Consider the following 57,301-nt stretch of genomic DNA (forward strand, 5'->3'; position numbering starts at 1 on the left):
TATCTTCTATGGATTCGACCATTTTCAACCGCCGCACCCTGCTGGGCGGCGGCGCACTTGTGGGCCTTGGTGCCCTGCTTGCGGCCTGTGGCCAGCAGGCAAATAACGAGGCGGCAGCTTCTTCTACTGCCGTGTCGAGCGAGACTGCTTCGGCGTCTGCGGTGGCGTCTGATGCCGCTTCTGCATCGACTACTCCGAACCCGGTCATTACCCGCGGCTACTCGGGTGGCTCGAAGGCACCCGATGGGGAGTACCGTAAGGCAGACGGCTACGGTCCTGCACAGAACGTTCCCAAGCCCCGTAATGAACCTGCACAGTACCCTGAGACCGAAGAGGGTCTAATGAAGATGATGCAGGACTGGCTGGTTGCACACAATTATGGAATTCAGACTGGCGATTGTTCGTATGCTTTCAAATATGTCATGAAAGATACCGATGAATATAATTCATATAACTATACGGAATCGCTCTACGAACGTGGAGGATGGATTATCGGAGGTTTGGAGTCTTACCAGGCTGAAAGCTCTCTGATTTACGATGACCAGAAAAAGAATTATCGAATGAAGTTCAGCATTCTATGGTCGACTGTTACGTATGTAAATCCTGACGGCCATCTTGAAATGGAGTCCAATACAGATACCACCAATGATTCTTTCTACTTCTTGTATACGTACTCTGACGGATACTGGAAAATTTCCGGATCTGATTTTGGAGGATAGCATTATGACACCATCAAAATCTACTTCTAAAAAAATTTATATCCTCCTATCCGCATCTATCCTTGCTATAAATTCAATCTCTGGTTTTTCTACTTCTATGGCCAGTGAATGTACGCAGAAAAATTCTAATGGACATTGTGTAAAGGTTCAGCGGGATAATCAACCTAAAAAGGATACTCATTCAAAAAAATCACCTTCTCACGACCAATCTAACGGAACAGATATTCCAAGTGAGGGATCATCTTCTGGCGCCTCCATCGAAGCAGCACGCAAGAGTTGGGAGGATAACCACATCCCAATGCGTGATGGCACTAATCAAACAGTCTACGGAACTGTACCCGAAGCTCGAAAAGCCGGAGATGCAGAATGTTACACGAAAGTAGACCGACGTCCTGGCCATTACGTTATAGGGTCTCTACCTCAGGGAGATAACGCCAACAAAATCCCCAACCATGTTGGCGGCCGCTACTGCATACCCAACGACACCAAAACCCTGACCTCAAATAACCCCGAACAGCCCAAGGGCCCTTCTCCCGAAGAAATGCTCCAAGAGATTGAGGACCAATTCGCTAACACCAATATCCAGGCCCCTGTTTTGAAGCAGTCCTACAACCTTGGCACCGGTCTGAGCGAAGACAACCCCAACGTCTATAAGAACCAGGCCGTCAACTTCTACGTTGACGCACCCACCGCACGTTGGGAAGGCGACCTCATGATCGGTCATGTGGAGATGGAGTCCTACCCCACCCAGATGACCATTCAGTATGGCAACGGCGATGAGGGCAGCTTCTACACGATGGGTAAGCCGGTTAGCAGGGCACGCGGTGAAGAGTCACGCAAGACCGCAACCAGTTATGTGTATAAGCGTTCGGGTAACTTCCACGCCTACGCAACAGTGTCTTATTCTGGTCGTTTCCGTGTGGATGGTGGCGATTGGCAGGCCCTGGATGTCGTGTTGACGAAGGATACCGTTGACCCGCTGCTGGTGCGTGTGTGGTGGGTTGACGTGGGTCGTGTCGGCGGCACCTGCGCCGAAGATGATACTCGCTGGGGCTGCAAGAATGATCCCACCATGGGCAAGAAGGACAACCCGAACCCGCGCCTGCGCAAGGCCGACATCCGTACCGGTCAGCGCTGGCACCTGAACGATAACGGTGACGGGGATACTGAGTATTCGTTGCACCGCGACTGGCCCGACATGTAAACCAGTTCTAACCCAACACATAAATAACCGCAGCAGGCGGCCCCGAATGTTTATAAGCATTCGAGGCCGCCTGTTTCGTTTGGGTTGCTCGGCGGAGGTGGAAATTCGGTGATGACTTAGTGATTTCGGTAATGACTTAGCGTCTTTAGTGATGGTTAAAACCCCAGCCCAAAGTCACTAACCCATTACCGAAAAGGCTAAACCATAACCGGCTCCCGCCTATCTACCACCTGGTGCGGAGGGGATTCGGTCATGAGTTACGGATTTATGCCATAGGTTAGCGTCTTTGGTCGTAGTCAAAAACCATGGCAGAAGACGGTAACCTATGGTCGAAATTCTACACGATTTAAAAACACTCCCGCACCCCCCGATAAGGAAACTATCTTGATAATCTTATTTTCTCTTCGATACTAGAAACAGTTTTAAAACTTCTTATATAGCCTCCTGTTTCAAATCCTCTTTCTCGTCAATCCCAAATATCTCTGGCTTATATTTCCCGTAATAGCCCCATTCTCCATGAATAATTCTAGAAAATAAACACAACACCCAATACGGAGAAGCAGCTATCAAAGACTTTAACAACAATGAGACATATTTAATATTCCAATGAGCAGGGAGGCATACATACTCACTATAATCTCTGTCCCATATTGAAACTCTCACTCTTCCAGCATTTCTACCATAGGTATTTACCATCACTAGAAGGTTTTTAAGCTCCTTCTTGGACATATAACCCTGGAGAACCTTAAGATACGAATACTCAGCAAGATTCTCAGAGCAAACGTAATTTCGAAGAGAGCTAGGGATATAGACCAATAAACCAATTAAAAACAAAGCAAATATAACTTCAATAATAGTCGATAGATTAAAAATAGAATTCACATCACGATATACAGGCGCAAAAACACTAGACAAGAGCTGGAGGAAAAATATTCCCTGTAGAATGAACTCCACTACCACACTACGCGCTGATTGAAATTTAGGGAAATATCCGGGGAGACTCAGATACTTGCCAACAATAAACCGCTCAGGAAGATTAAGTATCTTTTTCTGGGCATTTGTATCCGAACAGACACTAAGAACTTTTCGCTCCCACACAGCTCGTTCAAGAGCAGCTTTTCGAGATGCTTCAATCTCCCTATATTCTTCAGAAGCTACAGAAAGCGCATCTACATTTCCAAACTTGACAAGCTCTTTATATTTCTCTGACACTTCGAGCCAGGTCTTATAACGAGTTAACTCAGGTGGCATCCCTTGTTTGGAGAGTTCCATCTGCTTAGTCTCCCTGCGAGCAGTCAGTATAAGACTCAAAGCGGCGATAACTGCCGTTGCAATTGGTGCGACGGCGGAAATCAGTACTTTGCCAAGATCATGGTCGTGGGTCCAATGCCAGAGATAATCCCAGCTGAATCCCTCAGCCAGCACCTGCGCTAACAGTAGTTGGTTTATCATCAGTGATTGTTCCTTTCTTCGTATTGTCGATTAATTACCTAGCGAAAATTTCACACTTCTCATAGCCTCCTTATTAAATTTACCGAAGCCCTACCCATAAAAAATATTTTCATTACTACATAAATTCCTGCCCATCTGTAAACCCAAAAATATTTAAGGCCACATGTGGCGGAGAGATTTTGAAGGCCTAGAATTAGATGCCCTCGAATACCGATAAAGTTTTTTCCTATTGCAAACGGAAGATAAGCTATCTTCCCCCAATTCAGATTTATATACTGCATAGTAATCACTAATTTTCCGCACTGACATATAAATATAAGCTATAGCTAAATAATCCAGAGGTTTACCAGCTTTAGAGTCTTCAATATAGCAGGGTATAAACTTATCAGAGTACAATTTAAGTTCTTTGTCAAAAATGCACTTTATATCATACTGCCATAATTTCATTACCAAGTAAGCACTAAATATTGAGATTATAAATATGACCATGAGAGCTACTAGGCTAGACTTCACTGATTTATCAGCAGATTCCAAATATAACTTGTACAAATAGGCCAATATCAGAAAAATAAATAGAATATACGTAGTTCTATATAGCAGCTTTCCAACTAAGTCAACCCAAAAGTACCTGACCCAAATAAAAATCCTATGCCGCCAACTCAAATCTGACGTTTCCGTAATATACAGTCCCTTATATAAATGCCCGCTTTCAAAAATCCTAATAAGCAACTCAACTAGAAAAATACCCAGAATAACACCAAAAACCGAGCTAGCAAATTCAAATGACCCAGTGACAAGAAAAACTGATAACGGGCTGAATAATAAGCAAATGATACACAAGAAACTCAGCCCAGGACTTCTAAGCAGTTCACCAAGACCCTTGAGGTATAGATTTGTTTTTACTTTGAAACTAAATCCAATATGGCTAATCTCAGATACAAAACGGTCGCCATATTTACAGCCTAAATCAATATGTCTATCTGTAGCATCAGAATCATTCGATTCAATCTTTGGCTCTGCAAGCAAAGAGTCCACCACGAAATACTCATCGACATGAGATTTGTTGATCTTTTTATATATATTATTAAATTTTTTCAGTCTAGATACATTTTCAATCAGAATATCCTTTTCACTGTAAGTTAACATCAATCCAGAAGATAGTGTAAACCAAGCAAAAAATACAATGAGCCACTGAGGAATATCTCCATACCTTGAAAGATCAATTTCAACAGGAACGAAATAAGTACCCCACCCAGGACCTACACGCCATGGTCCAAAAAACTCAGGAGCATACGATGTACCCTGAAGGTATCCCGCAAAAGCAGCATACCAAAAATTTATAATAAACACCATAGAAACAATGTAACTAACACATTTAGCAAATTTTCGATAGGCTGCACGGCGAGCGTCACCCAAAGGGCCCTCTACCCCATCTGCAAATTTACCTACACTAACATATAGACTCAAAAGAAGACTAGCCAAGGAAGCAAGAATTCCAATCCGTATATCAAAGATATAATACGGAACATTAAATACAACCTGAAATATCAAACTAATTGAACTACCTGTTTTTTCAGGATTGGAAATAAATGCCAAAATTGCTGGAAATATTACAAAGAAATAAGCTATAGTTACGATACCAAAAAGATTAAAAGGGGCATTAATAATATATTTTCTAAATATTTTTCTCCGTTTTTCTTCATGCTCTTCGCCCCAGGCTTCGTTGACCTCGTCAATAACTTCTTGGATTTTCATCGGTGATTGTTCCTTTCCTACATCGTTGTCGGCGGGTTATATACAAGAAAAGCGTTGACCCCGCAGACGGGTTCACATTACGCACCAACCTGCGGGGGTCATCATCATGTTCTACTCACCCAGGAGGGTCTTCGGGTTGACCGGAGTACCCGTACCCTCCGCCAGGTGCTCAATACGCTTCAAGATCAGGCCCTCACGCAGCGCCCACGGGCACACGCGCATCGTCTCAACCCCGAACGCCTCCATCGCCGCCTCCGCAGCGATAGCGCCCGCCAGCATCTGCTCCGCACGAGCCTTCGAAACACCCGGCAGGTCAGCACGCTCAGACACCGTCATCGCCTCCATGCGACGAGTCCACAGGAGCAAATCCTGCAAATGCATCTCACGCTTCACATGCGGGCCCGCCGAATACGGCGCCGCACCACAAATACGCGCCAACGAACGGAACGTCTTCGACGTACCAACCGTCATATCCGGCGCACCATACTTCAACAGGTTCTCCGCGACCGGGGCGATCTGCTCACGCACATACTTACGCAGACGCTTCACCTGCTTCGGGCTCGGCGGCTGCTCATCGAAAAACTCACGCGTCAAACGGCCCGCACCCAACGGCACGCTCATCGCCGCATCCGGCAACGCATTCGTGCCCGTCGAGAACTCAAACGAGCCGCCACCAATATCAAAATCAAGGATGCGGCCCGCACCCCAGCCCTGCCAGCGGCGCACCGCAAAGTACGTAATCGCCGCCTCCTGATCACCCGAAATACCGTTCAGGCTCACGCCGGTCTGCTCACGCACCTGATGCAGCACCGCCGAGCCGTTACCCGCCTCACGGATAGCGCTCGTGGAGAACGCCAGCAGGTCCTCCGCCTCATTCTCGATCGCGAAGTCGCGGGCGCTAGTCACGAAGCGGGTCAGCGCGTCCGCGCCCTCCTGCGAAATATTGCCCTCAGCGTCGAGGTACTGCACGAGCTGCAGCGGAATCTTGTGCGACGCGTACGGTTCGGGGCGCGCTCCAGGGCTGCCGTCAATCAGCAGCAGGTGGACCGTATTCGACCCGACATCCAGAACTCCCAGGCGCACGATGCGCTCCCCTCCCCCGCCCCGCGGCGGGATATCGTCTGTGTGCGGTACCGCAGGTGCGGCGCCTCTTCCAGTCTGTCAGAGGCGCGGCTCACTCCGCAAACAATCCGGGCGGATGCCCAGCATCAGCACAGCGAGGCCATAAAAACACGGCGCAAGCCTAAGAAACATAGCGCGGGTATAAAAACGCGCCGAACCTCCGAACGCGCCGGGCATGCAAAAGGCGCAGGAGGCACCCCACCCCCGCTAAGGGGTTCGGGACGCATCCTGCGCCTTCAGGTAGAAGAGCTACTCGGCGGTCTTCTTCGCCGCGGTCTTACGAGTGGTCGTCTTCTTCGCGGTAGTAGACTTTGCGGTCGTCTTCTTAGCCGTAGTGGTCTTCTTCGCGGCGGTCTTACGCTTGACCGGGCCCTTCGCACGCTTGTCAGCAAGCAGCTGCACCGCACGCTCGTGGGTCAGCGACTCGACCGACTCCGCACGCGGAACCGTAATGTTCGTAATGCCGTCGGTGATGTACGGGCCAAAGCGGCCGTCCTTCACCACGATCTTCTTCTCGCTGACCGGGTCCACGCCCAGCTCAGCCAGCGGAGGCTTAGCCGCCGCACGACCGCGCTGCTTCGGCTGGGAGTAAATCTCCAGCGCCTGCTCCAGCGTAATCGTGAAGATTTCGTCTTCGCTGCCAATCGAGCGGGAGTCCGTGCCCTTCTTCAGGTACGGGCCAAAGCGGCCGTTCTGCACGGTAATCTCCACGCCCTCAGCGTCGGTACCGAGCACGCGCGGCAGGCTCATCAGCTGTAGTGCCTGCTCGAGGGTCACGGTTGCCAGGTCCATGGACTTGAACAGGGACGCGGTGCGCGGCTTGGCGGGCTTCGGCTTCTTCTTCGGCTTGGGCTTGCCGTTCTTGTAGTATTCAGTCGGCTGCGCGTCCAGGTACGCCTGAATCTGTTCCTCGGTCATCTCTTCGATGACTTCGGTGACGTAGGGGCCGTAGCGGCCGTCGCGTGCCACGATCTGGTTGCCGGAGACCGGGTCCACGCCGAGTACGCGGCCGTCGGACTTGCCCTGTTCGAGCAGTTCGCGTGCCTTCGCTTCGGTCAGTTCGTCCGGTGCCAGGTCGGCAGGTACGTTCGCGCGGATCGGTTCGGTCAGTTCGCCGGTCTCGGTGTCGAGGGTTCCTTCGGCTTCCAGGTAGGGGCCGAACTTGCCCACGCGTAGCACAATGCCGTCCGCGATCGGGATGGAGTTGATGCTGCGGGCGTCAATCTCGCCGAGGTTGTCGACGATGGGCTTCAGGCCGCGCTTGGAGCCGCCGCCGAAGTAGAACTCGCCCAGCCATTCGACGCGGGATTCTTCGCCGCGTGCGATGCGGTCGAGGTCTTCTTCCATCTGCGCGGTGAACTCGTAGTTCACGTAGGGACCGAAGCTGGATTCGAGCAGGCGCACCACGGAGAACGCGATCCAGGACGGGATCAGTGAACCAGAACGAACGTTCACGTATCCGCGGTCCATAATGGTCGAAATAACCGCCGCGTAGGTGGACGGACGGCCAATGCCCAGCTCGTCCAGGGTCTTCACGAGGGACGCCTCGGTGTAGCGCGGGGGCGGCAGGGTCTCGTGACCGGCGGGCTCAATCGCCTCTGCGGTCAGAGCCTCGCCGGCGGTCAGGTTCGGCAGGCGCTTCTCGGCAGCCTTCGCCTCACGTTCAGCCACGCGGGATGCGTCAACGCCCTCCTCGTAGGCGGCGAGGAAGCCGCGGAAGGTGATGACGGTACCGGATGCAGCGAACTCGGCGTCCTGGCCGTTAGACGCCACGGCGCCCAGGCGCACGGAAGCGGTGGAACCGGTCGCGTCGGCCATCTGGGAGGCGACGGTACGCTTCCAGATCAGCTCGTAGAGGCGGAACTCGTCGTTGGACAGAGAGCCGCGCACGGCGTCCGGGGTGCGGAAGGTGTCACCCGCGGGACGGATTGCCTCGTGGGCTTCCTGCGCGTTCTTGCTCTTGGAGGTGTACACGCGCGGTGCGGAGGGCACAAACTCGGCGCCGTACAGCTCGGAGGCCTGGCGGCGTGCGGCCTTGACGGCCTGATCGCTCAGCGCAACCGAGTCGGTACGCATGTAGGTGATGTAACCGTTCTCGTACAGGCGCTGCGCAACCTGCATGGTCACGCGGGAGGAGAAGCGCAGCTTACGCGCGGCTTCCTGCTGCAGGGTGGAGGTCGTGAACGGCGCTGCCGGGCGGCGCTTATACGGCTTGGTCTCGACCGAACGCACCGAGAACGCCGCTGACTGCAGGGCGGCGGCGAGCGCGCGGGCCGTCTCCTCGTTCAGGTGGGTGACCTTGGAGGAGCTGAGGGTGCCGTCGTCAGCGAAGTCCTTGCCGGTGGCGATGCGGTTGCCGTCCACGGCGACGAGCTTGGCGTCGAAGCCCTCGGAGGTCGCGTTCAGGAAGCGGCCGGTCAGGTCCCAGTAGTTGGCGGCGACGAAGGCCATGCGTTCGCGTTCGCGCTCGACCACGAGGCGGGTCGCGACGGACTGCACGCGGCCTGCGGAGAGGCCACGGCCGACCTTGCGCCAGAGCACGGGGGAAATTTCGTAACCGTAGATACGGTCGAGGATGCGGCGGGTCTCCTGCGCATCGACCAGGTGCAGGTCGATGTCGCGCAGTTCGCCGAAGGCACGCTGAATGGCTTCCCGGGTGATTTCGGGGAAGGTCATGCGGTAGACGGGCACCTTGGGCTTGAGGACTTCCTTCAGGTGCCACGCGATGGCCTCACCCTCGCGGTCACCATCGGTTGCCAGGTAGAGCGCGTCTACTTCTTTGAGCTTGCGCTTGAGTTCGGCGACCTTTTTCTTCTTGTCGGGGTTGACCACGTAGTAGGGTTCGAAGTTCTCTTCAACGTTGACAGCGAACTTGCCGACGGGGCTCTTTTTGAGGTTTTCGGGCAGTTCGGAGGGCTGCGGAAGGTCGCGGATATGGCCCATGGACGAGTCGACGAGGTAGTCCTCGCCGAGGTAGCTGCTAATGGTTTTGACCTTGGAGGGAGACTCCACAATCAGCAGGGCTTTTCCGGTCTTTGCCTGAGCGGGCACGGCACTCCTCTATCTGTGTGTTGAAAAGCTACGTATTCAACCATAACCTACGCTGGCGCTTGTGGGCGCCGGCGGGGGGTGGTTGTACGCGGGTGAGGTGATCGGTGGGGGTGTAGTTTATGTTGGGTTGATGTGGTGCGCTCGGTGCGTTTCATGCGGCGAGCGCGCGGTGGCCCGGCACCGGGCGAGCTGGCCCGGTTCTGGTTGATGTGGACCGGGCGTGTTGAGCTTGCACGAGTGCGCAGGGTACTCGGTACATCATACGGTACCGGAGCGGTGGTGTGTGCACGAGGTACATGGGGACGGGTGCTGGGGCGCACCGCGCACCCGCTCACCTGCGTTTCTAGCTGGTGAGGGTGTCAGAGTCGGGGTGGGTGCCGTCCAGGTATGCGGGCAGCAGCGGGTATTCGCGGCCGTACACGGTCTGCGGCACAATGCGCACCCACTGCATTTCGTGGGTTTCGGAGTCGGGCAGGTCGAAAGTGCGCACAATCTGCGGGGTCATTTCCGGCGGCAGCCAGTGGGCGATACCGACCACGATGACGGAGCGGATGCCGTCTTCGAGGGTTTCGTCGATTTCGAAGGCGACGCGGCGGCTGACCACCACGGAGGAGAACTTGTTGCCGCGGGTGGTGCGGATGTAGATTTCCTGCTTGTCGTCTTGGCTGGCGACGGCGTAGAGCACGGGCAGCACATCGACGTGCTGTCCGTCAGTGAGGATGAGGCGGCCGAGAGTGTTTGCGTGCAGACGCTCCCAGCACTTGTCGACGCTGATACTTTCATCGGGGTACAGGTTACTCATGGTTTCAGTGTATGCGATGGGGTGGGCGCTCTTGCGTAGATGACAGTTTTGGTCAGTGGGTGGGTCGGGGCCGTGTCATTGCGCTGCCGCCTATACGCGGTGGGCGCGCCCGGGCAGATGCGGCGGGTGCGTAGAATGGTGTGCATGACTATTTCTGCCGCCGCTTTCGCTCCCGAGTATGCCGCTGTTGTGGATGCTCCCCGTAGCGATGATTACGCCCGCCTGACCCGCATCCGTGAACGCCTGCTGGCGTTGAACTACAGCTATGACGCTGTGCAGGAGCTGCTGGGTGTTGAGGCGGCTGAGGCGCTGGCTCGTGACCAGGTGGTTCCGGGCCTGTGGCGTGTGGAGCATATTCTGCGCGGCGGTTACAGCGCGGGTGAGAAGAACCTGGCGCGTCTGCTGGCGTTTTTCCTGCTGGCCCGCCCGCTCACCGAGGCTGAGGCAGCCGAGGTTTTCGGCGATACCCTGGTTGATTTTGAGAATGCCGCGCTGATTGAGCGCGACGCTGCGGATTCTGCCCACTGGTCCGCGAGCGTTGATTTGCGCCCTCACGCCGCCGATGACGGCACCGAAATCTTTGTTGCCGCCGACCTGGGTGCGCATCAGCGCCCCGGAGTGCTCCGTAAGGATCACGTGCTCGGCATTGGTCACGCCTCCCTGACTCTGGCGCAGATTACCGAGCGCACCCCCGTCAAGCGTGCCCTGGATGTAGGCACCGGCTGCGGTATTCAGACCTTCCACCTGCTCGCCCACGCTGAGCACGTGACCGCCACCGACATTTCGGAGCGTGCCCTGGCGTTCACCCGTTTTAACCTGCTGCTGAACGCGCAGGCGCTCAACATTAATCCGCAGAACCCACAGGCGCGCGTGAGCCTGCGTGAGGGTTCCCTGCTGGAGCCGGTCGCCGGTGAGCTTTTCGACCTGGTGGTGTCGAACCCGCCGTTCGTGATTACCCCGCGTGTTGCCGGTGAGAGCGCCGAGGAGCAGTTCACCTACCGCGACGGCGGCCTGCCCGGTGACGAAATTGTGAGCACGATGGTGCGTCAGCTGCCGTCGGTGCTGGTGCCCGGTGGCCGCGCGCAGATGCTGGGCAACTGGGAAATTATTCGCGATTCGGCGGACCCGGATGCACCGCGCCCGTGGGATGAGCGCCCGCGTGCCTGGGTTGCCGACGGCGGCGCGGAGGCGTGGTTTATTCAGCGTGAGGCGCTGACCCCCGCCTCCTACGCGGAGACCTGGTTGAAGGATGCGAGCGAGAACCGCGACCGCAGCCACTACGAGCAGACCTACGTGGCGTACCTGAACGACTTCGCTTCCCGGAACGTTCATTCTATTGGTTTCGGCATGATTTGGCTGCGCCGCCCGACCGAGGCTACCGCGGCAGGCGTGACCGAGCCCCTGCAGCGTTTCGAGGAGATCACCTACCCGATTCAGCAGCCCATCGCCCGCGCCCTCACCGAGTCCGTGCGCCGCTACGACCGCCTCGCCGCCATGGACGATGAGGCGCTCCTTACCGCACACCTGGAGGTCGCCGAGGACGTCACCGAGGAACGCCACGGCCGCCCTGGCGCCGAGCACCCCAGCGTCATTTTGTTGCGTGCCGGTTCGGGTCTGTGCCGCACCCAGCTACTCTCCACCGAGACGGCGGGTTTTGCGTCGGCGAGCGATGGTGAGCTTGCCGTGGGTCAGATCGTGGCGGCTCTTACCATGCTGCTGTCCTGGCCCGAATACGATGAGGCTGCCGCCGCGGTGCGCGGTACGCAGGAGCAGCATCCGCGCGACACCCTGCTGCACGCGGTGCGCGAGCTGGTACTCAAGAGCTTCCTGCACTTTAGCGACGAGCACGCGGGCGCAGCATCGGCTGGCGAGAGCACTGCCGAAGCGCAGGGCTAAGCGTGCGCATTTGGTCCCTGCACCCCTCCCTGCTTGACCGCCGCGCCCTGGTCGCCTGCTGGCGTGAAACCCTGCTGGCGCAGAAGGTTCTGCGGGGTCTGACTCGCGGGTACACGAACCATCCGCAGCTGATTCGTTTTCGCGCGCATCCGCAGCCGCTGGAGGCGGTTGCCGCCTACCTGTCCGGGCTGGCGGATGAGGCGGATGCCCGCGGCTACTCGTTCAACCGTGCACTGATTGGTGCGGGCAAAGATGATGCGGGCAAAGATAGCACAAACGAAAATAGCGTAGGCAAAAACGGTACCGATAAAAACTGCGCTGACAAGGCGGAAGACCCGTACGCTTCGGTCGCGCGTATTCCCGTGCCTTTGGGTCAGTTGGAGTACGAGCTCGCCTTTCTGCGGCACAAGGTGGCTGGGCGTGACCCCGAGTGGGAGCACCGGTTGAGCGAGCGCCTGGCGGCGCGCGGCGAGCTGGCGGCGTGTGCGCATCCGCTCTTTGAGGTGGTTCCGGGCGCTATTGAGCCTTGGGAAAAGACGAAAGATTTCTAGACAGAGGGACTTCTAGATAGAAGGATTTCTAAGAACGTGAGCATAGTAATGCCCCGGCGGAACCTTTGCGGGTGCCTGCCGGGGCATCGCTGTATGTGTGGCTCAAGCTGTATGGGGACAAACATCTCAGCGCATTACAGAGCGCTGGAAACAGCTTGGCACGGGGTCTTTACCCAAGGACCTTTACCCAAGGACCTTCACCTCAGGGCCTTTACTTGGTGGTCAGCGCGGGCTTAATCTCCTTCACGATTGTCTCAAGCATCTTCAGGTTGAAGTCCACGCCCAGCTACAGTCGACCCGCCGCAATGAGATCGGCCATGGCGGCAAGTTCAGCCATGTAGAGCGGGTTTCGTAGCGCATGTCTGGGTTGCAGCACTGGCTCTTCATCGTCGGGTGACGGGTCAGTCGTCTTCGAGGTCCTCTAGCACTTCGAACGGCGACTCGACGTCGCCGCGCCAGGCCTCCAGGCCTTCGCGCACCGCGAGCACCGCCACGACCAGCGCCGCGACCGAGTCAGCCCACCACCAACCGAACAGGCTGTCGAGGACGAGGCCGATGAACACTGCACCGGAGAGGTAGATGCACAGGATGAGCTGCTTGGCGTCGGCCATCACGCTCTTGGAGCCCAGCTCCCGCCCGGTGCGGACCTCAATCCACGCCAGCAGAGGCATGACGACCAGGCTCAGCGCGGTGATACCGAGACCCAGCGGGCTGCGGTCGGGGCCCTCCTGGCCGACCAGGGCCAGCACCGCGTCGATCGAGACGTAGGCCGCCAGCGCGAAGAACGCGATGCCGATGGCCTTGACGGTGACCGTTTCCCACCGCTCAGGGTCCTTGCGGGTGAACTGCCAGGTGACGGCCGCGGCCGAGAGTACCTCGACAACCGAGTCGAGCCCGAAGCCAATGAGCGCCGCGGACGAGGCGAGGACGCCTGCCCAGACTGCGACGATTGCCTCGATTACGTTGTACGTGATCGTGAAGCCGACGATGAAGCGGACGCGCCGGTGCAGCATCGCGCGGCGTGCGGTGGTCAGGGTCTCGCTCATGCTCCCGCCGCCATTCCACAGCAGCCCGACACCGAGCATGCCGGGTCGATGCACGGCGCGGTCTCGTCCACCGCGAGCGTGACGTCGATCAGGGACGTCAGTGCCGCGGCGAGGTGCGGGTCGGCGATCTCGTAGCGCGTCTGGCGGCCCTCGGGCTCGGCGACGACGATTCCGCAATCGCGCAGGCAGGTCAGGTGGTTGGACACGTTCGAGCGGGTCAGCTCCAGCTCGCGCGAGAGCACGGCTGGATAGCTCGGGCCGCCGAGGAGGGTCATCAGAATCCGGGAACGTGTCGGGTCGGCCATGGCGCGGCCGAGCCGGTTCATGACGTCGAGGCGTGAAGCAATAGTCAGCATACGATGACTATACAGTGATAACTGACTAATTGTCCACTTGTGCGGGCTGCCGCACGTGCTCCGCGCCCTTGCCCTCGGGAGGCGGCAGAGTTCGCACTCATCAGCGACCACCGCCCATCACGGAAGCGACGGCGGCACGCTGGCGCGAAACCCTGCTAGCGCAGAAGGTTCTGCGGAGTCTTCACCTCAGGGGCTTTACTTGGTGGTCAGCGCGGGCTTGATTTCCTTGACGATTGCGTCAAGCATCTTCAGGTTGAAGTCCACACCCAGCTGGTTCGGGACAGTCAGCAACACGGTGTCCGCCGCCTGAACCGCCTCGTCACGTGCGAGCTCTTCGGCGATATCTGCCGGATCACCAATGTAGCTGCGGCCAAAACGAGAGAAGCTGTTGTCAATAATGCCGGTGTAGTCCTGCGAGTCCTCCGCGGCGCGGTGACCGAAGTAGCGTGCCGAGGTTGCGTCGATAATGGGCAGCACCGAGCGGGAGACCGAAACACGCGGAACACCGGCGTGACCCGCCTTCACCCACTCGGAGCGGAAGAGGCGAATCTGCTGCGCCTGCTGCTGATCGAAGGGAATGCCCCTATCTTCCAGCATCAGGGTTGAAGACATGAGATTCAGACCCTTCTGCGCGGTCCACACGGCGGTGCTATCGGTGCCCGCGCCCCACCAGATGCGCTCGCGCAGACCCGGCGACTGCGGCTGGACGGGGGCGTACTTGCCGGGGACGCGAGCGCTGGGTGCCATACCCTCACCCTCGATTGCCTTGAGGAAAATGTCGAGGTGACGGCGCGCCATGTCGCTCTCGTTTTCGCCTTCTGCCGGGTAGTAGCCGAAGCTCTCAAAGCCGCGGATAACGGATTCGGGCGAGCCGCGGGAGACGCCCAGCTGCAGTCGGCCCGCCGCAATGAGATCTGCCATGGCGGCAAGTTCTGCCATGTAGAGCGGGTTTTCGTAGCGCATGTCAATCACGCCGGTGCCGAGCTCGATGCGTTCGGTCTTGGCGGCAATTGCGGAGAGTAGCGGGTAGGGGGTTGCCTGCTGCTGGTCGAAGTGGTGCACGCGGAAGAACGCGCCGTCCAGGCCGATGTCTTCGGCACCTACGGCAAGGTCGATTGCCTGGTGCAGTGATTCCGCTGCGGAGGGCACGCGGGATCCGGGAACCTCAGCCCAGTGGCCGAAGGAGAGGAAGCCGAGCTTCTTCTCGTCGCCGCGCATGGGTTCGAGGTGGCTGATGCGGATGGATTCGTCGAGCTGCGGGGTGCTCTGGCTGTTGGAGGCGGTGGGGGTGCTCATGGTTTTTCCTTTGTGGGTTGCGCTCGGGCTCCTGTAGTGCCGGGCTGGTGGTTTAAATCTAAACCCAAATACTTTACATGTCAAGTATTTGTTTTGGGGCATGCAGCAAAGGAGCACCGCTCCCCTTTCGCCGCACGCCTCACCCACCCGGCGCACACATACCGCCACAAAATGCTGGCGCAAAATACAGTCGAAAAGGGCACAAAAAAGCCCGGCGGCACGAACACATCGCACCACCGGGCCCTTCCATTCAACAGTTAAAACTGCAACTAAAACGACAGAAACAAACTGCCCTAGGAACGCTTCGCCAGCGGAACCCACAGTTCCATACGGTAATCAGCCGCCTGCATATCGCCGCGACCGTACACCTCAAGACCACCCACCGGGCGGTACTGCGGATTCTTCGCGAAGAACGCCTCCTCAAAGCTCGCAAAGCCAGCCGGAATAGACTCCGAAATCGGGCCGGTCACCTCAACCACCGCATAGGTGCTCGCAGGCAGCTCCAGCACGCCCAGGCCGAGCTTCACCGCGCTCGCCGGCTCCGACACCAGGAAGCCCGCCGTGTAGCGGACCTGACCCTTCGGGTTCGGCTGAGTGCACACGCCCAGGTACTGGGTCACGTTCAGAACATCCAGCATCGCCGGGGACGCCTTCTGATTCAGCTCATCCCACAGCGGGGAGAAGTCCTCATCCAGGGAAAACACCCGCGAAACGCCGGCAACGACCATCGCCGGGTGTTCCTCAACGCGGGGCTCTGAAATCTGAACCGCGTTCTCCTTGGCGGAGGCCATTAGGCCCTCACCTCGGCGGCTTCGCGGTCCACCGAGCACTCGGGCACACAGCGGCGCTTCGCATCATCAGCTGCGCACTCGGGGCAGAGCAGAACCAGCTCACGGCAGGAATCGTTGGAGCAGTTCTCGAACTTGTTCGAGGGGGCGCCGCACTGTTCGCACTTGCCGATGGTGACGGTGTCCGGGGTGAACTCCATGTGCATGCGCTTGTCGAAGACGTAGAGCGAGCCTTCCCACAGTTCCTTGTCGCCGTACTTCTCGCCGTAACGCACGATGCCGCCGTCGATCTGGTAGATTTCCTTGAAGCCGCGGTTCTTCATGAGCGCGGAGAGAATCTCGCAGCGGATCCCGCCGGTGCAGTAGGTGACGACCGGCTTGTCCTTGAGGTCGTCGTACTTGCCGGACTCAATCTCGCGGATGAAGTCGTGGGTGGTGCGCACGTCGGGGACAATGGCGTTCTTGAACTTGCCGATCTTCGCTTCGAAGGCATTACGGCCGTCGAAGAAGACCACCTCGTCGCCGCGCTCTTCAACGAGCTTGTTGACCTCTTCGGGCTTCAGGTGCACGCCGCCGCCAACGACGCCGTTCTCGTCCACCTGCAGCTCGTCGGGAGCGCCGAAAGCCACAATCTCGTCGCGAGCCTTCACGGACAGGCGGGGGAAATCCTCCGCACCACCCTCGGACCACTTGAACTCCATGTTCTTGAAGCCGGGGTACTTGCGGGTTTCCTTGGTGTACGCCTTGACCGCGTTAATCTCGCCGCCGAGGGTGCCGTTAATGCCGTGCTTGGAAATCAGGATGCGCCCGCGCAGGCCGAGCTTCTCGCAGAGGGCACGCTGCCAGAGCATGACCGCCTGCGGGTCGGCGATGGGGGCGAACTGGTAATACAGAATAATCTTATTTTGAGCCACGAAACTATTTTATCGTCATATACGTCTAAAGCATGCAAATTTTTTGATATGTGCGCGCTGACTACGGGGTTGGCGGCGCAGAAGCGGTGCCGAGGCGGGGTTCAGACAGGCACGGGGCACAGATTCAGGACGGCACATGACCGGCGGCAGGTCGGGTTTTCGCCCGCCGCTCTACAATGGAACCCATGCCGCACAGCACCCCTTCGCAGAACGCCAACCAGCACCCTAAACAGCACTCCGAGCAGCAACCCACACACCAGCCCGAGCAGGGGCTGCCTACGGCGCACCCAAAAACGCTCCGTTACCGCGAGCTGCCCACGAGCGCACAGCAGGTGCTGGCATCCCTGCTGCCGGAGGCGGAACGTACCGGAATCCTGCCCGAGCAGGTGACCCATATTCACACCATTGCCGCCAGGGAGGCGAGCTACGCGCCGTGGCCGCAGTGGTTGCATCCGCGTGTGGTGGAGGCTTTTGAATCGCTCGGTATTGCCGAGCCCTACGCCCACCAGGTGCAGGCGGCGAACGCCGCCCATGCGGGCCTTGATGCGGCGCTGGCGGCGAGCGCGGCGCGCTACGGCTGGCAGGCGGGGCGCATCGAAGCTGAGCGTATCGAAGCATCGGCAGCAACGCGCACCGAAGACGCGAAGAGTGCAGGCAGCGGCGGGCACGTGATTGTGGCGACGGGTACCGCCTCGGGCAAGACCCTGAGCTACCTGATGCCCACCCTGGACGCTATTTATCGCGCATCCTGCGGCGAGCCGGCGAGCTCAACTTCCGCGTATTCTGGGGCTGAAAACCTCAATAATAGAGCGAACGTTCTCTACATTTCACCGGCGAAGGCACTCTCCGCCAACCAGCTCACCGCCCTCACCTCCTACAACCTGCCAGGGCTCCACGCGGCAAGCTACGACGGCGACACCCCCACCGGCGAACGCCGCTGGATTCGCGAACACGCCAACTTCATCCTCACCACCCCGGACATGCTCAACTACTCGATTCTGAGCAACCACCGACAGTGGGCATCCTTCCTGCGCGGGCTACGCTACGTGGTGCTCGACGAGGCGCACAGCTACCGCGGCGTTTTCGGCGCGCACATCGCCAACCTGCTGCGCCGCCTGCGCCGCGTCTGCGCGCTCTACCGCACCGTGCCCGTGTTCTACGGCGCTTCCGCGACCAGTTCCAACCCGGTCGAGTCTTTCTCCAAGCTCATCGGCGTGCCGCAGCAGGCGGTCACCGCCATTACCGAGTCCACCTCCGCACGCGGTGAAACCACCGTCGCACTCTGGGAGCCCGAATTCATGCCGCCCAAGGCGCACGATCAGCTCGCCAAGGGCGCCCGTAGCACCCAGCAGCAGGCGGTCCAGTCGAAGGCTGAGCAGGAGGCGCCGCGCCGCGTCTCCCCCGTGGAGCAGGGCGCGCAAATGCTCACCGACCTGGTGCTTTCCCGCACCCGCTCCCTGGTTTTCGCCGGTTCGCGCCGCAGCGTAGAAATCCTCTCACAGAAGACCCAACGCTACCTCGACGAGGTGGAGGCGGGCCTCGCCCACCGCGTCGCCGCATACCGCGCCGGGTACACCCCCGAAGAGCGCCGCGAACTCGAACGCAAACTCCGCAATGGCGAACTGCTCGGCTTGGCGAGCACCTCCGCGCTGGAGCTGGGCATCGATATCTCCGGACTGGACGCCGTACTCGTGGCGGGCTGGCCGGGTACCCGCGCCTCCTTCATGCAGCGCGTGGGCCGCGCGGGTCGAAGCGGTCAGGACGCGCTCGCCGTGCTCATTGCCGATGACAACCCGCTCGATACCTACCTGGTGCACCACCCGGAGGCGATTTTCGGGCAGGAGGTTGAGGCGACCGTTTTCGACCCAACGAACCCGTATGTGCTCTCACCGCAGCTGTGTGCCGCCGCGCAGGAGGCACCCCTCCGTGCCGAAGAGCTGAGCCTGTTCGGGCCGCATACCGCCGCTCTGCTGGATCGGCTGGTGCAGCAGGGGTACCTGCGTCGCCGCCCGGACGGCTGGTACTGGACGCACGCCGAATCAGCCGCCGACCTGGTCGATATCCGCGGCACCGGTGGCGGCCCCTACCAGCTCATCGACGCCGAAGACGGCACCCTGGTTGGCACCATGGACGCCGCGCACGCCATGAGCCAGGGGCACCCGGGCGCGATCTACATTCACCAGAACGCGCAGTATGTGGTCGAGTCCCTCAGCGAGGGCGAGCGCGTGATCCTGCTCAGCCGCGTCTACCCGGACTACTACACGCGTGCCGTTGAGAGCACGGAGGTTCGTATTCTGGCAGAGCGTGCGCGGGTTAGTTACGGTGCGCATAACGCTGTTGGGGAAGCGGCTCCCGGCGAGGCTGCTCCCGGCGAGGCTGCTCCCGTCGAGAGTGCTTCTGGAGAACAGCAGCTCGCCCCGCTCACCATGCACCGCGGGCAGGTTCAGGTCACCGACCAGGTCACCGGGTACCGGCGCTTCTCCGTCTACGGCGGCGAATACCTGGGCGAAGAGGCGCAACCCATGCCGCCGGAAGTGCTCATGACCGAGGCGGTCTGGTTCACCTTCGAGCCCAGCTACCTGTTCGGTGCGGGCGTGACCGAAGAGGACGGCCCCGGCACCCTTCACGCCGCCGAGCACGCCGCCATCGGGCTGCTGCCGCTCATCGCCACCAGCGACCGCTGGGATTTGGGTGGACTCTCCACGCTGCTTCACGTGGACACCGGCAGGCCCACCATTTTCGTCTACGACGCCGCACCCGGCGGCGCGGGCATTAGCGAGCGCGGCTTCAACGCGGTTGCGCAGTGGCTGAGCGCCACCCTTGAAGCAATCGAAAGCTGCGGATGCGAAAACGGTTGCCCCTCCTGCGTGCACTCGCCCAAATGCGGCAACCGCAACGAGCCGCTCAGCAAACACGGCGCACGGGCGCTACTGCAGGCGATGCTGCAGAGCATGGCGGAGGCGTAGGTTACTGCAGAAGGCGTAGAGCGGGCTGGGAGCGCGGGGCAAGCTGGGATGACAACTCCCGATGAGCGTAAATAGCCTAGTCGGCTGGGCTTTCTGGCTCAGGCGGGTTTTCTGGCTCAACTGGATTCTCTGATTCTGCGGAGCTTTCTGGTGCGGGAGGCTCGGGCGCTGAGTCCTGCGCAGCTTCCAGCTCTTCCTCCAGCTCGGCTACCTCATCGGGGCTCAGCTCCTCCACGTTGCCCGCCGCGTGCTCTTCTTCGGGGCGCCCTTCTTCGAGATGCTCAGCCCCGGCGCGGGCACGCACCCTCGCCGGGCCCAGCGCACCCATGGGCCCCGCGACCGGGACGGCGACCGTCACCTCCACCGTTTCGGGGCGATCCGGAAAAGTGCAGGATTCCAGGTGCGCGCCGTGGCGTTCGGCAAGATCCGCCGCGACCGCGCACGGGTCCCCCTCGGTGAGCCCGCGGTAGGCGTCTGCCGCCGCGAGCGCACTCAAATCGGCGGCCGCGGAAGCCCTGCGGTTTGCGGACACCACCCCAATGAGCCCGGCAATCACCACGGTCACCACCAGTAGCGCGGCAATAATGGTGAGGGCAAGGACGGTGCCGCTACCCGCTTCGGGGTATTGATTCTCGGAGGCTGTTTTCGGGGTGGGACCCATAGCGACTCTACTCACCTTCATGACCCGCACCGTTTTCAGCATCGTTTTCAGCGCCGGCTTCAACGCGGGCGTGGGCGTCCGCCCGCAGCACCCAGCCGGTTGCCGAACCAATCACACCGGGGGCGGGGCGGCTCACCCGCACGTGCACTTCCCGGGCGCGCCCCGCCTCTGTCACGACTACATCATCAGGAGAAACAGAAATCTGCACGCTCTGCGCCGGGTCGATGCGGCTGACGGCGGAGCGAATCTGCGCCTCGGAATCTCCGCGGGCGGCGGCTCGTGCGGCCGTTCGCGCGGACTCCTCCACCTTGAGCTGCGCAACCCCCGTGGAGGCGGCGCCCAGGCAGAGGGCAAGCACCACCGTCACGGCGGGTAGGGCAACCGCAAATTCGGCGGTAATCACCCCCTCTTCTGCGGGGCTTTTGTGCGGGGTCGAGGGTGCCGGTTCCGCACCGGTTTTCCCCGCGGAGTAGGCGCGCCACAAAGCACCCAAATTCACATGAGCGTTCATTCTTTATTCCTCCCTTCTGGCTTGATTTTCCAAAGAACCTAGCATCTAGGGACAAAACCCTACGGCGGGTTTTCCAATACCTCTAGACTAAGGCCTCTAGAGCAGTCCCGTATTGCCCGCAATGGACAGGGCGTTACGCACAATATCCAGGAGCATGGAACGCACCTCATCCGACTTGAGAATCAGCACCAGCAGGCCCGCGAAACCGACCGCCGCGAGCATCACAATGCCGTACTCCGCGGTGGAGGCGCCCTCCTCCGGATCGCCCGCCGGGGCGTAATCTTCGAGCGCCTTTTCGTGCCCCTCAGCGGGTACATATTCGGTGCAGCCGGGCACGTGTTCACCCAGGCTGTGGCAGGTGGGGCCACATTCGTCCAGGGTGCAGCCCTCGGCGAGCGCGCGGGCAATGGTCAATGCCTGCTCGGGGTTCAGGTGATTCGTGTTCATATCAATCTCCATTTCGTTAGGGTCAATCCTGGGGCCGGCATGCTTCTGTTCAGCGCCGGCGGAAAGTTCAGCATCATTGAAAAACTCGGCATCGCTGAAGAGCCCAGTATCGGCGAAAAGCTCGGGGCATTCTTCGCGCAACTGCTTCATGGTGGTTGCGATGGCAACGGACAGCGGCACGGGGCCCAGAATGGTCTGCGCCTCTGCGCCGGGTGCGGCGGGCTGAATTTCGCTCGGAATGCCACCCGGAGCACCGGCCGGGGCGTTGACCGGAGTGCCGACCGGAACATCGGCAGTGTGCAGGTCGTGGCGGATTGCTTCGCAGAGGGTGTTCGTCATTGGTTTTCCTTTCGTTGTGCCCCGTTCATTCGGGGCGGGGTGGGTACTCATCCGCGTTCACGGCAGATGAGCAAAGGTCTAAAAGCGAAGGTCTAAACTTTTCAGCATTTCGGCTAATCGACAGCGCTTATGGACATGGTTCTTTAGCCGGTCAGCGTGGGTAGTAGCGAAATGAGGATGGGCACAATACCCAGACAAATAAAGGCGGGTAGCGAGCACAGCCCGAGGGGTACCACGAGCGCTACGGAGAGCTTTCCGGCGGCGCGTTCTGCCGCGCGGCGTTCGCTGAGGCGGTGCGCATCGGCAAGGGAGAGCAGCAGTGCAGTGCTGGGTGCGCCGCCCGTGTAAGCGGGGGCGAGTGCATCCCGCAGCTCACCGAAGGTTCCCGCAGCGGAGCCCGACCAGGCACTCCCCCAGCTGCTGCCCATTTGCAGGCGCTGGCAGACCGCGTGTAGCGGTCGGCTGTTGAGCGCCTCGGCAAGGGCACCTAGGGCGGCGAGCGGTGCGAGCCCGGCGCGTAGTTGCGCGGCGAGTAGTTCCAGCACGAGGGCGGTATCAACGGGCGCGGCATCTGTTGGAGAGGCAGGCTTTTCCGTCTCAGATTCTGCATTCGCCGTCCGCAGGCTCTCCACCTCCGCCCGATGCACGAGCGCAGCGGTCCAGCGGCGCCCGGCGAAGGCGAGCCCCAGCCCGAGCAAACCGGTGAGCGCCCCGAGAATAGATCCGGTCAGCACGCTCACGGGGTCACTTCCCATGAGCACGCCCAGGCCCAGGCCGAGCAGCGGTAGCCAGGAGAGGATCCTGCCGGTGGCGCGCGGTGCGGCAAGGGCGCTCTGCCTGCCCAGAAGCGCGTCGATGCGTTCTTCGGCGTGTTCGGCGGCGCGTTCCAGGCTCGTGGCGAGCGGCGCACCGGCGCTCTCGCTCATGCGCAGGCTCAGCTGCAGGTCGTGCAAGCGCTCGCGGCTGTGCGGGCGCATCCGGGTGTTACTTTCGAGTAGCTGCGAGCAGGCGATGTGCGCGGGGGCACCCCAGGAGGTGACCGTGGCGAGCGCCTGCGTGAAGCGGCGAATATCTTCGGCGCACCGCTTCTGCCCGTACTCTTCGGAGAGGGGCGAGAAGCCTCGTGCCCGTCGAGCTTGGGCGCTTTTCCCAGCGCTTTTCCGGGCTGTTATTTTCTTCGCGTGCATTTTCCCCGCATCCGGCACCGGTTCGTTTTGCCCGAACTGTGCAAACTGCCCGGTGCCAGGGTCGGCGTGCACCGCCTCCTGCAGGGGAATACCGGCGCGCAGGTTCAGGGCAAGGGTGCGTAGCATGAGCGGCCACATGCGCATTTCCTCGGCGCTGGCGGGTCCGGCGAGGTGCTCAGCCCAGCGTTCGCGAAGGCTTCCTCGACTCGTTTCTTCCCTTTTCATGGTTCCTCCTTTCACGTTTTCCGTTTCCCCTTTACGGGGGCTAGTACCCAACTTCGGAGCCCACAGAAATACGCCTGACCTGCAGATACTCTTCGCTCCCCTCAACTGCGGGGTGCAGGCTGTAGATACCCTCGATACGGCGGTGTCCGTCCCGGTGTTCCAGGTGGATAATGCATTCAAAAGCCGTCGCCGTATGTAGAGCGACCGTTCTACTATCCAGCCCGGCGAGCGCACCCAGGGCGCACAGACGCAGGGGCACCGCCTGCGCACTATTGGCGTGCAGGGTCGTTCCAGCTCCGCGGTGACCGGTATTCATGGCGGTCAGCAGGTGCACCACCTCCGCACCGCGACACTCGCCGACCACGAGCCGATCCGGGCCCATGCGCAGCGCCTGCACAATCAGCTCACCCAACCCGATTTCACCGGCGCCTTCGGAGTTGGCGGCACGGGTTTTGAGGGCAATAACCTGTTCATGCTGCGGCGCGAGTTCCGGGGTGTCTTCGAGCAGAATGAGGCGCTCCTGCGGCGTGCACAGCCCCAGCAGTGCGTTGAGTAGGGTGGTTTTGCCGGTGCCGGTGCCCCCACTAATGAGGAACCCGCGGCGCTCGGCAATCATGCGGCGCAGGTAGGCGGCAGTCGCCTCATCGCACAGCCCGGCGGCCTGTAACTGCGCCAGGGTGGGGCGCTCGCGGGCGGGTAGGCGCACGGAGAGTCGGGTGCGTTCGCTCAGCGGCGGGATAATCGCGTGGATGCGCCTGCCGTGCTCGTCGCTGATGTCAGCCGCCGGATGCGCGGCGTCCAGCTGCCCGCCGTGCCTGCGGATGAGCCGCTCGGCGAGGTCGCGCACGCGCCGCTCGTTGCCGAGGCTCAGCGCCACGGGGCGGGTGGTTCCGTTGATGCCCACCCAGATATCGCAGGGCGAGTTCACGTAGATATCGGTGATGGTTCCGGCGCGTTGTCCCTCGTCAAGGAGCAGGTCGAGGGCGCCGAGGCCGTAGAGTTCCGCGGCGAGGTAGCGCAGCGCGGTCTGCCGGTTGACGGGCACGTATTCCACGCTGGGGTAGCTCCAGGAGGCGGGCGCGGGTTGCACCGTTTTGGCGCGAAATTTTCGGGGCTTCGTCACATTAGTTCCGTCTGCGCCCGTTCCTTCTGCGCTCGCGTTCCCCAGGTGTCCGCCGTCAATGGTGCAGATTGCCTCATCCACGGCGTTTTCGAGAATCTCGCGGAGGGGCTGGGATTCTTGGAGTAGCCCACCGCCCGCGGCACTCGCAGCGTTTGCACTGCCCGCGGCAACCACGCCCTCTGTGGGCGGCCGCTCCCCTGCCCGCTCGGCCCCGGCGCTGAATCCGTTACTGGGTCCGCCACAGAACCCGGCACTGAACCCGCCACTAAAACCACCCAGGGCGATAGCGCTCATCTGCGGCGAGCGCAGAATCAGCTCGCGGGCGTGCAGGGCGACGGCGCGGGCGCGATAGTCTTCGGGAATGAGCAGGGCGGGTAGCGAGTGCGTGCGGGTGTTCTGGACGCCCGTATTCTGTGCGCCCGGCTGATTCACGCCCTGTGCGGCACGCGGCGAGCAACCGTTGGGGCTACCGGGATTGTTGGCAGGGTGCCCGGCGGGATTGCTGGAGGGATTCATGACGGGGTTCATGGCTCTAGGAGAGCATTGCGCCCGCCCCGAATTTTTATGAGAATGAGCGTTCTGTGGATAACTCCTCGCGCACCCCGAAATATCCACGATGCACGCACCTCAAACGAACAAAACGCACGCATCCGGCGCTTTTATGACAAACCACTCGTACATTCTGGTGATAACCACGCACCACCCGTTCTACCGACACATCCTCGATAATGGAAGAATGTACGTTCTGCTCAGTCCTGCCACCGGCGCGGGTATTACCGCCCAGACCGGCACCCCCGCACACCCGGTCACCTCGGCTATTGCCGCGGGTGCGTCCCCGCGCGGTGCTCAGCCGGTGACCTCGTGGGGTGCTTTTCATTTTTCGGCGCCAACCGCTGAGCAGTTGCAGGACCCGACCTTTATTCCGCGGATTACGCGCGCGGATCGGGTGAGTGCGGCGAATCTTCCGGCGTATGTGCGAGAGGTAGAGCGGCAGGCGGCAGATTCGGCGCAGGCGCGTTTCCCCCGCTGGATTTGGGCTGATACCCGCCACGTTGACCCGTTGCTTCTGCGCCGCGGGGTGCGGGTGCATCTGTGCCATGATTTGCGTCTGGTGCAGCGAATTTTGGTGACTGCCGCTACGCATCCGAGCGGTTTTGTGGAGTACAGCCCGGTGTTGGATCTTTCTGATGTGCGTGAGGCGGTGGAGCCTCAGGGGTATCTGCCGGTGGCGCGGCAGATTCAGGGTCAGGAGGAGCTGTTCGGCGCCGATTTTTTGAGTGCGCCCGCTACCAACGCCACCCAGTCCCCCGCAGATTCCTCCCCCGATTTCCTTGAAGCGGCGCCTCATGAGCCTTTTGCCCCGCAGTTGGCGGCGGGCCCGGTGACCCTGCTTCCGGAGCATCCGGTAGTGCGTGTGCTGATGCGTGAGTGGCTGGCGCAGGCGCGCGCTATCGGTGCGTCGAGGCACCCGGAACGGCTGCGTCTTTTGGCGGCGGCTGAGTCTGCCGGTGCGTTGGTTGCGGCTGAGATTGGCTATTACGGCATCCCGTTTAATGTGCAGGCGCATCATGGGCATCTGTGCGAGTTGTTGGGTCCGCGCCCGGTGCCTGGGGAGCGTCCGCAGAAGATGCAGGAGTTGGCGGAGCAGATTCAGCGCATGCTGTTTATGCCGTCGTTGAATCCGGATTCGCCGCAGGATCTTTTGCGTGCTCTGCAGTCTGCGGGGGTTTCGGTGAAGTCTACGCGTTCGTGGGAGTTGAAGAGTTGGGCGGATGCGATTCCGGCTCAGCGGGAGAAGCGTTGGGCGCTGATTGACCCGATTCTGCGCTATAAGAAGCTGTACCGTATTTGGACTGCTAACGGCTGGACGTGGGCTGATACCTGGGTTTCTGAGGGGGCGTTCCGCCCGCATCTTGAGGTGGGTGGCGCCGCGACCGGGCGCTGGGGCGCTTCCGGCGGTGGTGCGTTGCAGCTGCCTGCGGAGATTCGTCAGGCGGTGCAGGCCCCGGAGGGTCAGGTGCTGACGGTGACGGATGGATCGCAGATTGAGCCGCGTATTCTGGCGGCGTTGAGCCGTGATGAGGCGCTCGCTTCGGCGGGTCGTGGCGCTGACCTGTATGCGGGTATTGCCGAGTTGGCGCGCCTGAAGGGTGTGGGTTTGACGGAGCGTTCCCACGCGAAGGTGGGCATGCTGGCGATTATGTATGGCGGTCGCAGCGGTGAGATTGGTGCCCTGTTGCCGCATGTGGCGGCGCTTTTTCCGCAGGCGATGGAGTTTACGGAGCGTGCGGCTCGTATTGGTGAGGCGGGCGGTCAGGTGACGACTTTTTTGGGTCGTACGTCCCCGCCGGTGGATGAGCGTTTCCGTGAGATTGTGGCTGATCGGTCTTCGCCGGCGGCTGAGTCGCGTGCGGTGTCGACTGCGCGTGCGCACGGGCGTATGACCCGCAATTTTATTGTGCAGGGTACGGCGGCTGAGTGGGCTCTGTGCTGGATGGGCGCGGTGCGTTCTCGTCTGTTGTCGGAGCGGATTTTTGGTATGCCGATGCGCACCCGCATTGTGTATTTTTTGCACGATGAGCTTCTGCTGTGCGGCCCCGAGCTGGAGGCGGATCGCGTGGAGCGTATTGTGCGTGAGGGCGCTGCGGAGGCGGCGCGTCTGCTGTTCGGTCGGGTGCCGGTTGATTTTCCGGTGTCGGTGGCGCGGGTGCGCAACTACGCAGACGGTAAGTAATCAGCGGTAAATAATCAGCCGCGCATAAGCGGCACCGTGCAACAAAAAATAGGGGCGGCGGGTAGCTTCATTCAAGCTACCTGCCGCCCCTATCTGCACCCTATATCCGCTGGTCAGGCGCTTATTCTGCGATGAGCTTTACTCCTCGTAGCCGGGTGCCGGGCGCATCTTTTTCTGGTCCCAGGGCACGGTCCAGCCGAGCGAGTCGAAGATCCGGTCCAGCAGAATCGCGGTGAATCCCCAGACGGTGAATTCTTCGCCGCCGGGCATGCGCACCTCGAAGGCGGGGGTGCGGTGTGAGGTGCGGCCGCGTTTGACGTAGGCGGTGTGCCGGTTGGCGGGGTTGAGCAGGTCGCGCACGGGCACGCGGGCGATGAGCGCGGACTCGTTGTGGTCGACGACTTCGACAGGCACGGGGCTGTTCCACCAGCCGATGACGGGGGTGACCATGAAGTTGCTGATGGGTAGCGGCAGGGTGTGTAGCTGGCCGAGGATCTGCACGCCGGCGGGGTCGAGCCCGGTTTCTTCGACCGCCTCGCGCAGGGCAGCGATGTGGGCGACGGGTTCGCCGGTGGTTTCGGCGTGCGCGTAGTCTTCAGGGTCGATTTTGCCGCCGGGGAAGGCGGGCTGACCGGCGTGTGAGCGCAGGGTTGCGGCACGCACGAGGAGCAGTACATCCAGGTCGGCGCTGACGTTCTCGGGGCAGCCTTCAAATTCGCCGGTGGAGGGCGAGTTGTCGAGCACGCCGAAGAGAATCAGCACGGCGGCTTCTTTGTTCAACGGGCTGGCGGGTGCGCTGCTTAGCAGGGCTTGGACGTCGAATTCCACGCCGCCCTCTGCGAGAGCCGCCAGTGCCTGCTGGGCGGGGTGCTGTGCCTCCTGCCCCGCCTGTTCGGGTTGTACCTCGGGTGCGCTCATCTGTGTACCTCTCTTCTGTGCGGCTGCATTCCGGTTTGGTTCAGTCGCCGTTAGGCGCTGAGCGAGTAGCCTTCTGCCATGAGTTCGCGGCGGGTTGCGCCCTGCAGGAATCGCAGGTGCAGGTCTTCTCGACCGGGTGCCATTTCGTATTTCATGAGTTTACGTGCTGCTTGTTCGTTCGTCTCCCCGGCTCCATAGGACGGGCAGAGGTCGGCAACGGGGCATACACCGCAGGCGGGCTTTTTGGCGTGGCAGATGCGGCGGCCGTGGTAGACCATGCGGTGTGAGAAGAGCGTCCAGTCTTTGCGGTCGATGAGTTCGGCGACGTCTTTTTCGACCCTTTCGGGGGCGTCTGCGGTGGTGAACCCCATGCGGCGGGCGAGGCGGCCGAAGTGGGTGTCTACGGTCAGTCCGGGCACGTCGAAGGCGTTTCCGAGGACGACGTTCGCGGTTTTGCGGCCGACTCCGGCGAGTTCTACGAGCTCTTCGAGGGTTGAGGGAACCTGCCCGTTGTGGCGTTCTACAAGCTGCTGGGAGAGGGTGATGATGGAGCGTGCCTTGGCGCGGTAGAAGCCGAGGGACTGAATATAGGGTTCGACCTCTTCGGTGCGTGCGGAGGCGAGCGCGGCAGCGTCCGGGTAGCGTGCGAAGAGAGCACCGGTGACGGAGTTGACGCGCACGTCGGTGGTTTGTGCCGAGAGCACGGTGGCGATGAGCAGCTCGAAGGGGTTGTCGAAGTCGAGTTCTGCGACGGCGTAGGGGTAGGTTTCGCCGAGGATGCGGTTGATTTTGCGGGCGCGGCGCACGGTGGCGAGGTGGCTTTCGGGTGCGCGTGCGTTGAGGCGGCGGGCGGCGGCTGCGGCTTTGAATTCGGGAACGAATCGGATCTGCAGGAGCGATTCGGTGTTCTGTGCCGCAGCGTTGCGTGCTGCGGTGTTCTGTGCGTCTGCTGTGGGCTGGGTGGCGTTCTCGGTCATAGCGCGAGGGTACCGGGCTTGGGTATGTGGGCGGTAGCGAGGTTCACCGTACTTGGCTCGCTCGCCCATCATTTTCTGTGTCTCATCTTTTTTTGGGCAGTTCGCGCCGACTAGCGCTTGGCGGGCGCCTACTGTGCCACACTGGTTTTATGTCAGATACGATTTTTGTGCTTAATGGACCGAATTTGAACCTGCTTGGGCAGCGCCGCCCCGAGGTGTACGGCTACACCACTCTGCACGATATTGAGCGTATGGTGCGTGAACGCGCGGCGGATCATGGTTTTGATGTTGAGTTTATGCAGTCGAATCATGAGGGGGCGCTGGTGGATGAGATTCAGCGTGCTCGCACTCGTGGCGCGGCGATTATTATCAACCCGGCGGCGTACACGCACACTTCAGTAGCGCTGCACGATGCGCTGGAGGCGGCTGAGCTTCCGGTGGTTGAGGTGCACCTGTCGAATGTGCATCGCCGCGAGGAGTTCCGCCATCATTCGTTTGTATCACCGCAGGCTACTGCGGTGATTGCCGGTGCGGGTGCGTACGGCTATGTCATGGCGGTTGATTTCCTCGCTCAGCATCTTGCCGAATAACCCAGCACAGCATCTCGCGCAGCGCTTGGTTGAATAACAGCGCGCCGCCTCCTTTCGTTAAATAGTTCAGGCTCCCGTTCCTCGCTAGAGGTTCGGGAGCCTGAACTTTTATCGCTATCTAGCGGCTAGTTACTTGCGGCAGGTGCCGGTGGAGACTGCGGCGGTGTTGTCGCCGCCTTCAGCCAGTGCCTGCTTGAGGGTGCTTGCGGTGACGGCGTAGCCGGTCTGGCCGCTGGTGGCTTTACCAAAAATCATGCCGACCACGTTGCCGTTTTCGTCGAGGACGGGGCCACCGGAGTTGCCGTGCTGCACGTCGGCTGCCAGCTGGTAGACCTGGCGCATAGCGTTGGCGCGGCCGGTGTCGGCGTCGATGGTCTGGGTGTTGCCGATGCCCTGCACGGTGGCGGGTAGTGCCTTGAACGGGCCGCCCTTGGGGTAGCCCATGAAGGTCACGAGGCTACCTGCGGTGGCGTTGGTGCCGATGTTCAGCGGTGCGAGCGGCAGCTTGGGAACGCTAATGAAGGCGATGTCCTGTTCGCTGTCCATGTAGACGACGGTGCCGGGCCAGGTGCGGCCGCGGGAGTCCTGCACGACCGGGGAGGTTACGCCGGCGACCACGTGGGCGTTGGTGACGACCAGGCCGTTATCCGCTACGAAGCCGGAGCCGGTGGAAGTGTAGCCGCACTGCTCGGCAGCGCCCAGAATCTCAACCACGGAGGCTGCCGCCCGGTCCAGTGCCGCAGATTCTACGGTCTGGGTGGGGGCGCTGGTTTCGGGGGCGATGAGTTGGCTGACTTCCGGAATGGTTCCGAAGGCGAGCACGTCATTGCGTACCGTGTTGATGCGGTCCTTGACGACCTCGGGGGTGGAGGCGACCATCCAGGAGAGGGTCTTGGAGTCGCTGAGCGCAGTGTTGAGCTGCGGGATGGGTACGGTGCGCATGGAGATGGTCAGTACGACCATGACCAGGGCGCAGGCGGCGAGGTTCAGCACGCCGCCGAAGAAGCGTTCAATGCCCTTGAGCGGGGTGATATCGGTGACGCGGCGGATGGTGCGTCCGGCAACGAGGCCGAGCCACTGTCCGATGGTCAGGCAGATGATGAGCACGCCGACGGCGGTAATGAGGCTCCACTGGGATCCCACGGATGCCACGGCGAGAGGCACGAGCCAGGCTGCGGCGCAGACGCCCAGGCCCAGGCCGAGGAAGGTTCCGAGGGTGGTGAAGAATCCGCTGCGGACTCCGGCGAGGAAGTAGAGCAGCAGGATGATGGGGATAGCAATATCAAGCAGGTTGATGCCAGTCGTCATGACTAATTGCCTCCTTGGTGGGTAGAAGTGGTCACGGTGTGCCCATTGTGGTTGGTGCGGGCTGTGCCCGGTGAGTGTGGTGGCGCGTTGACACCCGGTGGTGGGTGCGGCGGGCTTGTGTACCCGAAGGTTTCGGGGCCGGGTTTCTGCCTCGTCGCATCGTACCGCGTGTGGAGGCGGGAGCCTCCTTGTCATGAGGGCGTCAGCGTGCTTGGTACCGATAAAAGTACACACCTGAATGCCTGATATTAGGTGGTGAACCTGTGGGGAAGCTTTGAATTTACTCGAAAGAAATAACTTTTGTTGTAAAGCTCGCTGTATCGGAATGCATAAAGCGCTTTTTTAGGGTACGCTCATATCAGTTGAATATGTCACACTAGCTTGAGCCTTCTCACATTTCAGATGTTGAGACGCATGACACCGGTTCGGGCTCACTCACTGAACATTTACGAGTTTCGGCTCATCACCTCATATCTAGGAGAACTTTATGGATCTCGAGATCCTCCGTCGTACCCCTCTCTTTGCTAACCTCGACGACGCAGCATTCGCTCTGCTGACCGATGACATTCAGGAGATTGACCTCTCCCGCAACGCTGTCCTCTTCTACGAGGGCGACCAGGACGACCAGCTCTTCGCGGTGCTCTCCGGTAAGGTCAAGCTGGGTCGCACCGCCGCTGACGGCCGCGAGAACATGGTCGCAATCATGGGTCCCGGTGACGTCTTCGGCGAGATGGCTCTCTTCGATCCTTCGCCCCGTTCGACCAACGCCGTGGCTGTCTCTGAGACTCGCCTGGCTGCCATCAAGCACGAGTCCTTCAAGCGTGCACAGCAGCTCGATCCCACTATCTCCGATCAGGTTATTAAGACTCTGGCTCGCCGCCTGCGCCACGCTAACGAGGCACTGGCTGACCTGGTCTTCTCCGACGTTCCCGGCCGCCTCGCTAAGGCACTGCTGGACCTGGCTGACCGCTTCGGCCGCCCCGCGACCGACGGCGTGCTCGTTGCTCACGAACTGACTCAGGAAGAGCTGGCACAGCTGGTTGGTGCATCCCGCGAGACCGTGAACAAGGCTCTTGCCGAGTTCGTTTCCCGCGGCTGGATCCGCCTGGAGGCACGCGCAGTTGTCATTCTGGACCTGCCCCGCCTGCGCCAGCGTTCCCGCTAAAGCCTCTTTGAGTTAGGGTATTCTAGGTCGCCCTCGCTGAAAGACACGCGGCTTAAAGAAATCAGGAGCCGTTTCCCTCTGCATGGGGAAACGGCTCCTGATTTCTTTAACGCTTCATCGTACGGGCGAGCATTGCGGCAGCTCGTTAGAGCACGCCTGTTAGTGCACACCCGCTACGCCGGTGTACACGCTACCGGTGGTTGCCGGAACCACCTCGGTGAAGGAGAGCATGCACGCGCCATTGTGGATCACGAGCACGGGCTTCTTCACCTCAATATTGCGGCGTTTGGACAGCCATGCCACGGAAGTCTGTGCCTTCGCCAAAGATTCGAGCAAGCTCATCACGCCGGGGGTGATGAGCTGGTCGAGGGTACGGCCCACCGTGTTAGGCTGGCCGATGCGGTCACCCAGTTCGCTGGTGTCCTTGGCTTCGAGCAGTTCACGCACGTTCAGCCAGTCACCCCACACACCCTTGCCGAGCAGTAGCTTCGGGTCCTGGCCCACGGGCAACGCCGCGGTGAAGTAGGCGATATCGTAGCGCTTGAGGAAGAAGTCCGGGGACTGCCAACGCGCGACCGGGCGTAGCAGGTCAGCGCGCACGCTCAAACCGCTGGAGGTCAAGAAGTCAGAGAAGCTCTTGTCCTGCTCGGCAACTGCTTCACGCCACGCCATGAACTCAGGGGTGCTGGAGCGCTCCACGACGTCCTGTTCGTCCTCGCCGGCAAGCAGAATGCCGGTCTCTTCAAAGCATTCACGCACGGTAGCCATGACGCTACGGCGTGCCTGCGCAATATCGGAGAAGTGGAATTGGTCCTGCCAGTAGTCGGCGCCGGGACCCACCCAGGAGGCGGACTCATCATCACCGGGAAGAGCCGTGCCGCCGGGGAAAGCCACCACGCCCAGCGGAGAGGTGCCGGGGCGGTAGGTCAGAATCGTTTCGAGGCCGTTGTCGCCGTCGCGCACAAAAATGACGGATGCCGCCTGGCGCATCGTGCAGCCGGTCGCACCTTCGTTACCGCCTTCACACCAGCTTTCGGCGGCGGTGCGCATGAACTCGGGAATCGTGTAGAGACGCTGAATGGCTGCGGTGCGCGGACCTGACTGGCGGCCGGTAAACATGCGGGGGCGTTCCACGCCTTCAGCCGGGGTGGGGGTGCCGAAGCGGCGTTCCTGCACCGGCAGGGGCAGAGTCTTGATATCCTGTGATTCGCCGGATCCGTGACCGTCTATACCGTTCACCGTCTTTTGGGCGCCACTTTGTGCTGCCCGCTGAGCCTGGGCAGCACGAATAGCAGACAGCGGCAGTGCGCCGGTGTACAGATTAGACATATTCAACAATGATCTCGACCTCTACGGGCGAGTCCAGGGGAAGAACGGGAACGCCGACGGCGGAGCGGGCGTGCTGGCCTGCCTCACCGAAGATTTCGCCGAGCAGTTCGGATGCGCCGTTAATGACGGCGGGCTGAGCGGTGAAGTTCACCTCGGATGCCACGAAGCCGACAACCTTCACGACGCGCTGCACGCGGTCCAGGTCGCCAATGACGGACTTGACCGCTGCCAGGGCGTTGAGCAGGCTGATACCCGCGTACTTCTTCGCATCCTCGGGGGTCACGAAGCCTTCAGCGCCGGAGTCGGAAACCTTACCGGTTTCGGGCAGAGCACCCTCAACGAAGGGCAGCTGACCGGAGGTGTACACGTAGGAGCCGGACGTAACAGCCGGAACGTAGGCTGCAACGGGGGCGGGTGCTACGGGCAGTTCGTAACCGAGTTCGCGGATACGTGCTTCAATACGGGATTCAGTCATGATTACTCCAGAAGGATGGCGGGTGCTGGCACCCAAACGGTGATAGGGGAAATGCCGTAAATCTAAACGCTACTGATATTCAGGCAGCTGTTAAATGGCTAACCGGCGGTCTTCCTCATCTATTCCCGCGCTCCCCTAGTTATAGGAGGGCCGGGATAGCGAGGTGACCGCCGGGTACGCTGCTCTTAGTCAGCCTTCTCGCGCTTAAAGTAGGCGATGGGGTTGCCCTGAGTCGGAGCGACCATGTTCGACGCGGGGGTTGCGCCAGCAGGTGCGGATGCGCCGGGGAGAACAGTTACGAGCTCCCAGCCGTCTTCACCCCAGTTGTCGAGGATTGCCTTGGTCGTGTGGATCATCAGCGGTACAGTTGCGTATTCCCATTTCTTCATACCCTCTAGACTAGCTTTCAGGGTCGAATAAGTAAAAGGGATTTACTATGGTTTCGGTCAATGTCCGGCGCTTTTGGGGGCTTTATTCTCAGGGCTGAGGCGCCCACCTCCCTGTGGGGTGCCGAACCGGACTTCCTCTCACAGCTTCATGGGATAAACTGAATGAATGGCTTCATCTAAGAAAACCCGTGCGCGTCGCCGCCCGGGAGATTTTTTGCAGTTCCTCGCGTTCAGCGTGATTGCCGGTTTCCTCGCGGCAATTATTGTCGTACCCCCGGCAGTGAGTGCCGGTATGGTCGCGAACGCGTCGATGTCATGGTTCCAGGACCTTCCTGACGACATTGCCGATGGCATCTCCTCCCGTCCTTCTACTATTTACGCTGCTGACGGCAAGACCGAAATCGCAACCTTCTTTGAAGAGAACCGTGAACCGGTCAAGCTGGATCAGATTTCTCAGCACATGAAGGACGCTATCGTCTCAGTGGAGGACCGTGACTTCTACAACCACGGTGCGGTCTCCGCTATCGGTATTGGTCGTGCGTTCCTGAACAACATCATTAACTCCAACAGCGGTCGCCGCCAGGGTGCTTCCACCCTGACCCAGCAGTACGTCAACAACCTCATTGTTGACTCCGCTGTGGCTCGCGGTGAGGACGCTACCGCGACCCTGAACGGTAACAAGACCTACGCCGCAAAGATTCGCGAGATGAAGCTTGCGATTTCTATGGAGCAGAACAAGTCCAAGGACGAAATCCTTGAAGGCTACCTGAACATCGTGAACCTTGGTGGTTCGAACTACGGTGTTGAGGCTGCTGCACAGTACTACTGGGGTATTTCCGCTAAGGACCTGAACGTGGCACAGTCCGCCCTTCTTGCCGGTCTGGTGCAGGCACCGAACGTGTACGACCCGACCGTGAACCCCGAACTCGCCCGTGAACGCCGCGACATCGTTCTGGGCACCATGCTCCGCGACGGCAAGATTTCCGACAAGGAATACAGCGACGCCATCGCCAGCGACATTAAGCTCAACGTCCACACCAAGTCCCAGGGTTGCTCCCTGGCAGGCGACAAGGCGTTCTTCTGCCGTTATGTGGTCAACTACCTGCTGCAGGATGAGTCCCTCGGCGCAACCGCTGAGCTGCGTAACACCGCCATCAAGCGTGGCGGCCTGAAGGTGATCACCACCCTGAACCCCGAGGCTCAGACCGCGGCAAAGCAGGCTGTGGACTCCACCCAGCCGGCAGCAACCAACTGGAACGACGTGAACTCCGCGCTGACCAGTGTTGAGCCCGGCACCGGCCGCGTCATCGCGATGGCACAGAACACCGAGCTCGGTAGCCCCGCAGACGCAAACGACCACTCCAAGACCGAGTACAACTACAACGTTGATAGCGCCTACGGTGGTACCCGCGGCTTCCAGCCCGGTTCGACGTTCAAACCGATTATTCTGGCACAGTGGCTCATCAGCGGCCGCGGCGCTAACGCTACCGTGAACGGTACCCAGCTGTTCTGGCCCACCAGCTTCGGTTGGAACGCCAAGTGCTACGACGGCGGTAAGTACTACTACACCGGTCAGCCGAACGGCTGGTCCTACAAGAACGCAGTCAACGGCGGTCTGACCTACGGTACCGCTGCGTACGGTATTCGCCAGTCGTTGAACTCGTACCTGTACGGCATGCTCTCCCAGATTGACCTGTGCGATGTGCACGACCTGTCCATCAAGATGCACGCCCTGGACGGTACCGGCGAACCGCTACACAGCATCCCCGACCTGGGTACCAACATTGGTGGTACCAAGTACGGTATCTCCCCGCTGACCAGCGCATCCATGTACGCTATCTTCGCTTCCGAGGGTAAGTACTGCACCCCGCGCCCCATCGAGAAGATCACCAAGACCAACGGTGAAACCATGAAGGAATACCAGAACCAGTGCGAGCAGGTCCTGGATCCGGACATCGCGAACGGTGTCAGCTGGGTTCTGAAGGGCGTTATCCAGCCTGGCGGTTCCGCTTCTCAGCGCGGTATTGGTCTGCCGAACGGTTCGGCTGCGAAGACCGGTACGAACGATAACTCCTCCCAGACCTGGCAGGTTGGCTACACTCGTGGCCTGTCCACCGCGTCTTGGGTTGGTTCTAACAACCTCGGCTTCCGCTCCCTGAACGGTGTGGGTATTAACGGTCGAGTCCTCGAGTACGTCGATGGTGCAACCTATGCGGGTGCACAGTGGCAGTCGTTCATGAAGACGATCGCACCGAAGTACAACACGAAGGACTTCACCACCCCCAGCGATAAGATTCTGTCGTACAGCTAGAATCACAGCTCATCAGCTGAAGCCTGAAAGGCGGTTGATAATGTGTGAAAACGCAGTCAACGCCCGCGTCCCCGTGGCGGTCCCCGGCGCACGCGGCTCCTCCCCGCTCCTGAAGAAGGTAGCGGGGGCGGTAGCCGCCACTGCAGCCTTGGGGGCCGCCACGGCGGCGTATGGGCACTTTATTGAGCTGAATAATTTTCAGCTCCGCACCGAGTCCCTGCCGGTGTTGCCCGCCGGTAGCCCTGACTTTAGGATTCTGCATATTTCGGATATGCACATGATTCCGGGTCAGCAGAAGAAGATTGACTTCATGCACTCGCTGGCTGCCCTGGAGCCGGATTTGGTGATGAACACGGGTGATAACCTCTCCCACGTGGACGGTATGGGCCCACTGCTGGAGGCGCTCGACCCGCTCATGGACTTCCCCGGCGTGTTTGTGCCCGGCTCGAATTGCTATTTCGCGCCAGTGTTCAAGAACCCGGCGCGTTACCTGTGGCAGCCGCGCACCCCGCAGATGATTGAGGAAGGCTCGCGTGTAGCCCTGCCCATTGAGCGGATGCACGACGCCTTCGAGTCGCGCGGCTGGACGGGTCTAATCAATCGCTACGATACGCTGAACCTCAAGGGTCTGCGCCTGGAGTTCTCCGGTGTGGATGACCCGCACCTGCGTTACGATGAGCACCCCGGATTCGCTCCCGGTGCCTTCGATGAGGGGCAGGAGCCGAGCGTCCGTATCGGCGTGGCGCACGCCCCTTATATGCGTACCCTGCACCGCTTCGTGCAGGACGGTGCGCAGGCCATTTTTGCCGGTCATACGCACGGCGGTCAGGTCTGTCTGCCCGGCGGTCATGCCCTGGTCAGCAATTGCGATTTGCCGCCTTCGCGTGCGAAGGGTGTCAGTGAGCAGTCCGGTATTCCGGTTCAGGTTTCTGCCGGTTTGGGTACCTCTCGTTTTGCGCCGGTGCGTCTGTTCTGCCCACCGGAGGCAATCCTGGTGACCCTCACGGCTCGTGATAAGGAGCAGGGCGCCTCCGCTACCTCGGCGGGTGGTCGTCTCTAATGTCTGAGGTTTCTACAGCGCGCACGACTAAGCGCCGCCGTAATCCTTTCCTGGAGACGGCGAGCGAACCGACCCCCGACCCGATCGACTACGCGCACGGTCAGCGTGCCCCGCGCACCCTCGCCGCGTATGCGCGTCCGATTCGTGTGCGCTGGGGCGTGGGCCTGCTCGTGGCGTTCGGTGCCGGTGCCCTTGAGATTTCCATCCCGCAGATGTTGCAGATTATTGTGGATCATCTCTCGCAGAGCACCACCGAGAGCGCCATCTGGATTGCCGGCGGCCTGGTGCTTCTGCTGGGTATTGCGCACGCCTCCTTCATGTATTGGAGGCGCTGGCTGATTGTGGACCCGACCTCCACAATTGAGCTGTCCATGCGCATGAACTTCTTTGACCGCCTGCTCAGTGCCCCGCTTTCTCTGTTGGACCGTTGGCCCTCCGGTCAGTTGCTGACCCGCTCCATGAGCGATTTGGGGACGATTCGCCGTTGGTTGTCTTTCGGTATTGTTCAGATGCTGACTGTTGCGGTGATGTTCCTGGTCGGTGGCTTCTTCATGCTGCGTTCTTCGCCGTCGCTCGCGCTAGTGTTCGTGGTGACCGTGCCTATTCTGGTGCTGTCACTGGTGAACTTCACCCGCAAGTACTACCGCGCCTCGCATGAGATTCAGCAGATGACGGGCGATCTGTCCACCCGTATTGAGGAGTCGGTGCGCGGCATCCGCGTGATTAAGGCGCTGGGCCGCTCCCCCGAGCAGATTCAGGAATATTCCGAGTCGGTGGATGCCCTGCAGGTGCGCGAGTACAGCAGATCGATGCTGGTGGCTCGTGTCGCCCTGTACCAGGGCCTGATTGTGGGTGTCTCCACGGCGGTGGCGCTGGCTGTGGGCGCTTCGCAGGTTGCGGCGGGCACCTTGAGTCTGGGCGCGATGACCGCCTACTTTGCGGTGCAGACGACCGTGCTCAGCCACGTGACGCGCTCAACCGCGCTGATGTCTGCCTATTTGAGCTATAAGGTGGCGATGGAACGCCACAACGAGGTTATGGACGAGCCCGGATTTGAGGCCGTGCCGCTGGTTCGTGGCTCCGCGGCTATGTCTGCGCCCGAGCATCCGCAGGGTGCTTCTGATTCGTCAACAGTAACTGGAGTGTCTGCCGAAGGCGGCTCCGGGAAGGAAACTATGCAGTACCCCAGCGGTGGCGCAGTATCTGTCACTTTCGATCACGTTCAGTTCAGCTACGACGCTATCAAGGCGCCGGCGGAGGCTACCACTGAGGCGAATTCTGAAGTTGCTTCTGAGACGAAGGCACCCGAGGTTTCCGTGCTGAAGGACGTAAACTTCAAGGTCTTCCCTGGCGAGATTCTGGCGCTGGTGGGCGCAACCGGTAGCGGCAAGTCCACCGCGCTCTCGCTGGTTCCGCGTTTCTACGAGCCGACCTCCGGTTCCCTGCGTTTCGGCACCCGTGATACCGCCGACATGTCTATTGAGGAGGTGCGCGCCCAGACCGCGTTCGTCTTTGAGGAGGCGGTGCTCTTCTCCGGCACGGTCCGTGAGAATGTGCTGATGGGCGTTGCCGAGCAGTACGAGCGCGGCACCGAGGATGAGGACTACCCGAGCCAGGAAGAGCTGGAGGCGACCCTGAACACCGCGTTGCAGCTGGCTGCCTGCGATTTCGTGGCGGAGCTGCCGCAGGGGCTGGACACGATTATCGGTGAGGAGGGTCTGAGCCTTTCAGGTGGCCAGCGTCAGCGCCTGTCCCTGGCGCGCGCCCTGGCGAAGCGTCCCTCCGTTCTGCTGCTGGATGACCCGTTCTCGGCGCTGGATGTGAACACCGAGGAGCGTATTATCACCGGCCTGCGTGAGGGTCTGGAGGGCCTGGGCGGTGCCACTACCCTGCTGACGGCGCACCGCCCCTCCACGGTGGCTCTGGCTGACCGCGTGCTGCTGATGGTTGATGGTGCCGTGGTCGCTGAGGGTACTCACGCTGAGCTGATGGACTCTTCGGAGCAGTACCGCCAGCTGATGACGATGGAGGAAGGCTAATGGCCCATCATCGTCCAGCGGAGCGGCGGGAGGAGTTGAGCCCGCAGGAGCGTGCGGAGACTCGTGAACGCTCGATGGCTCTGCTGCGCCAGATGTTGCGCCCGCACCGTGGAGCGTTGGCGCTGTCGATTATTTCGGTGCTTTTGGTATCGGGCTCCTCGGCGATTGCGCCGATTCTGATTGCCCGCGTTTTGGATAGTTCCATTGAACCGCTCAGGCAGGGTGACGTATCTCCCCTGCTGACTCTGCTGGCGTTTTTTGTGGCGGCTACCGCGGTGACCGCGATTTTTTCGTGGGCCAATGTGGCGTACACGGTGCGCGTGTCGCTGGGCGTGGTGGTGTATCTGCGTAAGCGGGTGTTCCGTCACGCGCAGTCGCTGAGTGTGTCGTTCCATGAGCGGTACACCTCGGGCAAGGTCATTTCGCGTTTGACCAGCGATATTGATACGGTCCGCAGCTTCTTGGACAGCGGCATCAGCCAGTTGGCGATTACCTTGCTGTCCATGGTGATTTCTGCGGTCGCTATTTTCCTTCTGGATTGGCGTATTGGTCTGTTCATGCTGGTCATGGGCGTGCCGATTTACTTCTTGACGCGCTGGTTCCAGAAGGCTGCGGTGCCGGTTTTCCGTACGATGCGTACCGAGTCTGCGCATTTGACGAGCCGTTTTGTGGAGACTTTTACGGGTATCCGCGCGGTGAAGGCGTTTGGTGCGGAGGCGCAGATGCGTTCTGAGTACGCTCAGGCGTCGGAGCGTTACCGCCTTGCGGTGATGGATTCCATTAAGATTTTCGGCGTCTACTCGCCCGTGCTGATGCTTTTGGGCAATGTGTTTATTGCCGGTGCGCTGGTGCTGGGTGGTTATGCGGTGCTGGGCGGCACCATGCAGATCGGTACCCTGCTGGCGCTGGTGATTTACGCGAACCGTGTGTTTGAGCCGGTCATGCAGCTCTCTGAGTTCTACAACATGTTCCAGTCGGCAATGTCCGCGCTGGAGAAGCTTTCGTCCTTCTTGGGTGAGGAGCCGGAGGTTGCTGAGCCGGAGCATCCGCATGAGCGGGCTGTAGAGTCTGTAGCTGAATCTGCTACTGGCGTTACTGAGGGCGCGTCCGGCACGGTTCAGGGCGCTCTGGTGGAGCTGGATTCGGCGGTCTTTGGGTACACCTCGGATCGTCACGCGCTGAAGGAGACGAGCCTGCGCATTGAGCCGGGTACGACCGTGGCGCTGGTGGGTGCTACGGGTGCCGGTAAGTCGACGATCGCTAAGCTGGTGGCTCGTTTCTACGATGTTTCAGCCGGTCAGGTGCGTATTGACGGCGTGGATGTTCGCCAGCTGGCAGATGCTCAGCTGCGCCGTGAGGTGCTCATGCTGACCCAGGAGGTGTTCCTGTTCTCCGCGTCGATTCTGGAGAATATCCGCATGGGTAACCCACAGGCGTCCGATGAGCAGGTGAAGGCTGCCGCGAAGGCGGTGGGTGCTGACGCGTTCATTGAGCGTCTGCGTGACGGCTACGAGTCACAGCTGGGCCGTGGCGGTATTACCCTGTCGGCGGGTCAGCGTCAGCTGGTGTCCTTTGCTCGTGTGTTCTTGGCGAATCCGCGGGTGCTAATTCTGGATGAGGCGACGGCTTCGCTGGACATTCCGAGTGAGCGTGCGGTGCAGGCGGCGCTGCGAACTATTTTGGCGGGGCGTACGGCGCTGGTGATTGCGCATCGCCTCTCGACGGTTCTGGGCGCTGATCGTGTGCTGGTGATTCATGAGGGTTCTGTGGTGGAGGATGGCTCCCCGCAGCAGCTGATTGCCTCCGGCGGTCGTTTTGCGGCGATGTACGCCTCCTGGGATGAGCTGAATCAGGTTCAGGAGGCTGAAGCCTAGGAACTTTATTTGCCTCTCCCTGAGCGGTGGAGTGCCGCTGTGTTGCGTTCTGAATTTTTTTGGGTTATCCTAGGTGAGTTGCCTACGGTATTCGCTGATAGGTCAACATCGGGATGTGGCGCAGCTTGGTAGCGCGCGTCGTTCGGGACGACGAGGTCGCAGGTTCAAATCCTGTCATCCCGACAGATAGCCCCGGTCCTCTGGACCGGGGCTTTGTCGTACCCGCAGTATTTTTGCTGCGCAGTTTGAGTGTATAAAAGCGGCCCTCTCCCCGCGCAGGAACGCAGGGAGGGGGTCGCTTTCGTTTTGAGTTCAGTTCCGTTTAGCCGCGCCCGGAGATGAGGGCGAGAATCGCCTCCAGGGGGCCGCGTCCGGCAATGGAGCGTGCCATGCGTGACCAGAGGGTGCAGAAGCCCAGGGCGATAACAGCGCCGAGCAGCAGGAAGGCGCTCCAGTACACGGCGGTGCCCCAGCCTCCGGTGGCGACGTAGTGCTCGCCGACGGTGAATGCCTTGATGGTGGGTCCGGCGTAGATGATGATTCCGCTCAGCACAATGGAGGCACTCAGCGACATCTGGCCCAGGCGGGCGATGGGGGTGAGCATTCCCGCCTGTGCGGAGAGCAGGCGCGCGCATTCGGCCCAGAAGTAGAGGGTTGCCGCGAGGTTTAGGGTTAGCAGCACCTGCGGGCTGTTGAGGAAGCCGAGCTCGGTGTAGGGGTTGAAGGTGCGGTAGACGGCGAGCGCCAGCACGGCGAGTACCACGGGGATTGCGAGCTTTGCTTGCAGGTTGTCGTAGAGGCGCACGAGTACGATGCCCAGGCACATGACCCAGATGAGCTGGGCGCTTTGGGCGTGGTTGACGCCGTGGCTTGCGAGGAAGGGTAGCTGGACGGCGGTCCACGCATCTGCCTGGGCGGCTACGTCCATGAGCAGGGTGTAGGTCCAGGTAATGAAGGGGCTGGTGACTACCGCTAGCACTGCGATTGCCCACAGGGGAAGGTGCACGACGAATAGGGTCAGCAGGGTGAGTAGCGCCAGGTGCACGAGCATGTCGAAGGGCAGGGAGTAGGAGAAGCCCTGCGCGGGTACGGTCACGTCAGCTTGCGGCAGGTAGGTGATGCCCTGCATGAGTGCCACGCCCAGCAGGAGTAGCGCGAGGAATCGCACGATGGTTCCGGCGAAGAGTTGCGGGAAGTTCGCGGTGCGGGCGTAGCGCCAAGCGGCTGCGCCCAGGATTGCGGCGAAGAGCGGTTCAGCCGGTACGAGGGTCTGCGGGATCCAGAACGTCCAGGACACCGGGATCAGCTGCAGCCAGTATCCGAAGGGGATGAGCAGGCTGAGCACGGCGAAGGCGCGGGCGAGGTCGAGCCCAAGGTCGCGTCGGGTTCCTCCGAGGGAGGCGGCACGTGCCCCGCTGCTGACGGTGGGGATAGGTTGAGTGCGCCCTGCTGCCATGTCCTCGCTCCTTGTAGTGCCGTGTTTGAGAGTCTGTGCACCCTGCCGGTGGTGTGTGCCCTGCCAGGGTATCTGCCGCATCCGGTGGTGTGTGTCGGATGCTCTGGCATAGGTGTTAAGTGTAACGGTGGAAGCTGTGTCTGCTCGGGTGGTGGCGCGGAGGTTTTGCTCTCATACTGCCTCTCTGTCGGCTGCTGGCTGGAGCTTCTTGCCCTATTGGTGAGTGCTGTTCAAGTGTTGTTGCACGAGGTTAGGTGTGTACCATTGGTACGTTCTTAAAGGTGGAGCAACCCCGCGGGAGCATAATTTCGCTCCTTTTACTGTCCCAAACGCGCCCCACCTGCACACACCACGTTGAGGTTTTATGTTTTCGACTTTTTCCCCGCTTTTCTTGACGGATTTGGGGACTTCTGGTGCTCTTCTTGCTTCGGGTACGACTCTGTCGGATGGATCGAGCCACGATAGCGGCCAGTTTGTTTCCATTTTCTGGATTACGTTGGTTGCGTTGCTGTCGCCGATTCTTTCGCGGCTGACGGGTAAGAAGATCCCGGATGTGGTTTTCCTGCTCATTTTTGGTCTGCTCATTGGCCCGAATATGCTCAACCTTGCCAGCAGTGAGGGCGGTATCCCGCTACTGAAGGAGCTGGGCTTGGGCATGCTCTTTTTGATTGCGGGCTTTGAGATTAACGTGTCGTCGCTGCGTAGCCGTCAGGGTTATAGCGCTATTGCCACGTGGGTGGTGTGCTTTGCCTTGGGTATGGCGGGTGCGGCGGTGATTACGTCGTTCTCGCGTGAGCTGAATACGTATATTGCGGTGGGTGTGGCGCTGAGTTCTACGGCGTTGGGCACTCTGCTGCCGATGTTGAAGTCTCACGGTGCTGCCGGTACGCCGGTGGGTAATGCGGTGCTGGTGCACGGTGCTGTGGGTGAGCTTCTGCCGATTTTCGCTATTTCGCTGCTGCTCTCGTCGCGTTCGCCGGGCATGGCGATTGTGGTGTTGCTGGCGTTTATGGTGGTTGCGGTGATTGTGGCGTTGATTCCGCATCGTCTGTTTGCGCATGTGCCGGGTCTGCGTCAGATTATGGTTGCGGAGGCGAATACGACCGGTCAGACGGTTTTGCGTCTTGCGATGTTCCTGCTGGCGACCCTGATCATGTGCACTGCCCTTTTTGATTTGGATGCGGTGCTCGGTGCCTTTGCGGCGGGTCTGATTCTGCGTACTCTGACCCCTCCGGCGGCTTTGCATATGATGACTCGCCGCCTTGAGGTGGTTGGTTTTACGTTCATGATTCCGCTGTTCTTTGTGGTCAGCGGTATGGGTATTGATGTGTCTGCCGTGGTGGCTAAGCCTTTGGGTCTGCTTGCCGTGGTGGTGGGTATTCTGCTGTGCCGTGGTGTTCCGGTGCTTTTGGCGGAGCATTTCTTCGATACCCGTTCGGGGTTGACCACTCGCGCGCAGAAGGCGCAGTTGGCGTTGTATTCGGCTGCGGGTCTGCCGATTATTGTGGCGGTGACGGAGGTTGCGACCAGTTCGGGTCTTCTGGAGGAGTCCACGGCGTCGCTGCTGGTTGCCGGTGGCGCGCTGACGGTTCTACTGTTCCCGCTGTGGGCGTTGGGTATTCGTCAGGCGTTTGGTTCTGCTGGACCGTCTCAGCAGGCGCCGAGCCGTAAGGAACAGATGAATGCTCTGAAGGCTCAGCGTAATGCTCAGACGAAGCTGACTACGGGTATGATTCCGGTGGTTCGTTTGAAGTCTCAGGCTGAATCTGATTCTGTCGAGGTTGAGGTTGCTTCCTGTACTGCGTCTCGGGATGCGGCAAAGAAGCGCAGGGGCTCTGTAGAGAATACGGATGCTGCGCAGAAGTAGCTGCGGCTATGTGGTGGTTCGATCTTTCATGGAATGAACTAGTTTGGACAGGTACCCCGCATACAGTCACAGCAACCTTATGTGGGATTACCTTAATAAAAACCACATAATAACAGGTAGCTACGCTATTCAATTTCACAAGGCATCCCACATATAGGCTCAAAACTCGCCACGCCCTCATCGTAGGGTGTGGCGAGTTTTTGCATCTGAATCTCCTTATAAATCAGGGGGAGGAGACAAAAAATCCTTAAATTCGGATTTTTTATGCAAATATTACAGAAGATGACGTGTCTTAGCTTTCGCGACTGACACTTTGTCCTATAAAATTGAAAGCACACAGGGTATTTCCCTAAAACACACATAAACCAACATACATGCACAGAGCCGCTTCCGCCCCAGCGGGAGCTGGTGTACCTCCCCATTCACACACGGGAGGCGCCCCTTTCGGGAGTATCCGCGACGATACCCCGGCGGCTCCCAACCACGGAGGAGGATTATATGGGTCAGAAAGGTAATTATTTCTAACCTCACATCTCAAGGCCTCGCACTGAATCCTAACGATTGTCTGCACACACAGTCATTTCCGAAGGAAAAATCATGCACCAACTACTCCTCACCGCGAGCACTGGTGGCGTAGAGCTGGACTTCCCGTCATGGCTCCGAATTACGCACTTCATCAACTTCATTATGATGGGCTTCCTGATTCGTTCAGGTTGGGAAGTTCTCGCCTCTCACCCCCGTCTGTACTGGAACAACCAATGCACCCCGGGTTCCGAGTGGCTCAAGTTCACCAAGGACAAGGTTTCGACTGTCCCCGGTGAGTTCACTGCCCGCGACGACCAGCGTCGACTGTCGCCGCTTATCTCCCTACCCGGTAACGGCCAGATTGGTCTCGGCCGTGCATGGCACGCTCTAGTTACTTTTATCTGGATTGCTAACGGTCTCGTCTACGTCTCCTTGCTATTCCTGACCGGCCAGTGGCGCCGCATCGTCCCGACCAGCTGGGACATCATCCCGCAGGCGTGGGAATCCATCCAGATTTACGCTGGCTTCCAGATTCCCTCCATTGAGCATTTCCAGCCGTACGACGCTCTGCAGCAGATTATGTACTTCACCGTGGTGTTCATTGTGGCACCGCTGATGATTGCAACCGGCCCGATTATGAGCCCGGCATTCTGCGGCCGCTTCCCCGGCTACGTGCGCCTCTTCCGTAACCGCCAGACCGCACGTTCCATCCACTTCCTGGGCATGGCGTTCTACTGCATCTTCACCGTCATTCACGTGGCGCTGGTGTTCGTGGTTCACCCCCAGTACAACATCGCCCACATGATGCTGAACAAGCCCTACAACGAGGTCGACGCAGCACAGTTCGCTCAGGCAGTCACCATGCTCATTGGCGGCATTGTCTTCGCTGTGGCACTGTGGCTTTTCGCTTCGTACTGGTCCCTGCGCGACCTGCGATTCACCCAGACCTTCATTTGGGGTCTGACCCAGCCGATTCGTAACGTCCTGCTGGATCGTATCACCTCCCGTCAGGTGCAGAAGAAGACCTTCACCGATGCCGATATTTCGCCCTTCCACTGGGTCAACACTCGCCCGCCGACCGAGCGTGAGAGCACCGAGTGGAACCGTCTGAAGGAGCACGAGTTCGTTGACTACCGCCTCGAGCTGGGCGGCCTGGTGAAGGAATCCAAGTCCCTGAGCATTGACGAGCTCAAGCAGCTGGGCAAGGAAGTCAACATCACCATGCACACCTGCATGCAGGGTTGGACCGGCATCGCCAAGTGGGAGGGCGTGCGCCTGCGCGACGTTCTCGCACTGGTCGAGAAGACCGACGAGGCTCGCTACGTTATGGTGACCTCCTTCGGCCACGTGGGCCACACCTACGACGGCCGACCGACCGAACCGTACTACGAGTGCCTGGATATCTCCATGGCTATGGAGGATGAGACCATCCTGGCCTGGGGCATGAATGATAAGCCTCTGCCGGATGTGTACGGTGGCCCGCTGCGTCTGCGTGCGGACTCCATGCACGGCTACAAGATGGTCAAGTGGGTTCAGAAGATCGAGTGGATCAAAGACTACCACGATGTTGGCGATGGCCAGGGCGGTAGCCGCGAGGACTCCGGTCTGCAGCACTTCGACGCACGTGCCTAAGCGCCAACGCGGAGGCATCGCTACGGTAGAGCCTTCAGCGCTCCGCTAGGTAGCGCGTCGATAAGCAACCATATAAAGCACCGAACGGTGGCGGGTACATGGGCCCGCCACCGTTTTTGCATCCTCATGACTGGTGCATATGCTTCTGAAGACTAGGAGCCTCGAGGGCATAAAGAAACCGCCCGGGAGCCTTAGCTCTCGGGCGGTTTCTTTAGAGGTTTGCCTTCTGGCGCTGCACCTTAAGCGTCGTAGATGATGACGTCCAGGGTACGGGGGCCGTGCACGCCCTCCACGCGGATCAGCTCGATATCACTGGTTGCCGACGGACCGGAAATCATGGTCACAGGGCGGGTGTAGGTGATACGCTCGATCGACTCGGGAACCAGCTCCACCACGGTGGAACGGGGAACCACGCAGATGTGGTGGTCGGGCACCAGGGTGATGGCGCGGCGACCCTCATCGGGGTTGGTGTTCAAGAAGATCGTGCCGGTCTCTGCGCAGGAGACGGTCGAACCGGTCACCACAGCGTCAACTGCGTCCAGTTCCTTCAGGCTCAGGCAGCCGGGTTTGAGGGTGCTACCGGAGTCGGTGACGCGCTTGCGGTCAGCGGTGTCAGCCGGTAGCCACTCCATGTTCAGGCCCTCGGGAACCACGTAGGTGGACTTTTCACCCAGTCGCTCTGCGATGACCTTGGAGATGTTCTCCTTGTTCGCGTGGAACACGTTTGCCTTGTAGTCAATGAGGCGGTCGACGAGCATCTCAATGGTCTGCTCTTCGTTCAGCTCGCTGACGCGGCGGTAGTTACGTACGGGCTCTGGGGCGACGGGTGCGTCAGCCAGGGACGAGCGGATACGTGCGAGGATATCTTCCTTAGCAGAGGACATTAGTTGTTCTCCTTAGCTTCACGGGCTGCCTGGGCGTCCATAGCTGCCTTGGCGTTTGCTGCCGCCTCAGCGACCTTACCCTTGTTTGCCTCGATGAGGGCCTGAATGTCAACGCGCTCAGCGTTATCGCGTGCCGGAGCCTGACCCTTCTCCTTCTTCCACCAGTTGCGGAAAGATTCCTTGGGGGGCTCGGGGATGTCGCGGTAAGCGGTCCAGCCGCTGACGATACCGGGAACAGCGGTGATCTTGTGCTTGCGGCCGCTGATAAGGCGGGACATGGGCAGACCACGCTCTGCAATCGACATCATCTTGCCGGAGGTGAAGAGCTTCTTCGCACCAAGCATCATGCCGTCCATCTGCGAGAAGGGAGCCTTCTTGTTGCCCTCGAACTCGCGGACAGCGTGCTGGGACTCAACATCCTTAGCGCGCAGATGCACGAGGACCTCAGGGAAGTTAATCTTCACGGGGCAAACTTCGTAGCAAGCGCCACAGAGAGAGGATGCGTACGGCAGGGAGTTGTTCTCTGCAGCCTCGATACCGGAGAGCTGCGGGGACAGAATCGCGCCGATGGGGCCCGGGTAGGTGGAGCCGTAGGCGTGACCGCCTGCGCGCTCGTACACGGGGCACACGTTCATGCAAGCGGAGCAGCGGATGCAACGCAGTGCCTGGCGACCCAGCTCGTCGGACAGAACGGCGGTACGGCCGTTGTCGATGAGGATGACGTGCATGTTCTGCGGGCCGTCACCGGGGGTCACACCGGTCCACATGGAGGTGTAGGGGTTCATGCGCTCACCGGTGGAGGAACGGGGCAGCAGCTGCAGGAATGCCTCGTAGTCCTGGAAGGTGGGCAGAATCTTCTCAATACCCATGAAGGTAATGAGGGTGTCGGGCAGGGTCAGGCACATACGGCCGTTACCCTCGGACTCCACGATGGTCAGGGTACCGGTCTCAGCAATACCGAAGTTGGTGCCGGAGACTGCCACGGTGGTGTTCAGGAACTTGTTACGCAGACGGTTACGCGATGCCTCTGCCAGTTCTGCCGGCTCATCGGTGATGTCCGGGTTAATACCCTCAATTTCGCGCAGGAAGATGTCGCGGATTTCGCGGCGGTTGCGGTGAATTGCGGGCACCAGAATGTGGGAGGGGCGGTCGTGGCCGAGCTGGACGATTTCTTCCGCGAGGTCGGTCTCAATAGCGTTGATGCCGTTTTCCTCGAGGAATTCGTTCAGGCCGGTCTCTGCGGTTGCCATGGACTTAATCTTGATGATTTCGTCCACGCCCTGCTCGCGAATCAGGTCCAGAGCAATCTGGTTCGCCTCGGTGGCGTTGCGTGCCCAGTGCACGTGGCCGCCTGCGGCGGTGAAGTTACGCTCGAACTGTTCGAGCAGCTCGGGCAGGTTCGCCAGAACGTAGTTCTTGACGGACTCACCGGTGTTACGCAGGTCCTGCCAGTCGGGCACCTCTGCGGTGACGCGTGCGCGCTTGTTACGGATCGCGTGGGTCACGAAGCGCAGGTTGGCGCGTAGCTGCTCGTTCTTGAGCTCTTCCTTCGCGTACTTGGGGAAGGGGGTTTCTTCGAAAATGTTGCCCTCGCCGTAGTGAACGACCTTGGGCATACCAAGCTGAATAGCGGTCATGAGGTCTTATCTTTCCTTAGCCGATCGAGAGCTCAACACGCTCGGAGTTAATCTTGAGCGGGTTTTCCTTGGTGGATGCGAGGATCTCAGCGAAGTGGATGGTCTGAACGTCCGAGCCGCGACGCATCAGCGCACCGCCGATGTTCATCAGGCAGGAGCAGTCGCCGCCGGTGCAGACGGAAGCACCGGTTGCTTCAACGTTGTCTGCCTTGTCGTTGACCATTGCGCCGGAGACGTCAGCGTTCTTGAAGGAGAAGGTACCACCGAAGCCGCAGCACTGGTCCATGCCCTCGAGCTGGGTGTACTTGATGCCTTCGACGGTGCGGACCAGGTCCTGCTGGCGGGTGCCCAGGCCGAGCATACGCATACCGTGGCAGGAGCTGTGGTAGGTGACGTGCTCGGGGAAGTAGGAGCCGAGCTGCTCGGCAGCGTTGGTGATGCCCAGGATGTCGATTAGCAGCTGGGAAAGCTCGAAGGTGCGGGAAGCAATCTGCTCTGCCTTCAGAGCCAGCGCTTCGTCGCCGCGGCTACGTGCGACCATTGCCTGCTGGTGACGCAGGGAAGCAACGCAGGAGCCGGAGGGTGCAACAGCTACGTCCCAGTCCCAGGAGTCGAAAGCTTCAACGTGGTTCTTGATGACTTCGTAACCGTCATCGAAGTAGCCGGAGTTGACGTGCATCTGAGAGCAGCAGGTCTGGTTCGGGGGGAAGACAACCTCGTGGCCCAGGCGCTCAAGAATTTCGACGGTGGCGCGTGCTACGCGGGGGTACATGCCGTCAACGATGCACGTGGAGAAGAGTGCAATGCGCATGACTTGTCCGTCCTTTCCTCTGTGTTCAGAGTTTCTCGGTCTCACCGCCTGCGTCTGGGGCAGGCGGGGCACAGTCCGAACAAGTTCGGTCTTCCAAAGAAGCGACTCAGATGTATTGAGTCGGGGAAGCTGGACCGGATGGTTCCGGCTAATGTGCGCGCCCCAAGTGGAGGTGGGATGCGGTGGGATCAGAAACCGTGGTGATGTCTTTTATCTTTCTAGCCATTTAACACCGTTGGGCGGCTTTTCTCTAGTTGGAATAGCACATACTTTCCTTGTTAAATAACCGGTTAGGTCGACCTGACCTTAAGGTATATTTCCCTACCTTCCGGTACATGTGACCTCATCTCCCATGCACCCCCCGTAAGACCCCTATATTCTTTTCGCAGATTGAACATTTATCAAACACACAGAAGTGGACCATAAACCCCCTAGAAATCCGCCGTTCTGAAGATTTTATGGTTGTTTTATGGGGCTTTTCCTTTTTAAAACAACATTCTTTTCGGGTATATGCGTCCAAATGAAGACTCTCCCCTGGGTAAACCAATGACCCATACACCCAACTCGTGATGTATCTGAAAATATTCGAGTTTCAGAACCTGGAATTAACTATCAGAACCGCAATATTTCGGCAGTTTCACTGGAAGCGAGCCCAGGTTCCGGTCGCCTTCCACAAAAATGAGTCAGGTCACTTTTGGTGAAACACCACATTATCCGGTACTCTTCTAAACATGCGATCAATGGTCTGACCACATCCCCGCATGGGAAACAATGACCCGTTCCCCAGCGGGATTATCTATGGTCTGACCACACACAAGACACACCCTGAACCAAAGGAGTTCCAGTGGAAACTTATACCGCTGTAACCAATGCAGTGGGAGGTAGCCTCGGCCTCAGCGCACTCGTGGCAACCATTCCCCTCCTCACCTTCTTTGTGATGCTACTGGGCGTTAAGGCACGCGCTCACTGGTCCGCACTCGTGGCACTGGCAGCATCCATCCTCGTAGCAGTCCTGGGCTTCCACATGCCCGCTGACCTCGCCGGTCTGAGCGCCGTCCGCGGTGGCATCTACGGCCTGGTCATCTGCTGGGTTATCCTCGGTGCAATCTGGTTCTACCAGCTCACCGTTCTCTCCGGCCGCTTTGAAGACCTGCGCCGCGTCTTCGACCGCCTCGGCGGCGGCGACCTGCGCATCCAGGCTATCCTCATCGCATTCTGCTTCGGCGGTCTGCTCGAGGCACTGGCTGGCTTCGGCGCTCCCGTTGCAATTACCGCAACCATGATTCTCGCCCTGGGCGTTAAGCCCCTCAAGGCTGCTATTACCGTTCTGCTCGCTAACACCGCACCCGTGGCATTCGGCGCAGTTGCTGTCCCGATTACCACCGCAGCTGACGTCGGCGGCAAGGACGCACACGTTATCGCAACCATCGTTGGTCACCAGGCTCCGTTCCTGGCAATGCTCGTTCCGCTCATCCTGCTCGTCATCCTCGACGGTATGAAGGGCCTGAAGGACGCTTGGCTGCCCGCACTGATCATCGGTGTTTCCTTCGCAATTACCCAGTGGGTCACCGCTGCTACCCCCGCGTTCAACCTGACCGACGTTGTTGCTTGCATCGTCTCCATGGGTGTTGCTGTTATCTTCCTGCAGTTCTGGAAGCCGCGCGGCGTCGAGGGCGTTCGTGAACGCTACGGTCTGCCCGCACAGTCCGAAGAGAAGGAAGCTCTGCCCGCAGTTCGCGTCTGGATGGCACTGCTGCCCTACGTCATCGTTGTCGCAATCTTCGGTGTTGCTAACCTGCACGCTGGCCTGAAGGCATGGCTGAAGAGCTTCGTCATCAAGATTGATATCCAGGCTCTGAGCTCCCGCCTCGTCACCGCTGACGGCAAGCCCGTCAAGGACGCTGTCTACAACTTCGCGTGGATGTCCAACCCCGGCACCCTGCTGATCATTTCCGGTCTGGTTGTTGCTGTGGTCTACTTCTTCTTCAACGAGAAGGGCCGCTACGCCTTCAAGTTCCCGGCAATCTTCACCGAGTTCGGTTCCGTTGTCTACCGCATGCGCTGGTCCATCCTGACCATTGCTTCGGTTCTGGCACTGGCATACGTCATGAACTTCTCCGGTCAGACCATTGCTATGGGTACCTTCCTGGCAGGCCTGGGCACCGTCTACGCGTTCCTCGCACCGGCTCTGGGCTGGATCGGTACCGCTGTGACCGGTTCGGACACCAGCGCGAACGCACTGTTCTCCAAGCTGCAGGTGTCTGCTGCTGAGAACCTGCAGCACGCAGGTATCCACGGCGCAACCCCCGAGCTCATGCTGGCTGCTAACACCACCGGTGGTGTGGTCGGTAAGATGATCTCCCCGCAGTCGCTGGCTATTGCTGCTACCTCCGTGGACATGGAAGGCAAGGAATCCGACATCCTCAAGGCTGTCCTCCCCTGGTCCTTCGCTATGCTCCTGTTCGTCTGCATCCTGGTCTTCCTGCAGACCAACGTGCTGTCCTTCATGATTCCCTAATCTGAAGCTCAGGTTTTAGAGAGTTCCTGAAGCATCCGCTTCACGAACAGTAGGACATTCGCCCCGGTTTGACCGGAGGCCACAGCGGGGCGGCGTACCTTTCCGGTATCGCCGCCCCGCTTTTTATGCCCCTTATGACTCGATAGGTTGCCCCAATAGTTTGGGAGAACATGCTGAGTCGAGACTTCTTTTCGTTATCCGCCTCGTTATCAGGAGAGAGTATGCCTCGTTCTTTTGACGACACCCAGCCTGCAGAGGCGCCCCCTGTGGTTGAGCGCCAGCCGATTCTGGCGGACCGCAGCTACAGCATCATTCTGGAGACCTTTGAGCGGCGCCTGCGCCTGGGTGAGTTGCGTGTGGGCGATAAGCTCCCCTCCGAGCGTGAGCTGGCGGCACGGCACGGTATCTCCCGCCCCTCGGTCCGTGAGGGTTTGAGGGTTCTGAACGCGCTGGGTCTGATTCGTTCCAGCACGGGTTCGGGACCGAAGTCGGGCGCGATTATCATTTCTGAGCCGTCGGATGCGCTCAGCTGGGCGCTGCGCATGCACATTGCGACCCGTAGCCTGCCGGTGAAGGACGTTGTCTCAACCCGCTTGCTGCTGGAGGGCCCTGCGGCGCGTGCGGCAGCTGCCGCGCCGGACACTCCGGAGCGTGCGGCGGCGCTGGAGCGGGCGCGCGTGCATCTGGCAGAGATGGATGAGCAGATCAGCGATGAGCGCTTCCACTTCTGCGATACGCGTTTTCACTATGAGCTGTCGAAGCTCGGCGGCAATATTGTGCTTGATACGGTTATTGACTCTCTGCACATGGCGACGATGAGCTATGTGCAGGAGGCAGTTCCTTTCTTGAAGGATTGGGAAGCGGTCAAGCGCACGTTGCAGCAGCAGCATTACGGCATTATTGAGGCGATTGCCTCTCACGATGAGCAGGCAGCCTATGAGCGGGTGTGTGAGCACATTACGTGGTTCTATTCGCTGTCTGACCGGGCTGCGGAGGAGCGGGCGCGGCAGCATCCGGCGCGGGATATTCTGCACGAGGATTTGTGCCACGAGAACATTCACGCCGGCTAGGATGTGCCACTCAACCTCATAACCCCACATAGCTAAAGGGCGGTGCCCCGGAAGAATGACCTTCCGGGGCACCGCCCTTTAGCTATCTCAAAGACTTATTCGGTCCGAAATATTGAGTTTAGAACTTCGTGCCGGTCAGACGCTCATACGCCTCAACGTAACGGGCACGAGTCTTCTCCACAACCTCCTCAGGCAGGTGCGGCACGTTATCCGAACCGTCCCAACCCGCTTCCGGGGAACGCAGCCAGTCACGCACATACTGCTTATCGAAGCTCGGCTGTGCACGACCCGGCTCGTACTGGGTCGCATCCCAGAAACGCGAAGAGTCCGGGGTCAGCACCTCATCACCCAGGGTGATTTCGCCGCGGTACGAATCGGTACCGAACTCCATCTTGGTATCCGCCAGAATAATGCCCTGCTCGCGAGCAATCTTCTCGGCAGTGGTGTACAGGCTCAGGCTCAGCTCCTCCAGGCGCTCACCCACCGGCTGACCCACCTCAGCGTACAGCTCCTCACGGGTCACCAGCTCATCATGCTCACCCACCTCAGCCTTACCGGTCGGAGTGAAAATCGGGGTCTCCAGGCGGGAACCATCCACCAGACCCGCAGGCAACTTCACACCAGCAATCTCACCAGTCTCGTTGTACACAGCCAAACCCGAACCGGTCAGGTAACCGCGCACAATGCACTCCACCGGGAACATGTTCAGGGAGCGGCAAATCATTGCTCGACCAGCCACAACATCCGGAACGTCAGTGGACAGCACGTGGTTCGGAACCTGCTTGAGCTGCTCAAACCACCACAGGGACATCTGAGTCAGAATCTTGCCCTTATCCGGGATCTCGGTGGGCAGAATACGGTCAAAAGCGCTAATACGGTCCGAGGCAACAACCATGACCGAACCGGCACGCAGCTCAGCGTCATCATTGACGGTCAAGCCGGTAGCATCAAAACGTTCCTCATTCGGAACATACAGGTCGCGGACCTTACCGGAATAAATGTGAGTCCAGCCCGGGATTTCCACGGGGTTAGAACGAGAAGTCATGAGAATTTCTCCTGATGAGGTGGTGTGATGTGGATGCAAAAAGTCTGTGTAATTACAATACCGCGACAGGCACGGCTCCCGATAGTGCCATCAGTCACCGATACGGCACAATCTTGAGGCAAAGAAGCGACCGGCTCCCCCACCCTCAAGCGGGAAAGCCGGTCATATTAAGGTTTTAACCGCGCGGAGCGGGAATGTGGATGCGGTTCTCCACAGCCTTCAACGCGATATCGGTACGGTACTGCGCGCCAGCCCAAGAGATAGCGCGAACACCCTCGTAGGCGGCGTTACGGGCAGCAGCCAGGTCATCGCCGAGAGCAACAACAGCCAGCACACGACCGCCAGCAGTCAGCACACCCTCCTCGGATGCGGCAGTACCCGCGTGAATCACGTGCACGCCCTCCAGAGCATTCGCCTCATCCAGACCGGAGATAACATCACCCTTGCGGGGAGTGTCAGGGTAGTTCTCAGCAGCCATAACCACGTCCACTGCGGTGCGGGGATCCCAATCCAGCTCGGTACCCTCAGAAATTTCACCGCGAGCAGCCGCACGCAGCAGCTGACCCAGCGGGGTGCGCAGACGCGCCAGAACCGCCTGGGTTTCCGGGTCGCCAAAGCGTGCGTTGAACTCGATAACGCGCACGCCGCGGCTGGTCACAGCCAGGCCGCAGAAGAGCACACCCACGAACGGGGTGCCGCGCTCAGCCATACGAGCCACGGTCGGGCGGGCAACCTTCTCCACAACCTCCTGAACGAAGCCCTCAGGCAGCCAGGGAAGCGGGGTGTAGGCGCCCATACCGCCGGTGTTCGGGCCCTCATCGTTGTCGAAGATGCGCTTGAAGTCCTGAGCCGGGGACAGCGGCAGAACGTTCTTACCGTCAGAGATGACGAAGAGGGACACCTCGGGGCCGTCCAGGAACTCTTCGATGACCACGGTGCCGCCAGCGTTGAAGCAAGCCTGAGCGTGCTCCAGTGCCGCGGTGCGGTCCTCGGTCACCACAACGCCCTTACCCGCAGCCAGGCCGTCGTCCTTCACCACATAGGGTGCACCGAACTCGTCCAGTGCCGCCTGCGCCTCAGCGGCGTTCGTTGCCACGTAAGCGCGGGCAGTCGGCACGGAAGCCTCTTCCATGACCTGCTTAGCGAAAGCCTTAGAACCCTCCAGCTGTGCAGCAGCTGCGGAGGGGCCGAAAACATCAAAACCCGCCTCACGCAGCGCGTCAGAAACACCGGCGACCAGGGGCGCCTCCGGGCCAATAACGACCAGGTCGGCGTTCAGTTCGCATGCCAGGGCGGTTGCCTGAGCGGGATCATTTGCGTCAATTGCGTGGACGGGAACATCCTGGGCAATGCCGGCGTTGCCGGGGGCGCTGTGCACCTCAGTTACCTCAGGGTCGCGCAGAAGCGCTCGGATAATTGCATGTTCGCGGCCGCCGGGGCCCAGTACCAAAACCTTCATAGTATTTAGGGTACCCGGTACCCTCTCAAAAATGTGAGCTGAGCACACTAAAAATGCGGCCCTTCTCATGTAGCGGCACATTCGCAAGAATGCACGCTAGAGAAGAGCCGCACAGCGCGGTAACCGAAGCTACCGAATCAAGCTAAACCTTAGATGAGGGCGGTAATAGCAGCCACACCACCGAAGACAATACCCGGGAGGTTCGCGATGATGATCGGGACGTCCTTCTTGGGGCGCCACAGACCGTACAGAACCCACAGGGTGCAGTTTATAGCGGCTACCAGGGGCTGAATCCAGTCGCCCTTGTGACCGTTCAGGTTACCGATAATCTGCGGGAAGTAGAAGACATACATGAGCACGGCAGTAATCGAAGCGACTCGCGCAAGAATGGGGAAAAACTTGGCGTGAAATTCAGATTCAGCGCTCATGCCGCTTTTTTCTGCGGTGTTCTTAGGGGTGGTGGAAGAAGAGTTGTTCTGCTCTGCCATAAAATTACCTATTTCTGATGATCTAGTGTGCGTATTATCTGGTGCTGTCGTTCTCGCAAACAGTGGAGACGTAGATGATGGGAGGATCTGTTCTAGGTGGCTCCAGGATAGGTGGCGCTAGGATACATGGCGCTAGGAAGGGGCCACTCCCATTTTGAGAGGTATGCGCAGACCTCACGGGTATACTCCACGAATATTCTATTCCTCCCCATGCTAAAGACGTAACCCCTACCACCAATTAATATGAGAGGTATCACATATACAGCTCACTGTCGGTCAAAAAATATCACATAAACATCCAAAAATAAGGATGAATCCGCCCCACCCTT

44 protein-coding genes and 1 tRNA gene are annotated in these 57,301 nt (G+C 59.9%); 17 read left to right on the plus strand and 28 right to left on the minus strand.

The window, feature by feature from the left end; translation table 11 throughout:
- Together HMPREF2527_RS05940 and HMPREF2527_RS09610 are read left to right on the plus strand one after the other, a co-directional pair.
- On the plus strand, nucleotides 1–719 hold a 719-nt coding region (locus HMPREF2527_RS05940; RefSeq protein ID WP_371326306.1), incomplete at its 5' end, for a DUF6318 family protein.
- A gap of 541 nt (nucleotides 720–1,260) precedes the next feature.
- Entirely contained in the window at nucleotides 1,261–1,923 is a 663-nt protein-coding gene (locus HMPREF2527_RS09610) for a hypothetical protein (RefSeq protein ID WP_083294465.1), read from the plus strand.
- Between the two features lie 432 nt (nucleotides 1,924–2,355).
- Here HMPREF2527_RS09610 and HMPREF2527_RS05950 read toward each other — a convergent pair whose 3' ends face one another.
- From HMPREF2527_RS05950 to HMPREF2527_RS05970, 5 genes are all read right to left on the minus strand, one after another.
- A complete protein-coding gene (locus HMPREF2527_RS05950) occupies nucleotides 2,356–3,375 on the minus strand; it encodes a hypothetical protein (protein WP_070507080.1) in 1,020 nt (339 codons plus the stop codon).
- Nucleotides 3,376–3,528: 153 nt separating this feature from the next.
- Nucleotides 3,529–5,130 carry a hypothetical protein gene (locus tag HMPREF2527_RS05955; RefSeq protein ID WP_070507083.1) on the minus strand — a complete coding sequence of 534 codons (1,602 nt, stop codon included), beginning with the start codon at nucleotides 5,128–5,130 and terminating at the stop codon, nucleotides 3,529–3,531.
- 111 nt (nucleotides 5,131–5,241) lie between these two features.
- Nucleotides 5,242–6,213 (minus strand): Ppx/GppA family phosphatase, encoded by a 972-nt coding sequence (locus HMPREF2527_RS05960; RefSeq protein WP_070507085.1) that lies wholly within the window; start codon nucleotides 6,211–6,213, stop codon nucleotides 5,242–5,244.
- Between the two features lie 288 nt (nucleotides 6,214–6,501).
- Nucleotides 6,502–9,303 (minus strand): type I DNA topoisomerase, encoded by a 2,802-nt coding sequence (topA, locus tag HMPREF2527_RS05965; protein ID WP_070507087.1) that lies wholly within the window; start codon nucleotides 9,301–9,303, stop codon nucleotides 6,502–6,504.
- A gap of 343 nt (nucleotides 9,304–9,646) precedes the next feature.
- A complete protein-coding gene (locus HMPREF2527_RS05970; RefSeq protein WP_049347138.1) occupies nucleotides 9,647–10,105 on the minus strand; it encodes a pyridoxamine 5'-phosphate oxidase family protein in 459 nt (152 codons plus the stop codon).
- A 144-nt stretch (nucleotides 10,106–10,249) separates the two neighbouring features.
- Between HMPREF2527_RS05970 and HMPREF2527_RS05975 the strand changes: the two genes are divergently transcribed.
- Nucleotides 10,250–12,001, plus strand: a complete 1,752-nt coding sequence (locus HMPREF2527_RS05975; RefSeq protein WP_246824782.1) for a DUF7059 domain-containing protein — start codon at nucleotides 10,250–10,252, stop codon at nucleotides 11,999–12,001.
- Nucleotides 12,002–12,003: 2 nt separating this feature from the next.
- A complete protein-coding gene (locus tag HMPREF2527_RS05980; protein WP_070507091.1) occupies nucleotides 12,004–12,552 on the plus strand; it encodes a pyrimidine dimer DNA glycosylase/endonuclease V in 549 nt (182 codons plus the stop codon).
- Between the two features lie 401 nt (nucleotides 12,553–12,953).
- Here HMPREF2527_RS05980 and HMPREF2527_RS05985 read toward each other — a convergent pair whose 3' ends face one another.
- The 5 genes from HMPREF2527_RS05985 to HMPREF2527_RS06005 form a co-directional block, all read right to left on the minus strand.
- Nucleotides 12,954–13,598, minus strand: a complete 645-nt coding sequence (locus HMPREF2527_RS05985; RefSeq protein ID WP_049331681.1) for a cation diffusion facilitator family transporter — start codon at nucleotides 13,596–13,598, stop codon at nucleotides 12,954–12,956.
- Nucleotides 13,595–13,954 (minus strand): Cd(II)/Pb(II)-sensing metalloregulatory transcriptional regulator CmtR, encoded by a 360-nt coding sequence (locus HMPREF2527_RS05990; RefSeq protein ID WP_070507093.1) that lies wholly within the window; start codon nucleotides 13,952–13,954, stop codon nucleotides 13,595–13,597. The genes HMPREF2527_RS05985 and HMPREF2527_RS05990 overlap by 4 nt, the downstream gene beginning before the upstream one ends.
- Before the next feature lie 195 nt (nucleotides 13,955–14,149).
- Entirely contained in the window at nucleotides 14,150–15,250 is a 1,101-nt protein-coding gene (locus HMPREF2527_RS05995) for an LLM class flavin-dependent oxidoreductase (RefSeq protein WP_070507095.1), read from the minus strand.
- A 293-nt stretch (nucleotides 15,251–15,543) separates the two neighbouring features.
- Nucleotides 15,544–16,041 (minus strand): GyrI-like domain-containing protein, encoded by a 498-nt coding sequence (locus HMPREF2527_RS06000; RefSeq protein ID WP_070507097.1) that lies wholly within the window; start codon nucleotides 16,039–16,041, stop codon nucleotides 15,544–15,546.
- Nucleotides 16,041–16,952 (minus strand): oxygen-dependent tRNA uridine(34) hydroxylase TrhO, encoded by a 912-nt coding sequence (locus HMPREF2527_RS06005; protein ID WP_070507099.1) that lies wholly within the window; start codon nucleotides 16,950–16,952, stop codon nucleotides 16,041–16,043. The genes HMPREF2527_RS06000 and HMPREF2527_RS06005 overlap by 1 nt, the downstream gene beginning before the upstream one ends.
- 176 nt (nucleotides 16,953–17,128) lie before the next feature.
- On the opposite strand from HMPREF2527_RS06005, the gene HMPREF2527_RS06010 reads away from it, so the two are divergent.
- On the plus strand, nucleotides 17,129–19,918 hold the full coding sequence (locus tag HMPREF2527_RS06010) for a DEAD/DEAH box helicase (RefSeq protein WP_070507101.1): 2,790 nt from the start codon (nucleotides 17,129–17,131) through the stop codon (nucleotides 19,916–19,918).
- A gap of 76 nt (nucleotides 19,919–19,994) precedes the next feature.
- On the opposite strand, the gene HMPREF2527_RS06015 is transcribed toward HMPREF2527_RS06010, so the two are convergent.
- The 5 genes from HMPREF2527_RS06015 to HMPREF2527_RS06035 form a co-directional block, all read right to left on the minus strand.
- On the minus strand, nucleotides 19,995–20,579 hold the full coding sequence (locus HMPREF2527_RS06015; RefSeq protein WP_049351923.1) for an Rv3654c family TadE-like protein: 585 nt from the start codon (nucleotides 20,577–20,579) through the stop codon (nucleotides 19,995–19,997).
- 7 nt (nucleotides 20,580–20,586) lie between these two features.
- Nucleotides 20,587–21,090 carry a TadE family type IV pilus minor pilin gene (locus tag HMPREF2527_RS06020; RefSeq protein WP_070507104.1) on the minus strand — a complete coding sequence of 168 codons (504 nt, stop codon included), beginning with the start codon at nucleotides 21,088–21,090 and terminating at the stop codon, nucleotides 20,587–20,589.
- Nucleotides 21,091–21,186: 96 nt separating this feature from the next.
- Nucleotides 21,187–21,876 carry a DUF4244 domain-containing protein gene (locus tag HMPREF2527_RS06025; protein WP_070507106.1) on the minus strand — a complete coding sequence of 230 codons (690 nt, stop codon included), beginning with the start codon at nucleotides 21,874–21,876 and terminating at the stop codon, nucleotides 21,187–21,189.
- 143 nt (nucleotides 21,877–22,019) lie between these two features.
- Complete coding sequence (locus HMPREF2527_RS06030; RefSeq protein ID WP_070507108.1) at nucleotides 22,020–23,288, minus strand: type II secretion system F family protein; 1,269 nt, start codon at nucleotides 23,286–23,288, stop codon at nucleotides 22,020–22,022.
- Between the two features lie 40 nt (nucleotides 23,289–23,328).
- Entirely contained in the window at nucleotides 23,329–24,927 is a 1,599-nt protein-coding gene (locus HMPREF2527_RS06035) for a TadA family conjugal transfer-associated ATPase (protein WP_070507110.1), read from the minus strand.
- Between the two features lie 220 nt (nucleotides 24,928–25,147).
- Between HMPREF2527_RS06035 and HMPREF2527_RS06040 the strand changes: the two genes are divergently transcribed.
- The gene (locus HMPREF2527_RS06040) at nucleotides 25,148–27,145 is read left to right on the plus strand and encodes a bifunctional 3'-5' exonuclease/DNA polymerase (protein ID WP_070507112.1); all 1,998 of its coding nucleotides are present in this window, start codon (nucleotides 25,148–25,150) and stop codon (nucleotides 27,143–27,145) included.
- A 138-nt stretch (nucleotides 27,146–27,283) separates the two neighbouring features.
- On the opposite strand, the gene HMPREF2527_RS06045 is transcribed toward HMPREF2527_RS06040, so the two are convergent.
- Entirely contained in the window at nucleotides 27,284–28,063 is a 780-nt protein-coding gene (locus HMPREF2527_RS06045) for an NUDIX hydrolase (RefSeq protein WP_070507114.1), read from the minus strand.
- A gap of 50 nt (nucleotides 28,064–28,113) precedes the next feature.
- On the minus strand, nucleotides 28,114–29,040 hold the full coding sequence (nth, locus tag HMPREF2527_RS06050; RefSeq protein ID WP_070507526.1) for an endonuclease III: 927 nt from the start codon (nucleotides 29,038–29,040) through the stop codon (nucleotides 28,114–28,116).
- Nucleotides 29,041–29,189: 149 nt separating this feature from the next.
- On the opposite strand from nth, the gene aroQ reads away from it, so the two are divergent.
- Nucleotides 29,190–29,630 (plus strand): type II 3-dehydroquinate dehydratase, encoded by a 441-nt coding sequence (aroQ, locus tag HMPREF2527_RS06055; RefSeq protein ID WP_044150130.1) that lies wholly within the window; start codon nucleotides 29,190–29,192, stop codon nucleotides 29,628–29,630.
- Nucleotides 29,631–29,759: 129 nt separating this feature from the next.
- Here aroQ and HMPREF2527_RS06060 read toward each other — a convergent pair whose 3' ends face one another.
- The gene (locus HMPREF2527_RS06060) at nucleotides 29,760–30,938 is read right to left on the minus strand and encodes a MarP family serine protease (RefSeq protein ID WP_070507116.1); all 1,179 of its coding nucleotides are present in this window, start codon (nucleotides 30,936–30,938) and stop codon (nucleotides 29,760–29,762) included.
- Nucleotides 30,939–31,425: 487 nt separating this feature from the next.
- Here HMPREF2527_RS06060 and HMPREF2527_RS06065 point away from each other — a divergent pair, with 487 nt between their 5' ends.
- Nucleotides 31,426–32,103: a Crp/Fnr family transcriptional regulator gene (locus HMPREF2527_RS06065; protein ID WP_012902921.1), complete on the plus strand. Its 678-nt coding sequence runs from the start codon at nucleotides 31,426–31,428 to the stop codon at nucleotides 32,101–32,103.
- 159 nt (nucleotides 32,104–32,262) lie between these two features.
- On the opposite strand, the gene HMPREF2527_RS06070 is transcribed toward HMPREF2527_RS06065, so the two are convergent.
- The 3 genes from HMPREF2527_RS06070 to HMPREF2527_RS06080 form a co-directional block, all read right to left on the minus strand.
- The gene (locus HMPREF2527_RS06070) at nucleotides 32,263–33,432 is read right to left on the minus strand and encodes an NUDIX hydrolase (protein ID WP_070507118.1); all 1,170 of its coding nucleotides are present in this window, start codon (nucleotides 33,430–33,432) and stop codon (nucleotides 32,263–32,265) included.
- The gene (locus tag HMPREF2527_RS06075) at nucleotides 33,425–33,907 is read right to left on the minus strand and encodes a RidA family protein (RefSeq protein ID WP_049363379.1); all 483 of its coding nucleotides are present in this window, start codon (nucleotides 33,905–33,907) and stop codon (nucleotides 33,425–33,427) included. Before HMPREF2527_RS06075 ends, HMPREF2527_RS06070 begins: the two co-directional genes overlap by 8 nt.
- 185 nt (nucleotides 33,908–34,092) lie before the next feature.
- Nucleotides 34,093–34,296 carry a DUF4177 domain-containing protein gene (locus HMPREF2527_RS06080; RefSeq protein ID WP_005504647.1) on the minus strand — a complete coding sequence of 68 codons (204 nt, stop codon included), beginning with the start codon at nucleotides 34,294–34,296 and terminating at the stop codon, nucleotides 34,093–34,095.
- A gap of 166 nt (nucleotides 34,297–34,462) precedes the next feature.
- Here HMPREF2527_RS06080 and HMPREF2527_RS06085 point away from each other — a divergent pair, with 166 nt between their 5' ends.
- From HMPREF2527_RS06085 to HMPREF2527_RS06105, 5 genes are all read left to right on the plus strand, one after another.
- Nucleotides 34,463–36,607, plus strand: a complete 2,145-nt coding sequence (locus HMPREF2527_RS06085) for a transglycosylase domain-containing protein (protein WP_070507120.1) — start codon at nucleotides 34,463–34,465, stop codon at nucleotides 36,605–36,607.
- 40 nt (nucleotides 36,608–36,647) lie between these two features.
- Nucleotides 36,648–37,667 carry a metallophosphoesterase gene (locus HMPREF2527_RS06090; RefSeq protein WP_070507122.1) on the plus strand — a complete coding sequence of 340 codons (1,020 nt, stop codon included), beginning with the start codon at nucleotides 36,648–36,650 and terminating at the stop codon, nucleotides 37,665–37,667.
- Complete coding sequence (locus tag HMPREF2527_RS06095) at nucleotides 37,667–39,706, plus strand: ABC transporter ATP-binding protein (protein ID WP_070507124.1); 2,040 nt, start codon at nucleotides 37,667–37,669, stop codon at nucleotides 39,704–39,706. The genes HMPREF2527_RS06090 and HMPREF2527_RS06095 overlap by 1 nt, the downstream gene beginning before the upstream one ends.
- Nucleotides 39,706–41,580 carry an ABC transporter ATP-binding protein gene (locus HMPREF2527_RS06100; protein WP_070507126.1) on the plus strand — a complete coding sequence of 625 codons (1,875 nt, stop codon included), beginning with the start codon at nucleotides 39,706–39,708 and terminating at the stop codon, nucleotides 41,578–41,580. The genes HMPREF2527_RS06095 and HMPREF2527_RS06100 overlap by 1 nt, the downstream gene beginning before the upstream one ends.
- A gap of 109 nt (nucleotides 41,581–41,689) precedes the next feature.
- Nucleotides 41,690–41,763 (plus strand) — tRNA-Pro (locus tag HMPREF2527_RS06105).
- 139 nt (nucleotides 41,764–41,902) lie between these two features.
- Here HMPREF2527_RS06105 and HMPREF2527_RS06110 read toward each other — a convergent pair.
- Nucleotides 41,903–43,036: a hypothetical protein gene (locus tag HMPREF2527_RS06110; RefSeq protein ID WP_070507128.1), complete on the minus strand. Its 1,134-nt coding sequence runs from the start codon at nucleotides 43,034–43,036 to the stop codon at nucleotides 41,903–41,905.
- Between the two features lie 364 nt (nucleotides 43,037–43,400).
- On the opposite strand from HMPREF2527_RS06110, the gene HMPREF2527_RS06115 reads away from it, so the two are divergent.
- Nucleotides 43,401–44,903 carry a cation:proton antiporter gene (locus HMPREF2527_RS06115; RefSeq protein ID WP_070507130.1) on the plus strand — a complete coding sequence of 501 codons (1,503 nt, stop codon included), beginning with the start codon at nucleotides 43,401–43,403 and terminating at the stop codon, nucleotides 44,901–44,903.
- A 597-nt stretch (nucleotides 44,904–45,500) separates the two neighbouring features.
- Nucleotides 45,501–47,060 (plus strand): molybdopterin-dependent oxidoreductase, encoded by a 1,560-nt coding sequence (locus HMPREF2527_RS06120; protein ID WP_070507133.1) that lies wholly within the window; start codon nucleotides 45,501–45,503, stop codon nucleotides 47,058–47,060.
- 239 nt (nucleotides 47,061–47,299) lie between these two features.
- Here the strand turns inward: HMPREF2527_RS06120 and HMPREF2527_RS06125 are convergent, their stop codons facing one another.
- Genes HMPREF2527_RS06125 through HMPREF2527_RS06135 form a run of 3 tightly spaced genes read right to left on the minus strand, consistent with a single transcriptional unit; the run spans nucleotide 47,300 to nucleotide 50,392 of the window.
- On the minus strand, nucleotides 47,300–47,944 hold the full coding sequence (locus tag HMPREF2527_RS06125; protein ID WP_012902909.1) for a LutC/YkgG family protein: 645 nt from the start codon (nucleotides 47,942–47,944) through the stop codon (nucleotides 47,300–47,302).
- Nucleotides 47,944–49,581, minus strand: a complete 1,638-nt coding sequence (locus HMPREF2527_RS06130) for a LutB/LldF family L-lactate oxidation iron-sulfur protein (RefSeq protein ID WP_049353896.1) — start codon at nucleotides 49,579–49,581, stop codon at nucleotides 47,944–47,946. The genes HMPREF2527_RS06125 and HMPREF2527_RS06130 overlap by 1 nt, the downstream gene beginning before the upstream one ends.
- A gap of 16 nt (nucleotides 49,582–49,597) precedes the next feature.
- A complete protein-coding gene (locus tag HMPREF2527_RS06135; protein WP_005504630.1) occupies nucleotides 49,598–50,392 on the minus strand; it encodes a (Fe-S)-binding protein in 795 nt (264 codons plus the stop codon).
- A gap of 844 nt (nucleotides 50,393–51,236) precedes the next feature.
- Between HMPREF2527_RS06135 and HMPREF2527_RS06140 the strand changes: the two genes are divergently transcribed.
- Both HMPREF2527_RS06140 and HMPREF2527_RS06145 read left to right on the plus strand, forming a co-directional pair.
- Nucleotides 51,237–52,910: an L-lactate permease gene (locus HMPREF2527_RS06140; protein ID WP_070507135.1), complete on the plus strand. Its 1,674-nt coding sequence runs from the start codon at nucleotides 51,237–51,239 to the stop codon at nucleotides 52,908–52,910.
- A gap of 221 nt (nucleotides 52,911–53,131) precedes the next feature.
- The gene (locus tag HMPREF2527_RS06145; RefSeq protein ID WP_049340966.1) at nucleotides 53,132–53,980 is read left to right on the plus strand and encodes a FadR/GntR family transcriptional regulator; all 849 of its coding nucleotides are present in this window, start codon (nucleotides 53,132–53,134) and stop codon (nucleotides 53,978–53,980) included.
- A gap of 118 nt (nucleotides 53,981–54,098) precedes the next feature.
- On the opposite strand, the gene HMPREF2527_RS06150 is transcribed toward HMPREF2527_RS06145, so the two are convergent.
- The 3 genes from HMPREF2527_RS06150 to HMPREF2527_RS06160 all read right to left on the minus strand — a co-directional run bounded on the left by HMPREF2527_RS06150 (nucleotide 54,099) and on the right by HMPREF2527_RS06160 (nucleotide 56,972).
- Nucleotides 54,099–55,025, minus strand: coding sequence for a phosphoribosylaminoimidazolesuccinocarboxamide synthase (locus HMPREF2527_RS06150; protein ID WP_070507137.1), 927 nt, complete (start codon nucleotides 55,023–55,025; stop codon nucleotides 54,099–54,101).
- 175 nt (nucleotides 55,026–55,200) lie between these two features.
- On the minus strand, nucleotides 55,201–56,484 hold the full coding sequence (gene purD / locus HMPREF2527_RS06155) for a phosphoribosylamine--glycine ligase (RefSeq protein WP_070507139.1): 1,284 nt from the start codon (nucleotides 56,482–56,484) through the stop codon (nucleotides 55,201–55,203).
- 149 nt (nucleotides 56,485–56,633) lie between these two features.
- Nucleotides 56,634–56,972: a hypothetical protein gene (locus HMPREF2527_RS06160; protein WP_070507141.1), complete on the minus strand. Its 339-nt coding sequence runs from the start codon at nucleotides 56,970–56,972 to the stop codon at nucleotides 56,634–56,636.
- Between the last annotated feature and the right edge of the window lie 329 nt (nucleotides 56,973–57,301).

This window comes from Rothia sp. HMSC071B01, from assembly GCF_001808945.1.
Lineage (GTDB): Bacteria > Actinomycetota > Actinomycetes > Actinomycetales > Micrococcaceae > Rothia.

What these genes read in the sequence shown, in the direction of transcription:
- HMPREF2527_RS06090 (WP_070507122.1), top strand. Translation starts at nt 36,648, where the DNA reads ATGTGTGAAAACGCAGTCAACGCCCGCGTCCCCGTGGCGGTCCCCGGC.
- HMPREF2527_RS05985 (WP_049331681.1), bottom strand. Translation starts at nt 13,598, where the DNA reads ATGAGCGAGACCCTGACCACCGCACGCCGCGCGATGCTGCACCGGCGC.
- HMPREF2527_RS06020 (WP_070507104.1), bottom strand. Translation starts at nt 21,090, where the DNA reads ATGAACGCTCATGTGAATTTGGGTGCTTTGTGGCGCGCCTACTCCGCG.
- HMPREF2527_RS05995 (WP_070507095.1), bottom strand. Translation starts at nt 15,250, where the DNA reads ATGAGCACCCCCACCGCCTCCAACAGCCAGAGCACCCCGCAGCTCGAC.
- HMPREF2527_RS05975 (WP_246824782.1), top strand. Translation starts at nt 10,250, where the DNA reads ATGACTATTTCTGCCGCCGCTTTCGCTCCCGAGTATGCCGCTGTTGTG.
- HMPREF2527_RS06075 (WP_049363379.1), bottom strand. Translation starts at nt 33,907, where the DNA reads ATGACTGAATCCCGTATTGAAGCACGTATCCGCGAACTCGGTTACGAA.
- HMPREF2527_RS06095 (WP_070507124.1), top strand. Translation starts at nt 37,667, where the DNA reads ATGTCTGAGGTTTCTACAGCGCGCACGACTAAGCGCCGCCGTAATCCT.
- HMPREF2527_RS06120 (WP_070507133.1), top strand. Translation starts at nt 45,501, where the DNA reads ATGCACCAACTACTCCTCACCGCGAGCACTGGTGGCGTAGAGCTGGAC.
- HMPREF2527_RS05950 (WP_070507080.1), bottom strand. Translation starts at nt 3,375, where the DNA reads ATGATAAACCAACTACTGTTAGCGCAGGTGCTGGCTGAGGGATTCAGC.
- HMPREF2527_RS06040 (WP_070507112.1), top strand. Translation starts at nt 25,148, where the DNA reads ATGTACGTTCTGCTCAGTCCTGCCACCGGCGCGGGTATTACCGCCCAG.
- HMPREF2527_RS06010 (WP_070507101.1), top strand. Translation starts at nt 17,129, where the DNA reads ATGGAACCCATGCCGCACAGCACCCCTTCGCAGAACGCCAACCAGCAC.
- HMPREF2527_RS06135 (WP_005504630.1), bottom strand. Translation starts at nt 50,392, where the DNA reads ATGCGCATTGCACTCTTCTCCACGTGCATCGTTGACGGCATGTACCCC.
- HMPREF2527_RS06035 (WP_070507110.1), bottom strand. Translation starts at nt 24,927, where the DNA reads ATGAATCCCTCCAGCAATCCCGCCGGGCACCCTGCCAACAATCCCGGT.
- HMPREF2527_RS05990 (WP_070507093.1), bottom strand. Translation starts at nt 13,954, where the DNA reads ATGCTGACTATTGCTTCACGCCTCGACGTCATGAACCGGCTCGGCCGC.
- HMPREF2527_RS06115 (WP_070507130.1), top strand. Translation starts at nt 43,401, where the DNA reads ATGTTTTCGACTTTTTCCCCGCTTTTCTTGACGGATTTGGGGACTTCT.
- HMPREF2527_RS06025 (WP_070507106.1), bottom strand. Translation starts at nt 21,876, where the DNA reads ATGACGAACACCCTCTGCGAAGCAATCCGCCACGACCTGCACACTGCC.
- HMPREF2527_RS06100 (WP_070507126.1), top strand. Translation starts at nt 39,706, where the DNA reads ATGGCCCATCATCGTCCAGCGGAGCGGCGGGAGGAGTTGAGCCCGCAG.
- HMPREF2527_RS06145 (WP_049340966.1), top strand. Translation starts at nt 53,132, where the DNA reads ATGCCTCGTTCTTTTGACGACACCCAGCCTGCAGAGGCGCCCCCTGTG.
- HMPREF2527_RS06030 (WP_070507108.1), bottom strand. Translation starts at nt 23,288, where the DNA reads ATGAAAAGGGAAGAAACGAGTCGAGGAAGCCTTCGCGAACGCTGGGCT.
- HMPREF2527_RS06015 (WP_049351923.1), bottom strand. Translation starts at nt 20,579, where the DNA reads ATGGGTCCCACCCCGAAAACAGCCTCCGAGAATCAATACCCCGAAGCG.
- HMPREF2527_RS06045 (WP_070507114.1), bottom strand. Translation starts at nt 28,063, where the DNA reads ATGAGCGCACCCGAGGTACAACCCGAACAGGCGGGGCAGGAGGCACAG.
- HMPREF2527_RS06150 (WP_070507137.1), bottom strand. Translation starts at nt 55,025, where the DNA reads ATGACTTCTCGTTCTAACCCCGTGGAAATCCCGGGCTGGACTCACATT.
- HMPREF2527_RS06110 (WP_070507128.1), bottom strand. Translation starts at nt 43,036, where the DNA reads ATGGCAGCAGGGCGCACTCAACCTATCCCCACCGTCAGCAGCGGGGCA.
- HMPREF2527_RS06125 (WP_012902909.1), bottom strand. Translation starts at nt 47,944, where the DNA reads ATGTCCTCTGCTAAGGAAGATATCCTCGCACGTATCCGCTCGTCCCTG.
- HMPREF2527_RS06080 (WP_005504647.1), bottom strand. Translation starts at nt 34,296, where the DNA reads ATGAAGAAATGGGAATACGCAACTGTACCGCTGATGATCCACACGACC.
- HMPREF2527_RS09610 (WP_083294465.1), top strand. Translation starts at nt 1,261, where the DNA reads ATGCTCCAAGAGATTGAGGACCAATTCGCTAACACCAATATCCAGGCC.
- HMPREF2527_RS06130 (WP_049353896.1), bottom strand. Translation starts at nt 49,581, where the DNA reads ATGACCGCTATTCAGCTTGGTATGCCCAAGGTCGTTCACTACGGCGAG.
- HMPREF2527_RS06085 (WP_070507120.1), top strand. Translation starts at nt 34,463, where the DNA reads ATGGCTTCATCTAAGAAAACCCGTGCGCGTCGCCGCCCGGGAGATTTT.
- HMPREF2527_RS06000 (WP_070507097.1), bottom strand. Translation starts at nt 16,041, where the DNA reads ATGGCCTCCGCCAAGGAGAACGCGGTTCAGATTTCAGAGCCCCGCGTT.
- HMPREF2527_RS06070 (WP_070507118.1), bottom strand. Translation starts at nt 33,432, where the DNA reads ATGTCTAATCTGTACACCGGCGCACTGCCGCTGTCTGCTATTCGTGCT.
- nth (WP_070507526.1), bottom strand. Translation starts at nt 29,040, where the DNA reads ATGACCGAGAACGCCACCCAGCCCACAGCAGACGCACAGAACACCGCA.
- aroQ (WP_044150130.1), top strand. Translation starts at nt 29,190, where the DNA reads ATGTCAGATACGATTTTTGTGCTTAATGGACCGAATTTGAACCTGCTT.
- HMPREF2527_RS06060 (WP_070507116.1), bottom strand. Translation starts at nt 30,938, where the DNA reads ATGACGACTGGCATCAACCTGCTTGATATTGCTATCCCCATCATCCTG.
- HMPREF2527_RS06065 (WP_012902921.1), top strand. Translation starts at nt 31,426, where the DNA reads ATGGATCTCGAGATCCTCCGTCGTACCCCTCTCTTTGCTAACCTCGAC.
- HMPREF2527_RS06160 (WP_070507141.1), bottom strand. Translation starts at nt 56,972, where the DNA reads ATGGCAGAGCAGAACAACTCTTCTTCCACCACCCCTAAGAACACCGCA.
- HMPREF2527_RS05970 (WP_049347138.1), bottom strand. Translation starts at nt 10,105, where the DNA reads ATGAGTAACCTGTACCCCGATGAAAGTATCAGCGTCGACAAGTGCTGG.
- purD (WP_070507139.1), bottom strand. Translation starts at nt 56,484, where the DNA reads ATGAAGGTTTTGGTACTGGGCCCCGGCGGCCGCGAACATGCAATTATC.
- HMPREF2527_RS05955 (WP_070507083.1), bottom strand. Translation starts at nt 5,130, where the DNA reads ATGAAAATCCAAGAAGTTATTGACGAGGTCAACGAAGCCTGGGGCGAA.